The 57,671-nt window shown below is 60.2% G+C and carries 49 protein-coding genes and 5 pseudogenes (1 of these 54 running past the window's edge); 30 read left to right on the plus strand and 24 right to left on the minus strand.

The features are described 5' to 3' along the window. Positions 1-155: 155 nt before the first annotated feature. Positions 156-1,646 carry an aldehyde dehydrogenase family protein gene (locus HX839_RS26200; protein ID WP_008431084.1) on the minus strand — a complete coding sequence of 497 codons (1,491 nt, stop codon included), beginning with the start codon at positions 1,644-1,646 and terminating at the stop codon, positions 156-158. Between the two features lie 13 nt (positions 1,647-1,659). After that, positions 1,660-2,049, minus strand: a complete 390-nt coding sequence (locus HX839_RS26205) for a cytochrome c family protein (RefSeq protein ID WP_177036955.1) — start codon at positions 2,047-2,049, stop codon at positions 1,660-1,662. 226 nt (positions 2,050-2,275) lie between these two features. Here HX839_RS26205 and HX839_RS26210 point away from each other — a divergent pair, with 226 nt between their 5' ends. From HX839_RS26210 to HX839_RS31940, 3 genes and pseudogenes are all read left to right on the plus strand, one after another. Then, complete coding sequence (locus tag HX839_RS26210; RefSeq protein WP_177067933.1) at positions 2,276-3,598, plus strand: hypothetical protein; 1,323 nt, start codon at positions 2,276-2,278, stop codon at positions 3,596-3,598. A 272-nt stretch (positions 3,599-3,870) separates the two neighbouring features. After that, positions 3,871-4,938: pseudogene (locus HX839_RS31935) on the plus strand (HAMP domain-containing protein); the annotation flags it as partial. A 258-nt stretch (positions 4,939-5,196) separates the two neighbouring features. Continuing rightward, a pseudogene (locus tag HX839_RS31940) lies at positions 5,197-5,793 on the plus strand (methyl-accepting chemotaxis protein); the annotation flags it as partial. 130 nt (positions 5,794-5,923) lie between these two features. Here the strand turns inward: HX839_RS31940 and hpaC are convergent. Next, the gene (hpaC, locus tag HX839_RS26220; RefSeq protein WP_003212611.1) at positions 5,924-6,436 is read right to left on the minus strand and encodes a 4-hydroxyphenylacetate 3-monooxygenase, reductase component; all 513 of its coding nucleotides are present in this window, start codon (positions 6,434-6,436) and stop codon (positions 5,924-5,926) included. Between the two features lie 219 nt (positions 6,437-6,655). On the opposite strand from hpaC, the gene HX839_RS26225 reads away from it, so the two are divergent. Continuing rightward, positions 6,656-7,261 carry a response regulator transcription factor gene (locus HX839_RS26225; protein WP_177045465.1) on the plus strand — a complete coding sequence of 202 codons (606 nt, stop codon included), beginning with the start codon at positions 6,656-6,658 and terminating at the stop codon, positions 7,259-7,261. Positions 7,262-7,408: 147 nt separating this feature from the next. Here HX839_RS26225 and feaR (HX839_RS26230) read toward each other — a convergent pair whose 3' ends face one another. From feaR (HX839_RS26230) to HX839_RS26270, 9 genes are all read right to left on the minus strand, one after another. Continuing rightward, entirely contained in the window at positions 7,409-8,329 is a 921-nt protein-coding gene (gene feaR, locus HX839_RS26230; RefSeq protein WP_023658728.1) for a transcriptional regulator FeaR, read from the minus strand. A gap of 60 nt (positions 8,330-8,389) precedes the next feature. Next, positions 8,390-9,340: a PDR/VanB family oxidoreductase gene (locus tag HX839_RS26235; protein WP_177067934.1), complete on the minus strand. Its 951-nt coding sequence runs from the start codon at positions 9,338-9,340 to the stop codon at positions 8,390-8,392. Between the two features lie 96 nt (positions 9,341-9,436). Next, on the minus strand, positions 9,437-10,177 hold the full coding sequence (locus HX839_RS26240) for an SDR family NAD(P)-dependent oxidoreductase (RefSeq protein WP_003208858.1): 741 nt from the start codon (positions 10,175-10,177) through the stop codon (positions 9,437-9,439). A 139-nt stretch (positions 10,178-10,316) separates the two neighbouring features. Continuing rightward, positions 10,317-10,808, minus strand: coding sequence for an aromatic-ring-hydroxylating dioxygenase subunit beta (locus HX839_RS26245; RefSeq protein WP_177009342.1), 492 nt, complete (start codon positions 10,806-10,808; stop codon positions 10,317-10,319). Further along, a complete protein-coding gene (locus HX839_RS26250) occupies positions 10,805-12,088 on the minus strand; it encodes a Rieske 2Fe-2S domain-containing protein (RefSeq protein WP_087694279.1) in 1,284 nt (427 codons plus the stop codon). The genes HX839_RS26245 and HX839_RS26250 overlap by 4 nt, the downstream gene beginning before the upstream one ends. Before the next feature lie 24 nt (positions 12,089-12,112). After that, positions 12,113-13,240, minus strand: a complete 1,128-nt coding sequence (locus tag HX839_RS26255) for an amidase (RefSeq protein ID WP_177067935.1) — start codon at positions 13,238-13,240, stop codon at positions 12,113-12,115. Next, positions 13,237-13,707: a nuclear transport factor 2 family protein gene (locus HX839_RS26260; protein WP_134326262.1), complete on the minus strand. Its 471-nt coding sequence runs from the start codon at positions 13,705-13,707 to the stop codon at positions 13,237-13,239. The genes HX839_RS26255 and HX839_RS26260 overlap by 4 nt, the downstream gene beginning before the upstream one ends. Before the next feature lie 3 nt (positions 13,708-13,710). Next, complete coding sequence (locus HX839_RS26265; protein WP_003208867.1) at positions 13,711-14,082, minus strand: hypothetical protein; 372 nt, start codon at positions 14,080-14,082, stop codon at positions 13,711-13,713. Positions 14,083-14,099: 17 nt separating this feature from the next. Beyond that, positions 14,100-15,248, minus strand: coding sequence for an acyl-CoA dehydrogenase family protein (locus tag HX839_RS26270; RefSeq protein WP_102368716.1), 1,149 nt, complete (start codon positions 15,246-15,248; stop codon positions 14,100-14,102). 211 nt (positions 15,249-15,459) lie between these two features. Between HX839_RS26270 and HX839_RS26275 the strand changes: the two genes are divergently transcribed. The 6 genes from HX839_RS26275 to HX839_RS26300 all read left to right on the plus strand — a co-directional run bounded on the left by HX839_RS26275 (position 15,460) and on the right by HX839_RS26300 (position 20,440). Further along, complete coding sequence (locus HX839_RS26275; RefSeq protein WP_177036947.1) at positions 15,460-16,584, plus strand: sensor histidine kinase; 1,125 nt, start codon at positions 15,460-15,462, stop codon at positions 16,582-16,584. Positions 16,585-16,928: 344 nt separating this feature from the next. Beyond that, the gene (locus tag HX839_RS26280) at positions 16,929-18,077 is read left to right on the plus strand and encodes an amine dehydrogenase large subunit (protein WP_003208872.1); all 1,149 of its coding nucleotides are present in this window, start codon (positions 16,929-16,931) and stop codon (positions 18,075-18,077) included. A 12-nt stretch (positions 18,078-18,089) separates the two neighbouring features. Further along, the gene (locus HX839_RS26285) at positions 18,090-18,629 is read left to right on the plus strand and encodes a MauE/DoxX family redox-associated membrane protein (RefSeq protein WP_177067936.1); all 540 of its coding nucleotides are present in this window, start codon (positions 18,090-18,092) and stop codon (positions 18,627-18,629) included. A gap of 3 nt (positions 18,630-18,632) precedes the next feature. Further along, a complete protein-coding gene (mauD, locus tag HX839_RS26290; RefSeq protein WP_177067937.1) occupies positions 18,633-19,253 on the plus strand; it encodes a methylamine dehydrogenase accessory protein MauD in 621 nt (206 codons plus the stop codon). Positions 19,254-19,272: 19 nt separating this feature from the next. Further along, positions 19,273-19,794: a methylamine dehydrogenase light chain gene (locus HX839_RS26295; protein WP_003208877.1), complete on the plus strand. Its 522-nt coding sequence runs from the start codon at positions 19,273-19,275 to the stop codon at positions 19,792-19,794. A 124-nt stretch (positions 19,795-19,918) separates the two neighbouring features. Beyond that, positions 19,919-20,440, plus strand: coding sequence for a cytochrome C (locus HX839_RS26300; protein WP_087694284.1), 522 nt, complete (start codon positions 19,919-19,921; stop codon positions 20,438-20,440). 130 nt (positions 20,441-20,570) lie between these two features. Here HX839_RS26300 and feaR (HX839_RS26305) read toward each other — a convergent pair whose 3' ends face one another. The 3 genes from feaR (HX839_RS26305) to paaY all read right to left on the minus strand — a co-directional run bounded on the left by feaR (HX839_RS26305) (position 20,571) and on the right by paaY (position 23,137). Further along, a complete protein-coding gene (feaR, locus tag HX839_RS26305; protein WP_003208881.1) occupies positions 20,571-21,485 on the minus strand; it encodes a transcriptional regulator FeaR in 915 nt (304 codons plus the stop codon). 76 nt (positions 21,486-21,561) lie between these two features. Further along, positions 21,562-22,485 (minus strand): phenylacetic acid degradation operon negative regulatory protein PaaX, encoded by a 924-nt coding sequence (gene paaX / locus HX839_RS26310; RefSeq protein WP_003208883.1) that lies wholly within the window; start codon positions 22,483-22,485, stop codon positions 21,562-21,564. 61 nt (positions 22,486-22,546) lie between these two features. Continuing rightward, positions 22,547-23,137 (minus strand): phenylacetic acid degradation protein PaaY, encoded by a 591-nt coding sequence (paaY, locus tag HX839_RS26315; protein ID WP_003208885.1) that lies wholly within the window; start codon positions 23,135-23,137, stop codon positions 22,547-22,549. A 361-nt stretch (positions 23,138-23,498) separates the two neighbouring features. Between paaY and paaG the strand changes: the two genes are divergently transcribed. The 13 genes from paaG (at position 23,499) to HX839_RS26380 (ending at position 36,493) form a co-directional block, all read left to right on the plus strand. After that, positions 23,499-24,290, plus strand: coding sequence for a 2-(1,2-epoxy-1,2-dihydrophenyl)acetyl-CoA isomerase PaaG (gene paaG, locus HX839_RS26320; protein WP_003208887.1), 792 nt, complete (start codon positions 23,499-23,501; stop codon positions 24,288-24,290). Between the two features lie 14 nt (positions 24,291-24,304). Beyond that, positions 24,305-24,754 carry a hydroxyphenylacetyl-CoA thioesterase PaaI gene (gene paaI, locus HX839_RS26325; RefSeq protein WP_008431049.1) on the plus strand — a complete coding sequence of 150 codons (450 nt, stop codon included), beginning with the start codon at positions 24,305-24,307 and terminating at the stop codon, positions 24,752-24,754. Then, on the plus strand, positions 24,747-25,958 hold the full coding sequence (pcaF, locus tag HX839_RS26330) for a 3-oxoadipyl-CoA thiolase (RefSeq protein ID WP_177067938.1): 1,212 nt from the start codon (positions 24,747-24,749) through the stop codon (positions 25,956-25,958). The genes paaI and pcaF overlap by 8 nt, the downstream gene beginning before the upstream one ends. 101 nt (positions 25,959-26,059) lie before the next feature. After that, positions 26,060-27,385 (plus strand): phenylacetate--CoA ligase PaaK, encoded by a 1,326-nt coding sequence (paaK, locus tag HX839_RS26335; RefSeq protein WP_177067939.1) that lies wholly within the window; start codon positions 26,060-26,062, stop codon positions 27,383-27,385. A gap of 412 nt (positions 27,386-27,797) precedes the next feature. After that, on the plus strand, positions 27,798-28,787 hold the full coding sequence (gene paaA / locus HX839_RS26340) for a 1,2-phenylacetyl-CoA epoxidase subunit PaaA (protein ID WP_003208897.1): 990 nt from the start codon (positions 27,798-27,800) through the stop codon (positions 28,785-28,787). 27 nt (positions 28,788-28,814) lie between these two features. Continuing rightward, positions 28,815-29,096: a 1,2-phenylacetyl-CoA epoxidase subunit PaaB gene (paaB, locus tag HX839_RS26345; protein ID WP_003208899.1), complete on the plus strand. Its 282-nt coding sequence runs from the start codon at positions 28,815-28,817 to the stop codon at positions 29,094-29,096. Positions 29,097-29,104: 8 nt separating this feature from the next. Then, a complete protein-coding gene (gene paaC / locus HX839_RS26350; protein WP_177009349.1) occupies positions 29,105-29,866 on the plus strand; it encodes a 1,2-phenylacetyl-CoA epoxidase subunit PaaC in 762 nt (253 codons plus the stop codon). Then, the gene (gene paaD / locus HX839_RS26355) at positions 29,853-30,386 is read left to right on the plus strand and encodes a 1,2-phenylacetyl-CoA epoxidase subunit PaaD (RefSeq protein ID WP_102368708.1); all 534 of its coding nucleotides are present in this window, start codon (positions 29,853-29,855) and stop codon (positions 30,384-30,386) included. Before paaC ends, paaD begins: the two co-directional genes overlap by 14 nt. A gap of 33 nt (positions 30,387-30,419) precedes the next feature. Further along, complete coding sequence (paaE, locus tag HX839_RS26360) at positions 30,420-31,496, plus strand: 1,2-phenylacetyl-CoA epoxidase subunit PaaE (protein ID WP_087694290.1); 1,077 nt, start codon at positions 30,420-30,422, stop codon at positions 31,494-31,496. Between the two features lie 161 nt (positions 31,497-31,657). Beyond that, positions 31,658-31,966: a DUF485 domain-containing protein gene (locus HX839_RS26365; RefSeq protein WP_003208907.1), complete on the plus strand. Its 309-nt coding sequence runs from the start codon at positions 31,658-31,660 to the stop codon at positions 31,964-31,966. Then, positions 31,963-33,609, plus strand: a complete 1,647-nt coding sequence (locus HX839_RS26370; RefSeq protein WP_003208909.1) for a cation acetate symporter — start codon at positions 31,963-31,965, stop codon at positions 33,607-33,609. The genes HX839_RS26365 and HX839_RS26370 overlap by 4 nt, the downstream gene beginning before the upstream one ends. A gap of 29 nt (positions 33,610-33,638) precedes the next feature. Then, entirely contained in the window at positions 33,639-35,693 is a 2,055-nt protein-coding gene (gene paaZ / locus HX839_RS26375) for a phenylacetic acid degradation bifunctional protein PaaZ (protein WP_177067940.1), read from the plus strand. 248 nt (positions 35,694-35,941) lie between these two features. Continuing rightward, positions 35,942-36,493 carry a GNAT family N-acetyltransferase gene (locus HX839_RS26380; protein WP_177036940.1) on the plus strand — a complete coding sequence of 184 codons (552 nt, stop codon included), beginning with the start codon at positions 35,942-35,944 and terminating at the stop codon, positions 36,491-36,493. A 2-nt stretch (positions 36,494-36,495) separates the two neighbouring features. Here the strand turns inward: HX839_RS26380 and HX839_RS26385 are convergent, their stop codons facing one another. The 5 genes from HX839_RS26385 to HX839_RS26405 all read right to left on the minus strand — a co-directional run bounded on the left by HX839_RS26385 (position 36,496) and on the right by HX839_RS26405 (position 41,648). Further along, positions 36,496-37,509 (minus strand): GNAT family N-acetyltransferase, encoded by a 1,014-nt coding sequence (locus HX839_RS26385; protein ID WP_177067941.1) that lies wholly within the window; start codon positions 37,507-37,509, stop codon positions 36,496-36,498. A gap of 14 nt (positions 37,510-37,523) precedes the next feature. Continuing rightward, positions 37,524-38,357 carry a taurine dioxygenase gene (gene tauD / locus HX839_RS26390; protein WP_177067942.1) on the minus strand — a complete coding sequence of 278 codons (834 nt, stop codon included), beginning with the start codon at positions 38,355-38,357 and terminating at the stop codon, positions 37,524-37,526. 2 nt (positions 38,358-38,359) lie between these two features. Next, the gene (gene tauA / locus HX839_RS26395; RefSeq protein ID WP_177067943.1) at positions 38,360-39,346 is read right to left on the minus strand and encodes a taurine ABC transporter substrate-binding protein; all 987 of its coding nucleotides are present in this window, start codon (positions 39,344-39,346) and stop codon (positions 38,360-38,362) included. A gap of 165 nt (positions 39,347-39,511) precedes the next feature. Next, entirely contained in the window at positions 39,512-40,381 is an 870-nt protein-coding gene (locus tag HX839_RS26400) for an oxaloacetate decarboxylase (RefSeq protein ID WP_177067944.1), read from the minus strand. Between the two features lie 142 nt (positions 40,382-40,523). Then, positions 40,524-41,648, minus strand: coding sequence for an alpha/beta hydrolase (locus tag HX839_RS26405; protein ID WP_177067945.1), 1,125 nt, complete (start codon positions 41,646-41,648; stop codon positions 40,524-40,526). A 163-nt stretch (positions 41,649-41,811) separates the two neighbouring features. Here HX839_RS26405 and HX839_RS26410 point away from each other — a divergent pair, with 163 nt between their 5' ends. After that, the gene (locus tag HX839_RS26410) at positions 41,812-42,651 is read left to right on the plus strand and encodes an EcsC family protein (RefSeq protein WP_003208925.1); all 840 of its coding nucleotides are present in this window, start codon (positions 41,812-41,814) and stop codon (positions 42,649-42,651) included. Positions 42,652-42,867: 216 nt separating this feature from the next. After that, a complete protein-coding gene (locus HX839_RS26415) occupies positions 42,868-44,628 on the plus strand; it encodes an EAL domain-containing protein (RefSeq protein WP_177067946.1) in 1,761 nt (586 codons plus the stop codon). Between the two features lie 44 nt (positions 44,629-44,672). Here the strand turns inward: HX839_RS26415 and katG are convergent, their stop codons facing one another. Then, a complete protein-coding gene (gene katG, locus HX839_RS26420) occupies positions 44,673-46,943 on the minus strand; it encodes a catalase/peroxidase HPI (RefSeq protein WP_177067947.1) in 2,271 nt (756 codons plus the stop codon). 646 nt (positions 46,944-47,589) lie between these two features. Between katG and HX839_RS26425 the strand changes: the two are divergent. The 3 genes and pseudogenes from HX839_RS26425 to HX839_RS26435 form a co-directional block, all read left to right on the plus strand. Beyond that, positions 47,590-47,886 (plus strand): annotated as a pseudogene (locus HX839_RS26425) (ABC transporter ATP-binding protein); the annotation flags it as partial. A 433-nt stretch (positions 47,887-48,319) separates the two neighbouring features. After that, on the plus strand, positions 48,320-50,959 hold the full coding sequence (locus HX839_RS26430; RefSeq protein WP_177067948.1) for a hypothetical protein: 2,640 nt from the start codon (positions 48,320-48,322) through the stop codon (positions 50,957-50,959). 96 nt (positions 50,960-51,055) lie between these two features. Beyond that, the gene (locus tag HX839_RS26435; protein ID WP_177067949.1) at positions 51,056-52,144 is read left to right on the plus strand and encodes a DUF6516 family protein; all 1,089 of its coding nucleotides are present in this window, start codon (positions 51,056-51,058) and stop codon (positions 52,142-52,144) included. A 182-nt stretch (positions 52,145-52,326) separates the two neighbouring features. On the opposite strand, the pseudogene HX839_RS31700 reads toward HX839_RS26435, so the two are convergent. Further along, positions 52,327-52,476 (minus strand): annotated as a pseudogene (locus HX839_RS31700) (helix-turn-helix domain-containing protein); the annotation flags it as partial. 376 nt (positions 52,477-52,852) lie between these two features. Here HX839_RS31700 and HX839_RS31945 point away from each other — a divergent pair. Further along, a pseudogene (locus tag HX839_RS31945) lies at positions 52,853-53,118 on the plus strand (type II toxin-antitoxin system RelE/ParE family toxin); the annotation flags it as partial. A gap of 170 nt (positions 53,119-53,288) precedes the next feature. Here the strand turns inward: HX839_RS31945 and HX839_RS26445 are convergent. Further along, on the minus strand, positions 53,289-54,803 hold the full coding sequence (locus tag HX839_RS26445) for a hypothetical protein (RefSeq protein WP_177067950.1): 1,515 nt from the start codon (positions 54,801-54,803) through the stop codon (positions 53,289-53,291). Next, positions 54,772-55,824 carry a nucleoid-associated protein gene (locus tag HX839_RS26450; RefSeq protein WP_177067951.1) on the minus strand — a complete coding sequence of 351 codons (1,053 nt, stop codon included), beginning with the start codon at positions 55,822-55,824 and terminating at the stop codon, positions 54,772-54,774. Before HX839_RS26450 ends, HX839_RS26445 begins: the two co-directional genes overlap by 32 nt. A gap of 331 nt (positions 55,825-56,155) precedes the next feature. Here HX839_RS26450 and HX839_RS26455 point away from each other — a divergent pair, with 331 nt between their 5' ends. Beyond that, on the plus strand, positions 56,156-57,671 hold the 5' portion of the coding sequence (locus HX839_RS26455; RefSeq protein WP_177067952.1) for an AAA family ATPase. 1,157 nt of this gene lie beyond the right edge of the window; only the first 1,516 of its 2,673 coding nucleotides appear in the window; its start codon is at positions 56,156-56,158; its stop codon lies beyond the right edge, outside the window.

The following is a 57,671-nucleotide window of genomic DNA, read 5'->3' on the forward strand; positions in this document are numbered from 1 at the left end:
CGCGGAGCAATGCCGGAGTGAGGGAACGCCGAGCCAAAGCGAGGCGCCGACAGGCGGGGCAGAGCGCTTTGGTTACTTTGCCGCTTTTGCAAAGTGACTCGCTGTAAGAGCGAAACCATAAGTCGCCGTGACCTAAATAACGGATATGCCCCCAATCAATGCGCAATACACACCGACTTCAGCTCGGTATAAGCCTCAATTACCGCCCGCCCAAACTCCCGCCCCATCCCCGATTGCTTCACCCCGCCAAACGGCATCGCCGGGTCCAGCAACACATGCGCATTCACCCAAACCGTCCCCGCCTCGATCCGCGGCACCAGGTTCATCGCCTTACCCAGATCATTGGTCCAAAGACTGGCCGCCAACCCATACCGATTGTCATTGGCCAACTCAATCACCGCATCCTCATCATCAAACGCCATCACCCCCAACACCGGCCCAAACACCTCCTCCCGGGCCACCGCCATCCCATGATCGATATCCGCCAAAATCGTCGGCCGCACATAAAAACCCTCACCCGCAACCTCATCCCCACCGATCACCACCCGCGCCCCTTCAGCCCGGGCCTGCTCGATATGGCGCAGTACCCCTTGCTGCTGCTTGCGCGACACCAACGGATTAATCGCCGCCTCACCATCCATCCCCGCCCCCAACGGCATCGCCGACACCGCCGCCGCCAACCCCTCGACAAACCGGTCATACACCGAACGATGCACATAAAAGCGCGAAGCCGCCGCACACACCTGCCCGTTGTTTAGCAACCCACCCAGGATCGCCCCCTGGATCGCCTTATCAATATCCGCATCCGCCAACACGATCATCGGATTCTTGCCCCCCAACTCCAGGGCAAACCGCGTCATGTTCTCCATGCACGCCACCCCCACGCTCTTGCCCACCGCAGTCGAACCGGTAAACGACACCTTGCTCACCAACGGATGAGCAGTCAGAACGCCCCCCACCGACGCACCGCCGCCGGTCACCACGTTGAACACCCCCGCCGGAATCCCCGCCTCCAGCGCCAGCTCCGCCAGGCGCATCGCGGTAAGCGGCGTTTCCATCGCCGGCTTGATGATCACCGTGCACCCGGTCGCCAGCGCCGGCATCAATTTCCAGGCCGCAATCAGCAGCGGGAAATTCCACGGCACGATGCCCACCACCACGCCCACTGGCTCGCGCTTGGTGAACGCAGTGAACCTGGCCCCCGGCGGCAAAGGGATGGACACGTCGAAGGTCTGCCCTTCGATCTTGGTCGCCCAGCCCGACATGTAGCGCATGAACTCCACCGTGGCGTTCAGATCCAGCCCCCGCGCCAGGTTGATCGACTTGCCCTGGCTCAGGGTTTCCAGCTGCGCCAGCTCCTCGGCATGGGCCTCAACCAATGCGGTGAAGTTCAGCAAAATCCGCTCACGGTCGGCCGGGCGCAATCCCGACCACACGCGGGACTTGAACGCCGCATGGGACGACTGCACCGCCTGCTCCACCACGTGCAGCGGCGCGTCGAGGGTTTCGCACAGGGTTTGCCCGGTGGCCGGGTTGATCACCTTGATGTGTTCGCCCTCGGCAAATACCCATTGGCCATCGATAAAGCAGCCATGACGACGGTCCAGGAATGCAGCCACCTGCGGCAGGATTTCAACGTTGCTCATGATTCACCTGTATTCAATGCTGTTCTTTGAGAAAGCAGGCGACCGCTTGGCGATCGTCGGCCGAAGCCAGGCCCATGTAGGGCATGTAGGTGCCGGGCACAAACGCCTGGGGTTGGGTGATGAATTGCGCGATGGTCTCGGCTTGCCACTCGACGTTTTTGTCACGCATCGCCTGGGAGTAGCTGAAGCCCGCCAGGGAGCCGGATTTACGCCCGTAAACGCCCGCCAGGTTTGGCCCCATCATTGTCGCGCCGCCCTTCGCCACCGCATGGCACACGCTGCATTCGTTGGCGAAAACCTGGGCGCCACGGTTCTGGTCAGGGCCGCATTCAGCGGCGAATGCGCTGTGGGCCAGGACCAGCGACAGCAGGCCGGCCAGGGAAAATCTGTGTGCAGTGAACATAGAAAAACGACCTTGGAAATCATCGAAGTTGCCGACGATTGTCAGGGCTCAAGGTCGCTCGGGTTTTGCCCTGCGTGCCAGTCGTATTGGCCGGGCTGCCAAACCGTGGATTCTGGCAAGCACAGTCAAGTCTTTGGCAACCAGACAAAAGGCACGTCACTTCGCCAGCATTAGTATCGCGGCAGACCCCAACCCTGTGGTCATGAACAAGAATGGATGCCACACCATGCTCAAGTCCCCCTTGCTTCGTCTCTCGACCCTCGCGCTGATGATCGGCGCCAACCCGGCCGGCGCTTATGAGCTGTACGCCGATGACAGCAGTCATCTGAACGCCACGCTGGAAGCGGTATTCGGTGCCTTCCACAGCCAGCAGAACTACAGTCAATCCGGCCGCCTGGCCAAGGGCTCCTCGTCCTGGCGCGAGGGCTACGTGAAGTACGGCCTGAGCTTCGACAAAAGCTTCAGCGGCGCCGGCACCACCTACGGTGCGGCCAACCTGCTGAGTTCCGGCACCTGGGCCGACGGCGATGCCGCAGGTTTCAGCGACGGTTCGGAGCGCACCACCCAATTCGAAGACGCCTACCTCGGCTGGCGCTCGGGCAAGTTGTTTGAGGCCCTGGGCGAGAATGGCGTGGACCTGTCCTTCGGCCGCCAGAACATCGTGGTCGGCGACGGTTTCCTGATTGACGGCGACGCGCTGAACTTCGGCAAGGGCGTGGCCGATGGCGACCTCAATCGCGGCGGCGGCTACTACATCGCCGCCCGCAAGGCCTTCGACGAAACCGCCGTGTTGCGCCTGGGCGGCAAGGACGGCTGGCGCAGCGACCTGATGTGGCTCAAGTCCGATAACCGTGCCCAGGCCAAGACCGAGATGTACGTCGCCACCCTCGAACACGTGGCCGCCGAAGGCACCGTGGGGCTGACGTACATCGATACCACCGACGTCGACAAGCAGTACGCCTCCCCCACGCAACTGGAACGCGATGGCATGAAGACCTACAGCCTGCGGGCCACGGGCAATGCCGGGGTGACCAACCTGTTCCTGTCCGGCGAATACGCCTGGCAGGACAAGCCCCACACCGGCAACGAAGACGCCTGGTACCTGGAAGCTGGCTGGACCTTCTCCGACGTGACCTGGACGCCGTATGTGAGCTACCGCTACAGCCGCTTCTCGGAAGGCTTCGACCCGCTGTTCTACGGTTTCAGCCGTGGCTACGGCACCTGGTTCCAGGGTGAAGTGGCGGGCAACTACGCCGGGCCGTTCAACAACAACTCACGCATCCAGAACGTCACGTTCAAGGTTTCGCCCCTGCAGAACCTCAACGTCGGCGCGGTGTTGTTCGACTTCAAGACCATCGACCGCAACCTCGGCAACAACGACGGCCACGAGCTGGACCTGTACGCCGAATGGCACGTCAACGACCACCTGACGGTGATGCCGCTGATCGGCCTGTACCAGCCGGACAAGAGCGCCGAGCAAGGCGGCACGCAGCTGGGCAACCACGATAAAAACCTCTACAGCCAAGTGGTGTTCGCCACTAACTTCTAAGCCCGGCCGGGGCGGTGGCGCCGCCATCGCCCCGCCTGGCCAAGGCCTTCGCAATGCACACGAAATTCCTCACGATCCAGAGCAAGATCGCCCTGCTCGCCGGCCTCTGCCTGTTATTGGTGGTCGGCCTGCTGATGAGCCTGTCGCTTTACCAGACCCACCAGAGCAGCCAGCACGTGGCCCAGGCCAGCAGCGACATGCTCGCTGCCGCCGCCAAGGAACACATGCAGGCCCTGGGGCAAGTTCAGGCCATGCAGGTGCAACGCACCTTCATGCAAACCCATGAATACGGCCAGGGCTTGTCGCGTTATGTGCTGTACCTGCGGCAACTGCAACAACAGGGCAAACTGACCCGCCCAGAGTTGCGCCAGGAGCTGAATACCCAGCTGCGCCAGGCCCTGGTCGACAAGCCCGACCTGCTCGGGATTTACGTCATTTTCGAAGCCAATGCCCTGGACGGTGACGATGCCCACTTCGTCGACCAGGCCGCCGTCGGCAGCAACGAGGCCGGGCGCTTCGCCCAATACTGGGTGCAGGCCACCCCGGGTGAACTGACAGCGGTAGTCGGCGACGAAGCGCTGCTGGCCAATACCTCGCCCGGCCCCAGCGGCGCGCCGTACAACGCCTTCTACACCTGCGCCCGCGACACCGCCAGGGCCTGTGTGCTGGAGCCGTATTTCGACGAGGCTTCCGGCAGCCGCAAGCTGGTGACCAGCATTGCGTTCCCGCTGATGGAGCACGGCAAGGTGATCGCGGTGATTGGCCTGGACATCAACCTGGCGGCCTTGCAACAGGCCAGCCAAACCAGCGCCGGGCAACTGTTCGACGGCCACGGGCAAGTCAGCATCGTCAGCCCCAAAGGCGTGATTTCCGCCTACAGCGAGGACGCCAGCCGCCTCGGGCAGCCGATCAGCGAAGTCATGCAGGATGGCGCCCAGGTACTGGACGCGTTGCGCCAGGGGCAACCGCAAACCTTTGTCGATCAACAGCAAATCAAGCTACTCGAACCGCTGGCACCGATTGCCGGTGCCGCACCGTGGGGCGTTCTGGTGGGCGTGCCGCAGTCGGTGCTGCTGGCGCCGGTCACTGCGCTGCAACAGCAACTCGATGCCCAAGGGGTGAAAAGCACCGCCCTGGAACTGCTGCTGGGTGGCGGCTCGGCCCTGCTCGGCCTGCTGTTGATCTGGTACGCCGCGCTGCGCATCACCCGGCCGCTGCAAACCCTGACCCGGGTGATGGAGGACATTTCCCGGGGCGAAGGCGACCTGACGCGGCGGCTGGAGGTGCAATCCCGGGACGAAATCGGCCAGTTGGCCAGCGCCTTCAACCGTTTTGTCGAACGCATCCACCAGTCAATTCGCGAAGTGTCTTCAGCGGGGCTCGGGGTTAACCAGGTGGTCAAGCGGGTGTTGCTGGCCTCGAATTCCTCGCTGAACAACTTCGATGAACAGGCGACCCGCACCAACAGTGTCGCGGCGGCGATCAACGAACTGGGCGCCGCCGCCCAGGAAATCGCCCGTAATGCCTCCGATGCTTCGCAGCAAGCCTCCGGCGCCCGGCAACAGGCTGAGGACGGGCGCCAGGTGGTGGAGCGCACGATTGCCGTGATGAATGAACTGTCGGGCAAGATCAGCGCCTCGTGCGTGCACATCGATGCGCTGAATCACAAGACGGTGAACATCGGGCAAATCCTGGAGGTGATCAAGGGCATCTCCCAGCAGACCAATCTGCTGGCACTGAACGCCGCCATTGAAGCGGCCCGGGCCGGTGAGGCCGGGCGCGGGTTTGCGGTGGTGGCCGATGAGGTGCGCAGCCTGGCCTATCGCACCCAGGAGTCGGCGCTGGAGATTCAGCAGATGATCGAAGAGTTGCAGGTGGGCGCACGGGAATCCGTCAGCACCATGACCGAGAGCCAGCAGCACAGCGAGGAAAGCGTGAGCATCGCCAACCTGGCGGGTACGCGGCTGGCCAGTGTGACGCAGAGGATTGGCGAGATTGATAACGTCAACCAGTCGGTGGCGGCGGCGACCGAGGAACAGACGTCGGTGGTGGAAGCGCTGAATGTGGACATTACCGAGATCAATATGCTGAACCAGGCCGGGGTGGAAAACCTGCAGTCGACGCTGCAGGCCTGTACCGAGCTTGAGCGTGAAGCGGAACGCTTGAATCAGCTGGTGGGCAGCTTTCGCATCTGACCAACAACTGCCCCGCAGGCCCCATGTGGGAGCGGGCTTGCTCGCGAAGACAGAGTGTCAGCCACTGAATAGGTTTCTGATACACCGCCTTCGCGAGCAAGCCCGCTCCCACATTTGATCTCCTGAACCTTCAGCAATGGGCGCCAGCATGCTCAATCCGGTGAAACAGCCGGTTGAAGTACACCAGGCTGTCGCCCTGCCCCCGCACCCCAACCCGCGACAACTCCACGAACATCACCGAATGCGACCCTACCTCCTTGCACTCACTGATACGCCCTTCCAGCTGCACCAGCGCATCCCGCAGCACCGGCACCCCCGCCTCGCCTCCGTCCCACAGGTCCCAGGCAAACCGCTCCGCCATGGGCACCTGGGTCATCCCGGCAAAGTGCCGCGCCAGCTCTTCCTGCTCCCCGCACAGCACGTTCACGCACAGCTGCCCATTGGTACGGAACACATCATGGGTCGCACTCCCGCGGTTCACGCACACCAACACCGTGGGGGGCGAATCCGTCACCGAGCACACCGCACTCGCCGTGATCCCGCAACGCCCGCCGGGGCCGTTGGTGGTGATGATGTTCACCGCGGCCGGCAGTTGCGCCATGGCGTTGCGAAAGTCGATTTGCTGCTGGCTCAGGTCGGCCATGTCGGTGCCCCTTTACGGTCCGTGGGTGATGCCACAAGACTAAGACGCCCCGTGCGGCGCGACCATTCAGACGATCCCCATGCCGACTAGGTGGTTTCTTTATCGTCAGGGCCGTTCACACTGGGTATTCTGCTGGCAAGGCTCCACAGATGAGCCAATGTCCGCCGCAGCGTGCCCGCGTGCGAAAACAACAATTAGAAATTCTCGTGGCAGTCCCTGATGGAAATTCGCACACCTATTGTTTACATCGTTGATGACGACAAAGACCTGCGTACCTCGCTGGCCTGGCTGCTGGAGTCGGTCAGCATAAAGGCCCAATGTTTCGCCGGGGCCGAAGAGTTCCTTGAGCACTACGACCCGCGCCAGCCCGCCTGCCTGGTGCTGGACGTGCGCATGCCGCAGACCAGCGGCTTCCAGTTGCAGGAGATCCTCAACCGGCGCGGCAGTACCTTGCCGACCATCTTCGTGTCGGCCCACGGCGACATACCGATGTCGGTCACCGCAATGAAAAACGGCGCGCTGGATTTCGTCGAGAAGCCCTACAACCCGCAACAGATGATCGACCGCATCCAGGCCGCTCTGAAGACCGCTGTACAGGCCCAGGCCGACCAGGAACAGCGCGAGCACCTGCAAGGCAAGCTGGCGCTGCTGACGAGCCGGGAGCGAGAAGTGTTGATGCTGGTGGTGGACGGCAAGGCGAGCAAGGTGATTGCCCGCGAGCTGAACATCAGCGTGAAGACCGTTGACGTGCACCGCACCAAGATCAAGGAAAAGATGGGCGTGACCAGCATCGCCATGCTGGTCCGCGAGGTGTTGTATCCCTAGGGCGCGATGATTGAATGTGGGAGCTGTCGAGCCTTGGCGAGGCTGCGAAGGGATCGCGGCGGTGTACCTGTCAGACCGAGTGGCCTGCATCGCGGGCAAGCCCGGCTCCCACAGGAAAATGCATTCCAGGTTCGGGAGCGGCACGCATCAATGATGGCTATAGCGCTTGCGGTACTCGCCCGGTGACACGCCGAAGCGCGACTTGAACGCCGATGAGAAGTAGCTGGAGTCGGAGAAGCCCCAGGCATAACAGAGTGCCGACAGCTTCTGCTCCGCCGGCGAATGGCGCAGGGTTTCGGCGCAGAAATCCAGGCGTCGGTGCTTGATGTATTGCGCCACCACCAGCCCGCGTTTGGAAAACATCCGGTACAGCCCGCGCACCGACACCCCGACTTCCCGGGCGATCAGCTCGGGGCAGAGTTCTTCGGCACCGATGTGCGCATCGATGTAGGCGATGGTCTTGCGAAACTGCCGTTCCTGGGTGTCCACACCGTTGTCCCGGGCGCTGATCCCCGGCAGCAGCAGGCTGACCAATGCATCCAGCACGGCTTCGCTTTCCTGCATGCCCAGGTCGTTTTGCTGGCGGGTGTCGAGCACCATCTGGCTGGCCATCAGCGCCAACGGCGTGCGCGCCGAGATCCGCGTCGCGCAGTTGACCGCCGTGAAGTGCGAACCGCGCTCCACCACCTGGCGCGGCAGGATCAGCGACAATTGCCGGGAGTTGTCGTGGTAGGTCATGTCACTGGGGCGGCAGGCGTCGATCAGGGCGATGTCACCGCAGCCCAGTTGCGCACGGTTGTCGCCCTGTTCCAGCTGTGCGCTGCCCTGCAACTGGAACACCGCGTAGTAGTGCCCTTCATTGCCGGTACTGACTTCCTTGCTGCTGCGATACAGATGCACCTGGGCCATATCGACCACGCTGAGCTTGATCGCGCCGCTGCGAAACTCGCTCAACTCCCCATAAAACCCCGCGCCCAGGGCCCTGGCATCGAAGCGTCCACAGGCCTGGTTAACCTGCTGTAACCAACGCTCGAACGATTCGTTACGTTGCACCGTTGAACTCATCATGACCGCAAGGCCTCACGTTTTTTATTTTTTTGGTCCCAGCAATCTTACGGGTAGCGCCGATCAAATATCCAATACCAGACGAGCGGAAACCGCCCGGGAAACACACGCGCAAATCTGCCGGTTGGCGGCCTTCTCCTTGGTCGACAGGCAATTGTCACGGTGCTCGGGCACGCCTTCCAGCACCTCGACAATGCAGGTGCCGCAGATGCCTTCGCGGCACTCGGTGTCGATGTCGCAACCGTGGGCCTGCAATACGTCCACCAGGCTGGTATTCGCCGGTACTTGCAGCACCACGCCGGAGCTGGCTAGCTCCACTTCGAAACCACCGCTGGGCCCGGCATTCGCCGCTGGGTCGGCCTGGAAGTGCTCCAGGTGGATCGCTTCCTCGGGACGGCTGCGGGCCGCCACTTCCACCACCTTGTGCATGAACGGCGCGGGGCCGCAGGTGTAGACGTGGGCAGCCGCGCCCGCCGGGTCCAGGCAGGCGCTCAAGGCCGCATCCAGCGCGTCCGGCTCGACGCCATAGTGAAACTGCACATGCTCGCCGAATGTATCGGCCAACAGCTGGGTAAACGCCGCGTACTGCGCCGAACGTGCAAAATAGTGCAGGCACCACGGCTGGCCGCTGTCGACCAGTCGATAGGCCATACTCAACAGCGGCGTCACCCCGATACCGGCGGCAAACAGCGCATGGGCCGGCGCCTCCGGGTCGAGGCGGAACAGGTTGCGCGGCGCGCCCATCTCCAGTTCCATGCCCTCCTGCACCTGCTCATGCAGGGCCAGGGAGCCGCCACGGGATTGCGCCTCTTTCTTCACCGCCACCAGGTACGCGCGGCCATCGTGGGGCGGGCTGCACAGCGAATACTGGCGGGTGACGCCGGTCGGCCCGGTGAGGTCCACATGGGCCCCGGGTTCATAACTGTCGAGGGGCTGGCCGTCACTGCGCACGAGGCGAAAGGAACGGATATCCAGCGCTTCATCGACGATGCGTTCGATCTTCACCTTCATCATTGCAGCACCTGAATCCTGTTGTTTCGGTTGAACGCTAACCTGTGGCGAGGGAGCTTGCTCCCGCTGGACTGCGCAGCAGGCCCACTTCGGGGGTGACTAGCGCATGAACAGCCCGCCGTTGATGTCCCAGCACGCGCCCGTGATCGAGGCGGCGTGGTCGGCGATCAACAGCAGCACGGTGTCGGCGATGGTGTGCGGGTCGCCGAGGGTGCCCGTCGGGATAATCTTGAGGATCTGCTCCAGGCGCTCCGGCGCCACGGTTTCGCGCACCACCGGCAAATCAAGCGGGCCTGGCGAAATGCTGTTGACCGTCACGCCCCGGGGCGCCAGTTCACGGGCGAAGACCTTGGTCAGCGTAGCCACGCCGCCCTTGGCCGCGGCGTAATGCGCGCCAGTGGCAGTGCCGCCGTTTTGCCCGGCGAGGGAGGCGATATTGACGATGCGCCCGAACCCTCGTTCGGCGAAATGCGCACCAAACACCTGGCAGGCCACGAACGTGCCCCTCAGGTTGATCGCCATCGATTCGTCGAATTCCTCGGGTGTGATGTCCATCAGCGCCGCAACTTTCGACACCCCGGCGTTGTTCACCAGGATATCGGTGCCGCCCCAGCGCTCGCTGAGCAGGTCCCGGGCGCGAATAAAATCGGCCTTGTTGCGCACATCCAGCTCGATGGCGACGGCGGTTTCGCCGCGGTTGTCGAGTTCAGAGGCCAGGCGCTGCACGCCGTCCAGGTGCACATCCGCCAGGCCCACGCGGTAGCCTGCGGCGTGCAGGCGCCGGGCGATGCATTCGCCGAGGCCACGGGAGGCGCCGGTTACAAGCGCGATTCGGTTCATCAGGATGTCCTCGTCTCAACTGTGGGAGCGGGCTTGCTCGCGAATGCGGTGTGTCAGTCAATGCATGTGGCGACTGATCCACCGCATTCGCGAGCAAGCCCGCTCCCACATTGGTTTTGTGTCGTTGTTTGAATCGTGCTTACAACAGAAAGCCGAGTGCACTCAGGCTGTCGGTGGAATTGATCAGCCGCACCACCTTGCGCTCCAGGGTCGCGACCCCGGCGCTGAACCGGATGCGGTAATTCAGGTCGGCCACGAACGGCGTGTGTACTCCGCGCTTGTAGGCGTACAGCAGCTGCGCACAGTTAACCTCCACCACCTCGCCCGCCGCTTCCACCAGGGTGAATCGCGAGACACTGCGCACGGTTTTCGCCGCATCCACCGCTGACGGTGAATACCCCGCCGTCAGCCGTTCGATGCGCAGGTCACGCATGCGCGCATCGTCATAGGCATAGTTGAGGTTGGCTTCAAAATCCTCGGTGTCCGGGTCGATCGGTACGACGTAGCGCCCGCTCTCGCTCCACAACGCGGCCCATTGCACGTAGTCCTTGTGGTCCAGCAGTTGGGCTTCACGCCAGATGAATTCGATGGCCTGGGCCAGCGGTGCGGTAAAACCAGTCAGGGTGTTCATTGGCTCATCATCCTTTTCCACATGTCATAGGCCCCGCGCATGCCGCCTTCATCAGTGGCGTGGGATACCTTGTCGCCGTTGTCGGCCAGCACTTCGCGGTTCAGGCCACGGTTGACCAGGATCGGTGCGTCCACGCCGGCATACGAGCCGCGTTGCACCCGGTCCCAGGCTTCGGCGTCGTCGGGGCTGCCAAAGCCGAACGGGCCCTGGAAGTGTTCGTGGATGCGCAGGCGCTCGCGGTTGGCAACCTGTGGGCCGCCCTCCATGCCCAGGGCGACGTGGCGGATTTCGGTCTCGGTGACCGACACCGGGCGCAGCACCCGGAAGAACGACATCGACATGGCGACATTGGGAAACAGGTTGAGGTTGAACCCGGCACCGTGCAGCGAACGCACGATGCGTCGCACCTGGGCCGGCTCCATGGTTTTCGACAGTTCTTCGGTGACGTGGGCGAAACGCTCCTGCAATTGCTCGGTACCGTCGTCGTGGTCCAGGTCGACATGCTCGGGCACCATCACCATCACACTGTGGCCATTGCCCAGGGAATGGGTGACGGCCTGCTCGTCGGTCATGAACGAGAGCATTTCCGAGGTCTCGGCGTCCACCGACGACATGAACGACTTGTGCACAATCGGGAAGTGGTAGCCGTCGGTGGTGTTTTCCAGCTGGATCTTCCAGTTGCCCTTGAAGCTGAACTTGTGTTCGCCCTGGGTCTTGATCGGGTAGCCGGCGCCCTGCTTCATGAACAGGTCCATCCAGTGTTTGGCGCCGCCGAGAAAGTCGGCCAACGGTTCGATATCGTCGTTGTAGCTGGCGAATACCATCCCGGCGTAGCTGTCCACCCGCAGGCTGGTCAGGGGTAACTCGGACTTTTCCAGGATGCCTTCGTAGCCGTCCGGGTAAGGCAGCGCCCGCAGCTTGCCGTCCAAACCATAGGACCAGCTGTGATACGGGCAGGTGAAGCCGCTGGCGTTGCCCTTGTGCTTCTCGCAAACCGTGGCGCCACGGTGGCGGCAGCGGTTTTCCAGCACGTTGATCGCGCCTTTCTTGTCGCGCACCACAATCACCGGGCGCCGGCCAATGGTCGCGGTCTTGAAGTCGCCGCTGTTGCGCACTTCGCTTTCATGGGCGACCCAGACCCAGGTGCGGTAGAAGATCTTTTCCAGTTCGGCCTCGAACAGCGCCGGGTCGTTGTACAGCGAGACGTCGACGCGATCGTGCTTGACCAACTCGTCGAGGCTTTTCGATTTGGCAATCAGCCGGTATTCATGGGTACTCATGGAGCCCTCCTCAAGGCGTTGTTCTTATTGGCGAGCCGTGATGCTCTGTTGCAGTTGTGCGCCGAGGGCACACACCCATTCGTCCTGGCCCTTGCGGCCGACAATCTGCAGCCCCACCTTCAGCCCGCTGTCGGCCAGGGTCACCGGCACCGTCAGCGCCGGGTGGCCGCTGAGGTTGAATGGCCGCACCAATGGCGTCATGCGGGCCACGGCCTGGCTGCCGTTGCGGGCTTCGGCCAGGGTCGGCGGCAGATCCGGCATCGTCGGCAGCAGCAACACGGAGAATTCTTCGAGCGCGGCGTCCACCTGATGACTGAAGCGGGTGCGCACGACTTCGGCTGCGGCCAAATCAGCAGCGCTGGTGCGGCTGGCAGCCAACAAGCGTTGTTCGACATCCGCACCGATCAGCCCCTTGCCGGTGAGGTGACCGAAGGCTGCCCAGTTTTCGACGTTAATCACCGTAAGGCCTGCGCCGAACGCCGTGTCAAAGTCGTCCAGATGCAGACGCTGCTGACGCCAGCCGGCCGCGTCGACGGCAGCCATCAGGCTCGCCTTCAGCCATGGCTCACAGGCCACATCCAGAAAGCCCACCGGCACGCTGCCGGACGGCGCCGCCTGTGCCTGGAAACCCGGGCAAATCACCTGCATCGCGGCAATCAGGTCCTGCATGTTCGCGGCAAACGGACCGACGCAATCGAGGCTGGATACCGCCGGTTGCGCGCCAATGCGGCTGACTCGGCCATAGGTCGGTTTCAACCCGGCAATCCCGCAGCACGCCGCCGGCACCCGCACCGAGCCGCCGGTGTCGGTACCAATGGCGATATCCGCCAGGCCCGCCGCAACCCCCGCGGCCGAACCGCTGGAGGAGCCGCCCGGCACGCGGTCTGGCGCCTGGGGATTGACGGGCGTACCGCTCCAGTCGTTGATGCCGGTGACGCCAAATGCCAGTTCATGCAGGCTGGTCTTGCCGACGATCTGCCAGCCGGCATCCAGGACCGCCTGCACCACGTGCGCATGCCGCGTCGCCGGCGGAGCATCGGCAAAGGCACGACTGCCCGAGCGGGTCGGATACCCGGCGATGTCGATGGAATCCTTGATGGCCACGCGTCGGCCGCTGCCACCGAGTAAAAATTCGCTGACGAAGGTACTCATGGGTTCACCCCCAACATGCTATTGAACAGGCGCTGCGTACGGAAATGCGCGATCAGCCAGGTGCCGTCGACACGGCGAAAATCGATGGTCAGCCGCGTGCCGAACAACTCGCTGCGCTGGTCGGCGTAGGTGGAAATCTGTTGCATGATCCACTGCCCTGCAGCCGCGCTGCCGTCTACCTGGATCGACTCACTGGTGAGGTAATGCAGGTTCAGCGCAAAGTGTTCCGACGGTGGCAGGTAGCTGCCGACAAACGCCGCCACCGCGTCGCGCCCCTGATGCTGGCCGAAGGTCTGCGCGGTACTTGTGCCAATGCCTTCCCACACCGCATCCACGGTGAACAGCTCGGCCAACTCGCGAACGTTGGTCGCCGCCCGGGGCACGTCGCACAGGTCCATGTAGCGCGCCATCAAGCGCCTTACCTGGCTCTCCCCTTCAAGGGTTTCAACACGCTGCAACAGGTCCACGGCTCACACCCTGGCCGCTTCGGGAATGGTCAGCGGGCGGCCGATCCGTGCTTCGACCTTGGCGTAGCGCCACAGGCTGTATTCACCCACCGGCGTGGTACGGAACAGGTTGCAGGCGTCGATCACCGACTGGTGGCAGTCGACGTCGGCCATGATGTAGACGGTCCACGGCGAGGTGGTCGACGGGCCGACCATCAAGCGGTCGTCATCCATCGCCCCCAGCACGTTGATGCCCGGCATGGCGCCGAGGTCGCCCATCATCTGGCTGAAGCCTTTCCACACGCTCAGGCCTTCGCCGGTAGGCAGGTCGAAAAAGTTCTGGGTGATGCCGATGCAGAAGACGACGCGCAGCGGTTCTTGAGTGGCTTGGGACATGGGTTGATCCTTGAAAGTCAGATGTAGCCAGGAAATGGAGGAACGCCGAGGAACACCGAGCCCGCGCCGTCGTACAGGCCTTCGCTGAGGAAGGCGTGCTGGGTCACCACCATGGCGTCGCGCAGGTAGCGTTGCAGCGGGTGGCGCAGGTAGATCGCGGTGGTGCCCGCCAGGCTGTAGGCGCTCTGCACCACGGCGGCGCCGGCCTGGGACACGTGAATGGCGGTCAGGCGCAGCAGGCTGGTTTGCTCGGCCGTGACCGGGTTGCCGGCGAGGATCGAGTTCCACACTTGTTCGGTGGCGCCGTAGAAAAAACCCCGAGCGGCGCTCAGCCGGGCTTCGGCCTTGGCGATTTCGATGCGCACGTAGGCGCGGTCCGCCAGTTTCGGTGCGCCGGTGATGCCGCTGCCGCTGGCCATGGCGCTGATTTCATCGAGGGCCGCGCGGGCCAGGCCTAGGTTGACCACCGCCAGCACCTGTGCGGCGTAGGCAATCGAGGGATAACGAAACAGCGGCTCGTCGATGGTGGCGGCGCCGCCACGGATGAAGGTCCAGCGCTCGTCGATGTATTGGTCGGTAACTCGCAGGTCATGGCTGCCGGTGCCCTTGAGGCCGACCACGTCCCAGTTTTCGATGATTTCAACCTGGCCGGGCTTGAACACGGCAGTGCGTGGCTTGCCGCCCGCCGCACCGATGCCCACGCCCAGCAGGTCGGCGCCTTTGCAGCCGCTGGCAAACTTCCAGGTGCCGTTGACCTGCCAGCCGCCCTCGACGGTTTCCGCCGGCTGCAACGGGAACAGGCCACCGGCAAACACCAGATCGGGGCTGTCGGCATACAGTTCGGCGAGGGTTTCCTGGGGCAAGGCCGCAAGATAGACGCCGGCGCTGCCGAAGCTGGCGACCCAGCCGGCAGAGCCATCGGCTTCGGATATGCGCTCGATCATCTGCAAGAACGTTGCGGGGGCCAGGGCATCGCCGCCGAAACAACGGGGCGTGGCCGCCCGGTAGATGCCCACCTGCTTGAAGCGTTCGATCATGTCCCGTGGCACGTGGGAGCCGGCGTCGAACTCGTCGCGGCGCTGGCGCACTTCATCGAGCACCTGCTGGAACAGCGCGGGCTGCACGTCGGGTAAAGCGTCTGGTTGCACGAGGGCCGAACGCAGCATGGGCTTTCTCCGTTGTAGTTGTTATGGACGCCGTGTCGGGCGTTGATAGGTCCAGTGTAAAAAGCCCGACCACCGTCAACTATTGGGGCGTGCAGCCCACCGGCTAAAGAAATCCCCTAGTGCGCCCCCGATTACTTCTGAGCGTGCCCCCGGATGCAAACCGGTATAACTTGCCACCGTAGTCGTCCCCTCCACCGCCAAGGGCTACGCGATGTACCTACCCAATAACAATGATTTCCACACCCTGATCGAAGCCATGCCGATCTGCACCATCCTTCACGATGCGCAGAGCAAGGACATCCTCTGGGCCAACACCGCGGCGCTGTCGGCGCTGGGGTTTACCCTGGAAGAACTGATCCCGCTCAAGGCCCCGGACATGACCCGGGACGCACCGAAGTACAAGCGCTCCATCGGCCTGCGTTGGCTCGAGCGCGCGGCCCGCAGTGGCCAGCGCACCATCGAGTGGTGTTATCGCTCCAAGGCCGGGGTGGAGATTCTTTCGGAAGCGGTCGCGACGCTGGTGCACCTGGACGGGCGCGACGTGCTGATGGTGCAGTTCCGGGATATTTCCCGGGAAGACAAGGTGAAGCGGGACCTGATCCGCGCCGAGGAAGCCCGGCGTGTCAGTGAACAGCAGCTTGAATACCTGGCCCGATACAACGCCATGGGCGAGATGGCGGTGGCGATTGCTCATGAGTTGAGCCAGCCACTGGCGGCCACGCGCAACTTTATCGAGGGGGTTTTGATTCGTCTGGGCGATACCCACAGTGCCGACCAGGGGGTGAACTGGGGGCTGCAAAGTGCCGTGCGGCAGGTCGAGCATGCGTCAACGATCATCAAGAGTGTGCGTGATTATGTGGTCAAGCTGGAGCAGAGCGCGGAGTGGGTGGACCTCAATGAGTTGCTGCAGGAAACCCGATATTTCATCAGCCTGCGGGCCGAGCCGAGTCAGGTGCGGCTGGAGATCGTCCCGAGCGCGCAACCGCTGATGGTGCAGTGCGAGAGGGTGCTGATTGGGCAGGTGATTCTGAACCTGGCGTTCAATGCCATTGAAGAGATGAGTGAGCTGCCCGTGGAGCGTCGGGTGCTGCGGTTGCATGCCTGCCGGGATGGAAACGTGGCGCGGTTGAGTGTCGAGGATTGTGGGCGCGGGATTCAGGCCGTGGCGCGGGAGAAAATCTTTGACGGGTTCTTTTCGTCGAAGGTGGGTGGTAACGGGATTGGGCTGGCGTTGTGCAAGAACATCATTGGTCGGCATCAGGGGGATATCTGGGCGCAGAATCTGGAGCCGTGTGGGGCGGTGTTCAGTTTTTCGTTGCCTTTGGTGGGGTCGTGAGATTGGGGCATTTGCGAAGCGGCTTTTCTGTAGGAGCCGGCTTGCCGGCGAAAAACGTGAGGTCGCCGCGTTTATTCAGGATGCCAACGTCATCGTTAACGACCATCGCCGGCAAGCCAGCGCCTACAGGGCTGTTCAAAAGTGAGCCGCTGCAAGAGCGGAACCCGTTTCTGCCATAACAAAAATAACGGATATACACCCTACCCCAAACCATTGGCACAGACACACAACCACTTGGCAGACACAACAATTCTTGCAATCGCCCCACAAGGCAGAATCCACTTGCAAGAATCTGCCAAAGCACCCGCGATTAGCAAAACACAATAATTCAGGGAGTGCCCCTAATGCGAAGCAACAGGATCAACGTACAGTCAGCGCTGGGTCTGGGCCTGCTTGTACTCGGCTTGAACAGCGCCCAGGCGGATTTACCGCCAGACACCATCGGCCAGACCACCCTGGCCTTTCCACCGGAAGCCCACCGCGCATTCGTGGTAGACGTCGAATTCGAAAGCTTCGTGGTCGGCCGCGTCACCGTGGTAGATCCCGACAAGAAGCGCGTCCTCGGCATGGTCCCCACCGGCTTCGCCGCGCCCTCGGCCCTGAGCCACGACCAGAAGACCCTGTACAGCGCCGACATCTACTATTCCCGCGGCACCCGGGGCGATCGCACCGATGTGCTCACCGCCTGGGACAGCTCCAGCCTGTCGCCCGCCTGGGAAGTGCTGATCCCGAACAAACGCGCCGAATCCCTGACCCAGCGCTATGGGCTGAAGACCAGCGGCGATGACCGCTTCGTCTACGTCTACAACTTCACACCCTCCACCTCCGTGACCGTGGTCGACACCCAGTCCCGCTCCGTCACCGCCGAAATCGCGATCCCGGGCTGCGTACTCAATTACCCGGTCGGCACTCGCCGCTTCGCCTCCCTGTGCGGCGACGGCAGCCTGCAAGTGGTGACGCTGAACGAGCAGGGCCAGGAAACCTCGCGCAACCGCACGCACTTCTTCGACCCCAACGCCGAGAAGCTCAACGAACGCGCGGTGAACGTGGGCGACACCTACTACTTCACCACCACCACCGGCACCATCCGCCCGGTAGATTTCTCCGGCGATGAGCCGAAAATCCTGCCGTCCTGGTCACTCACCACCGATGCGGAAAAGAAAACCGGCTGGGCCCCGGGTGGCTGGCAGTTGATGGCTGTGGCACCAAAGCTCAACCGCATGTACGTGCTGATGCACGACAACCACGAGCCGATGAAGTGGGAAGACCCGAGCACCATCATCTGGGCCTATGACCTCAAGACCATGAAGAAGATAGCCACCCTGGAAGCCCCGACCCCGGTCTGGAGCATGCAGGCCACCGGCGACGACAAGCCCCTGTTGCTGGGCGCCGACGTCGAAGGCGGCTTGCAGATCTTCGACCTCAAGACCAACAAACTCACCGGTAGCATGGCCAAGGTAGCGAAGACCGCAACCCAGATCATGAGCTACTAAAGAGGTTCGGCCATGCATATCGACCCGATCTTCATCATTGCCAGCGCCCTCGCCATCGCGGTGTTGCTGGCCAGTGCCGCGACCCACAAGTTGCGCGCACCGGCACGCTTCGCCCGGCAACTGGCCGATTACCAGTTGCTGCCAGAGGCAGTGACTCGCCCCGCCGCCCGGGTAATCCCGGTGCTGGAACTGGTGATTGCCTTTGCCCTGCTGGTGCCGACCAGCCGTTCCTGGGCCGCCCTCGGCGCCGCCGGCCTGATTGCACTGTACGCCGCCGCCATTGGCATCAACCTGTGGCGCGGCCGCCGGGACATCGACTGCGGCTGCGCAGGCCCCGACCAGGCGCAGCCGTTGCGGCCGATCCTGCTGTTGCGCAACGGCGCACTGGTGGCCGTGGCCCTGCTGGCCAGCGTGCTGCCGATTGCCCGTGACCTGGGTTTTTTCGACGGCTTCGTCACCGTCGCCGCCAGCGCCGTCACGCTGCTGATTTACGCCGCAGCCGATGGCCTGCTGGCGAACTCCCCTCTTCTGCTCAAACTGATTGGTAGGTGATCAATGGAAGGCCTTATTGTTTCCAACATACTGCTGTGGGTACTGCTGCTGGCGCTGGCGTTTGCCGTGATGGGCCTGGTGCGCCAGATTGGTGTGCTGCACGGGCGCATCGCCCCGGCCGGCGCACTGATGGTCGACAAGGGCGTGGCGGTGAATGAGCCGGCCCCGCAAGTCACCGCTTCCGACCGTAAAGGCCGCCCGGTGAACTTCGGCTATGCCGGTGAGAAGAACCAGTTGCTGTTCTTCCTCTCGCCCACCTGCCCGATCTGCAAATCCCTGTTGCCGGCGATCAAGTCCATCGCCAGGGAACAGGCTGACCGACTCGATGTGGTGTTTATCAGCGACGGCGACATGGAAGCCCAGCACGCGCTGATCACCGAACACAAGCTGGACGACGTCACCTACGTGGTCGGCCCGGAAGTCGGCATGACCTACCAGATCGGCAAGCTGCCGTATGCCGCGCTGATCGACAAGAGCGGCACCTTGCGCGCCAAGGGCCTGGTCAATTCCCGCGAGCACCTGGACAGCCTGTTCGAAGTCGAACACCTGAAAAGCGCGACGCTGCAGGAATACCTCAACAGCCAGCCGCAGCCCCACGACCACAGCCACGGCCATAGCCACTGATTAAGGCAGGGAGACTCTCATGAAATTGCTGGATCTGTTATTCGAGCGCTCGACCCGTCGCCTGGCCGACACCACGTCGCGACGCAAACTGTTGGCCCGTATGGGTTCGCTGATGGTCGCAGGCGCCGCGTTGCCCCTGCTGCTGCCCCTGGACCGCACCAGCAAGGCGCTGGCTGCCGATAACCCGAAAGCCGGTGACCCGGGCGACCCGAACAGTTGCGACTACTGGCGCTACTGCTCCATCGACGGTTTCCTGTGCAGTTGCTGTGGCGGCTCGGTGACCTCCTGCCCACCGGGCACCGAGGCGTCCCAGGTGACCTGGATCGGCACCTGCCGCAACCCGGCGGATGGCAAGGACTACATCATTTCCTATAACGACTGCTGCGGTAAGCAAAGCTGCGCCCAGTGCGCGTGCACGCGTAACGACAGTGAGGAACCGGCGTACCGGCCGTTCAACAACAACGATGTGAACTGGTGCCTGGCGGCCAAATCCCACATCTACCACTGCACGGTCTCGATCATTCGCGGCGTCGCGGTTTAACTCACCCTTGTGGCGAGGGAGCTTGCTCCCGTTGGAGTGCGAAGCGCTCCCAGAGATCTTGGGGCCGCAGCACAGCCCAACGGGAGCAAGCGCCCTCGCCACAGGTCAGTGCAAGAGGCTTGTCATGCGTACGTTGTTTTTGCTGAGCTTGATGTGTGTCTTCGCCACCCCGCTCGCCCAGGCTCGGGCCATTCCCAATCCAAACCAGAAGCACGCACCGGGGAATGAGTCGCCGCAAACGCCGATCGCCCAGGCCGGGTACAGCGTGGCGACCAACTATCAGCTGCAGTGTGCCGGCTGCCATCTGGGCAGCGGCATGGGCTCGGCGGCGAACGACACACCGAGGATGACCGGGTTTGTCGGCAACTTTCTGAAGGTGCCAGGCGGGCGGGAGTTTTTGGTACGGGTGCCGGGGATGTCGCAGTCGGCGCTGAACGATGGGCAACTGGCGGATTTGCTGAACTGGCTGATGCGCCCGGACGGGATGGCGGGCAAGAGTACGCCGGTGGATTACAAGCCCTATAGCGCCGAGGAAGTCACTGAATTGCGGCACAAAGCGATGCTCAATCTGCCGGGCACAAGGGCGGGTTTGATCAAGGAAATGCGGGCGCAAGGGATTGCGATTGAAGATGGAATGCCCAACTGAACGAAACGCGATCCAAATGTGGGAGCGGGCTTGCTCGCGAATGCGGTGTGTCAGTCACCCAATGCATCAACTGAACCACCGCATTCGCGAGCAAGCCCGCTCCCACATTTTTGATCGGCGTATCCCCTGATCAGGCGTGTTGTTTGCGGTACTCACCCGGCGCAATGCCGAACCGTGACTTGAACGCCGTCGAAAAATAACTCGAATCCGAAAACCCCCACGAGTACCCCAGCACCGAAAGCTTTTCCTCCACCCTGGATTGGCGCAGGGATTCAGCACACAAATCCAGCCGTCGGTTCTTGATGTACCGTGCCACCACCAGGCCCTTGCGGGCAAAGATCCGGTACAGCCCGCGCACCGACATCCCCACCTCCCGCGCCAGCCACTCGGGGCACAGCTCTTCGGAGCGAATGTGCTGGTCAATGCACTCCAGCGTCTTGCGGAACACTCGCTCATGGGCGTCGCTGCCCTCGCCCGCCTGGCTGATCGCCGGGCGCAGCAGGTTGATGATCGCCTCCAGCGTCGCCTCGCTTTCCTGCAAGGTCAGGTTGTCTTGCCGGGTAGCCTCCAGAATCAGCTGCCGGGACAGCATCGCCATCGGCGACGTCGCCTCGATCCGGTGCCCGCATTTGACCGGGTTGAAACGCAAGGTCTGCTCCACCAGGTACGACGGCAGGATCAACGACAACTGCCGCGAATTCTCGCTGTAGGTGAAGTCGCTGGGGTGCGCCGCATCGATCAGGGTAATGTCGCCGGCGCGCAACAGCGCCTTGCTGTCACCCTGGGCCATGCCGGCCGTGCCGTCGAGCTGGAACACGGCAAAGTACTTGCCGCCCTCGCCCGCCGCGATTTGGCTGGGGGTACGAAACAGCCGCGCCTGGCAGGCGTCGACAAAGCTGAGTTTCAGCGCGCCGCTCTGGTACTCGCGGATCTGCCCGGAAAAACCATCCCCCAGGATCTGCCCATCGAATGCGCCACAGATCTGATTGATCTGATGGATCCATTGGTCGAACCCATCACAGCGCTGTGCAATTGAAGACATCATGTTCAGGCCTCACGCAGGCTTATTTTTATTCTCTACGCCACATCACTCCACCCGTTCTCCTGAACAGCGTCGCTCCTTATTTCAGGCCTCCGAACCGCCGGTAAAAGCTTTCGCCAACGTCCGGCAACGGGCCGTCGGCAGTTTCCAGCGCGCTGTTCAGCCATTCCTCGGCCTTGGCGTAGATCAACCGGTAAATATTGCGGCACAACTGGCGGGCGGCGCGGCCTTCCCAATCGCCGGGGAGCAATTCATCGGGTAATTGCGGGTCGCGCAGCAGCAGTTTGCGGTACTCATGGATAAGCAGGACCCGTGCCAGGAAACAATCCGCAGGCTGTAGCTGTTCCTGCTCGCGAAGCGCTTGCCAGAGCGGTCGGAACAGTTGGATGAACTCGCTGTAATGGGCCGCCAGCTCCTCGATGTTCCAGCTCTCGCGCACCTGCACCCGCAGGGCCTTGGAGGCCAGTACATCCTGGGCGGTGGTTTCGAAGACGATGGTGTCTTCCTGGGCGCCGAGGTCGAGCAAGGTGGCGTTGACGTCGGCGCGGTCGCTGCGTGGGCAGGCCAGCACGGTCGGGGCAATCGCACCAAAACCTTGCCACTCCAGCTCTTCACGCACTTGTTTGCGCTTGTCCTGGGTCAACTGCGTGAGCATCACCAGGCACCATGAACCATCCCATGCCGGCACGCTGGAGCTGTAGACCCGCTTGAAGGCCTTGTCGAAACGCCGACGCCCGGCACCGGTCAGGCTGTAGTAGCTGCGGCGCCCGACTTTTTCGGCGGTCAGCCAGCCTTCCTTGGTCAGGCGGAAGATCGAGGTGCGGATCAGCCGTTCATTGATGCCGATGGGTTCGAGCAACTGGATCAGGCTGCCCAGCCACACCGTCCCGCCGTGGGGTTCGATGGCGTCCCCGTACAAGGTGATGATCAAGGAACTGGCGCGAATCGGCGTCTGCTCCTGGAAGCGGGTAATCAGTTGGTTCAGGGGTGTCAGTGACGACATGGGCGTACCGAGGCAAAAAGAGAAAATATACCGTTTTTAGCGGCGTCGGGATGCAGGCGATTCATCTGCCCTTGGGCCGCAGGCCGCTGTCGCTGATGCGTGGGCGATCAGCTTCCGGTGCGCTCAGGGGTGCGCATTCCTGCATCTGCTCCAGGCAACGCTGAGCCAGGCGCTGGTATTCACGGGTGCCGGTTTGTTTCCAGTGCACCTCTTCATCACTGAGGCTGCGCTTGACGCTGGCCGGCGCGCCCATCACCAACGACTGCTCAGGGCACTCGAAACCGGCTTTGACGAACGCCGCCGCCGAGACGAATGAGCGAGCGCCGATACGGGCGTTGTCCATCACCACCGCATTCATGCCCACCAGCGCATCGGTGCCGATCCGGCAACCGTGCAGCACGGCGCCGTGGCCGATATGGCCGTTGCGCTCGACCACCGTGTCGCTGTCCGGGAAGCCGTGCATCACACAGGTGTCCTGCAGGTTGGCGCCTTCTTCGAGGACGATGCGCCCGAAGTCGCCGCGCAAACTCGCCAGCGGCCCTACATAGCAATGGGGGCCGATGATCACGTCGCCGATCAGTACCGCCGAGGGATGGACGTAGGCCGTGGGGTCGACCACCGGGGTCAGGCCGTCGAGGCTGTAGCAAGTCATGGGGATTCCTTTTATGGCGTATTCGCAAAGCGATGCCGATCTTGGCTTATTTTGTATCACATCATTTTTACAAGCACAAAGCTGAAAAAGCGTATCGCTTGAATCATGTGTCGCCGTGGCTTGATACGGTGCCGCTGATAATCGACGTAAAGCCAATAAAATAGGGGATTTATCAGGTATTTACCGACCAGCACAGCGAGCAGTTCATTTTCATCAAACTCAAAACAAGACACACCAAATCAATTTTATCGTTGCATTTATGTATCACGTTAAAGCTATACTCCGGCAAAACCGGCTGACCACGCCGATCCAATAATGAGCCGGCTGACCGCCGAGCGTGCACCGTGAGGGCCTCACGACCATGAACTTCGAACACATCCTGTTTTCCATCGAGGCCGGCGTCGCCCTGCTCAGCCTCAATCGCCCCGACCAGCTCAACAGCTTCAACACGCAGATGCACGGCGAAGTCCAGCAAGCGTTGAAGCAAGTCCAGGAAAACCCCGACGTGCGCGTGCTGCTGCTGACCGGTGAAGGCCGCGGCTTTTGCGCCGGGCAAGACCTCAGCGACCGCAACGTGGCACCCGGCAGCGCGGTGCCGGACCTGGGCGAATCCATCGAGAAGTTCTACAACCCGCTGATCCGCCAACTGCGCGACCTGCCTTTGCCGGTGATCTGCGCGGTCAACGGCGTGGCGGCCGGTGCCGGCGCGAACATCCCGCTGGCCTGCGACCTGGTGCTGGCAGCACGCTCGGCGAACTTCATCCAAGCCTTCTGCAAGATCGGCCTGATCCCCGATTCCGGCGGCACCTGGACCCTGCCGCGCCTGGTGGGCATGGCCCGCGCCAAGGCGCTGGCCCTGCTGGGCAACCGCCTGAGCGCCGAGCAGGCCGAGCAATGGGGCCTGATCTACCGCTGCGTGGACGACGCCGAATTGCGCAACGAAGCCCTGACCCTGGCCCGCCACCTGGCCACGCAACCGACCTACGGCCTGGCGCTGATCAAGCGCAGCCTGAACGCCAGCCTGAGCAACAGTTTTGACCAACAGCTGGAGCTGGAGCGCGACCTGCAACGCCTGGCCGGGCGCAGCGAGGATTACCGCGAAGGCGTCGCCGCCTTCATGGAAAAACGCAGCCCAAGCTTCAAGGGCCGCTGAAAGGAGCGCACCACATGACCAACCATGAAGCCATGAACCTGGCCAACCAGTGCGCCCAGGCCATGTTCAGCCGCGATGCCGCCAGCCAGGGCATGGGCATGCGCCTGCTCTCGGTGGCGCCGGGTTGTGCACGACTGGGCATGAGCGTGCGCGCCGACATGATCCAGGGCCACGGCACCTGCCACGGCGGCTACTTGTTTGCGCTGGCGGACTCGGCATTCGCCCTGGCCTGCAACAGCTACAACGACGCCACCGTGGCGCTCGGCTGCAGCATCGACTACATCGCCCCGGCCCACCTGGGCGACACCTTGAGTGCCGATTGCCGCGAGCAAAGCCGCTCGGGTCGCACCGGCAACTACGACGTCCGTATCGAAAACCAACTGGGCCAGCTGATTGCGCTGTTCCATGGCAAATCCTACAAAGTGCGCGGCACGGTGCTGGCGCAGGAGAATCCGAATGAATGACGCCTTGATCATCGACGCAGTCCGCACCCCGATCGGCCGCTACGCCGGCGCCTTGAGCAGCGTGCGCGCCGACGACCTCGGAGCGGTGCCGCTGCGCGAACTGCTGCGCCGCCACCCGCAAGTGGACTGGAGCAGCGTCGACGATGTGATCTACGGCTGCGCCAACCAGGCCGGCGAAGACAACCGCAACGTGGCGCGCATGTCGGCGCTGCTGGCCGGGCTGCCGGTGAGCGTGCCGGGCACCACCCTCAACCGTTTGTGCGGCTCGGGGCTGGACGCCATCGGCAGCGCGGCCCGGGCGATTCGCTGTGGCGAGGCTGGCTTGATGCTGGTGGGCGGCGTGGAATCGATGTCCCGGGCACCGCTGGTAATGGGCAAGGCCGAACAGGCGTTTTCCCGCGATGCGCAGCTATACGACACCACCATTGGCTGGCGCTTCGTCAACCCGCTGATGAAAAAGGCCTTCGGGATCGACTCGATGCCGGAGACCGCTGAAAACGTCGCCGAGCAGTTCAATATCTCCCGCGCCGACCAGGACGCGTTTGCCCTGCGCAGCCAGCAACGTGCAGCCGCCGCCCAGGCCAGCGGGCGCCTGGCCAGGGAAATCGTCGCGGTGGAAATCCCCCAGCGCAAAGGCCCGGCCAAGGTGGTGGAACACGACGAACACCCCCGCGGCGACACCACCCTTGAACAACTGCAGAAACTTGGCACGCCATTCCGCGAGGGTGGCAGCATCACCGCCGGCAATGCATCCGGGGTCAACGACGGCGCCTGCGCCCTGCTGCTGGCCAGCGCGGAAGTTGCCAAGCGTCACGGCCTGATCGCCCGTGGCCGGGTGGTGGCGATGGCCACCGCCGGCGTGGAACCGCGCATCATGGGCATCGGCCCGGTGCCGGCGACCCGCAAGGTGCTGGAACTGGCCAACCTGAGCCTGGCGGACATGGACGTGATCGAGCTCAACGAAGCCTTCGCCGCCCAGGGCCTGGCGGTGCTGCGCGAGCTGGGCCTGGGGGACAACGACCCACGGGTGAACCCCAACGGCGGCGCCATCGCCCTCGGCCATCCACTGGGGATGAGCGGCGCACGGCTGGTAACCACCGCCCTGCATGAACTGGAGGAACGTGGTGGCCGCTACGCCCTGTGCACCATGTGCATCGGCGTGGGCCAGGGCATCGCGCTGATCATCGAGCGCCTGTCCGACTAAAGATTCGCGATTCCCGGGGAGCCTAGCGGTATCCTTGGGGCATGCACTCAAAGCCCACGGTGTGCGGTGGGCTGATACACAAAAATAATTCGAGTGAACTCATGAACATGCCTATTCCAAACGCCGTGCTTAACCCTGTGCTGGACCCGCTGGAAACCGCCAGCGTCGACGAACTGCGCGCCCATCAACTGGAGCGCTTGCGCTGGAGCCTGCGCCACGCCTACCAGAATGTGCCGCTGTACCGTCAGCGCTTCGACGCGCTGGGGGTGCACCCGGATGACATCAAGTCCCTGGACGACCTGGCCAGGTTCCCGTTCACCACCAAGGGCGACCTGCGGGACAGTTACCCCTACGGCATGTTTGCCGTGCCGATGAACGAGGTGGTGCGCCTGCATGCGTCCAGCGGCACTACCGGCAAGCCGACGGTGGTGGGTTACACCCAGAACGACATCGACACCTGGGCCAACGTGGTGGCCCGCTCGATCCGCGCGGCCGGTGGGCGACGTGGCGACAAGGTGCATATTTCCTATGGCTACGGGCTGTTCACCGGCGGCCTTGGTGCCCACTACGGCGCGGAACGCCTGGGTTGTACGGTGATTCCGATGTCCGGCGGGCAGACGGAAAAACAGGTGCAACTGATCAAGGATTTCCAGCCGGACATCATCATGGTCACGCCCTCGTACATGCTGAACATTGCCGATGAAATCGAGCGCCAGGGCATTGATCCACAGAAGCTGGCGTTGCGACTGGGGATCTTTGGGGCCGAGCCGTGGACTGCCGAGCTGCGCAGTGCAATCGAGGCGCGACTGGGGATTACGGCGCTGGATATTTACGGGCTGTCGGAAATCATGGGGCCTGGGGTGGCCATGGAGTGTGCGGAAACCAAGGATGGCCCGACCATTTGGGAGGATCACTTCTACCCGGAGATCATCGACCCGGTGACGGGTGAGGTGCTGCCGGACGGGCAGATGGGAGAACTGGTGTTTACCTCCTTGAGCAAGGAGGCGCTGCCGATGATTCGCTACCGCACCCGGGATTTGACGCGGTTGCTGCCGGGGACAGCGCGGCCGATGCGGCGGATCGATAAGATCACCGGGCGCAGTGATGACATGCTGATCATTCGCGGGGTTAATGTGTTTCCCACGCAGATCGAGGAGCAGGTGCTTAAAATAAAACAGCTTTCAGAGTGTTATGAGATACATCTGTATCGTAATGGCAACCTGGACAGTGTGGATGTGCATGTGGAGCTCAAGGCTGAGCATCAGCACCTCAATGATGAACAACAGAAAGCCGTCTCCAGCGAACTGAGCAAGCACATCAAGACGTATATCGGGATCAGCTCGCGCATCGTTTTGCAGCCGCTGCATTCGATCAAGCGGTCTGAGGGCAAGGCTTGCCATGTGATGGATCGTCGCCCTAAGGCATGACTGCTGCACCTTTTTGGCCCTGCATTTGCGGGGCTTTTTTTTGCTCGTTTTTTGGGGTGGGGGTAGAGCACCAGCAAAATCAAAGGCGCACACGGTTCAAATGTGGGAGCGGGCTTGCTCGCGAAGATCGTTAACGATGACGCGGGCATCCTGATTCAACGCGGCGCACTCAGGTTCTTCGCGAGCAAGCCCGCTCCCACATAAAGCGGCCCTGTTTTTTGCCTACTGGCCATGCTTACCACGATGACCGGGAACCCTATGCCGCCGTTACCGTAGCGACAGATATCTGCTCCCTTCCCACAAAGCGATACAAAATCAAATAACGACACCATATTTTGTGTTTGATATTAATTTCCGTATCGCTTATAAAGTCCTCCATGCCTACGACAAAACACCAGGCGGGAGACCCCCCATGTACGCACAGCTTGTAGAAACCGGAGTAAAGCGCATCAAGGACCTCTCCGAGATGTCCGACCAGGAACGCGCCTTCCAGGAAAAAATCGACGCCGAAATCAAGATCGAAGCCAAGAACTGGATGCCCGACGCCTACCGTCAAACCCTGATCCGCCAGATCTCCCAACACGCCCACTCGGAAATCGTCGGCATGCTGCCCGAGGGCAACTGGGTCACCCGCGCCCCCACCCTCAAACGCAAGCTGCAACTGATGGCCAAGATCCAGGACGAAGCCGGCCACGGCCTGTACCTCTACAGCGCCATGGAAACCCTGGGCGCCGACCGCGACGAAGAAATCGCCAAGCTCCACAGCGGCAAGGCCAAGTACTCCAGCATCTTCAACTACCCCACCCTGAACTGGGCCGACATGGGCGCAGTAGGCTGGCTGGTAGACGGCGCCGCCATCGTCAACCAGGTGGTACTGCAGCGCACCTCCTACGGCCCCTACTCCCGGGCCATGGTGCGCATCTGCAAGGAAGAAAGCTTTCACCAGCGCCAGGGCTACGAACTGCTGCTGACCATGATGCGCCAGGGCACCCAGGCGCAAAAAGACATGGTCCAGGACGCGATCAACCGCCTCTGGTGGCCATCGCTGATGATGTTCGGCCCCAGCGACGAACACTCGCCCAACAGCGCCCAGTCCATGGCCTGGAAAATCAAGCGCCAGAGCAACGACGAACTGCGCCAGCGCTTCATCGACCAGACCATCCCGCAGCTGGAGCTGCTGGGCTGCACCTGCCCCGACCCGGACCTGAAGTGGAACGCCGAACGCGGCCATTACGATTTCGGCGAGATCCAGTGGAGCGAGTTCTACGAAGTGCTCAAGGGCAACGGTCCGTGCAACCAGGAACGCGTCGCCACCCGCCGCAAGGCGATTGAAGACGGTGCCTGGGTACGCGAAGCCGCCGTCGCCCACGCCCGTAAAAAACAGAACAAGAACGCCGCCTGATCGGCCACCTGATGTGGAGTCACCGTTATGTCTGAATGGACCCTGTTTGAAGTCTTCGTGCGCAGCAAGCACGGCCTGAATCACAAGCATGTGGGCAGCGTGCATGCCGCCGACACCACCATGGCCATCGAGAATGCCCGGGAGCTGTACACCCGCCGCAGTGAAGGCGTGAGCCTGTGGGTAGTGCCTTCCGCGCTGATCACCGCCTCGTCGCCGGACGAGAAAGACCCGCTGTTCGACCCGGCCGATGACAAGGTCTACCGCCACGCCAGCTTCTACGAGTTGCCGGCCGAAGTCGGGCATATGTGAGGTCGACCATGAACCCTGAAACCGATCTGATCGAATACCTGCTGCGCCTCGGCGACAGCGCCCTGATCCAGGGCCAGCGCCTGTGCCAGTGGTGCGGCCATGCGCCGGCGCTGGAAGAAGAACTGGCGCTGATGAACGTCGGCCTCGACCTGGTAGGCCAGGCGCGCAACTGGCTGGAATACGCCGCCGAGCTGCTGGACGACGGGCGCGACGCCGATCACCTGGCCTTCCGCCGGGATGAGCGGGCCTATCGCAACCTGCTGCTGGTGGAACAACCCAACGGCGACTACGCGGTGACCATCCTCAAGCAATTCCTGTATGACGCCTGGCACTTGCCGGTGTTGAGCGGCCTGGCCCAATCCAGCGACGAACGCATCGCCGGCATCGCGGCCAAGGCGGTGAAGGAAGTCACCTATCACCTGCGCCGCTCCGGCGAGTGGGTGGAGCGCCTGGGAGACGGCACCGAGGAAAGCCATAAACGCATGCTCGCGGCGATCCCCGAGCTGTGGCGGTTCACCGTGGAACTGACCAGCGCCGACGACAGTGAACAGCGCCTGCACGCCGCCGGCATTACGCCGGACGCCGCTCAGGTTGCCGCAGCGTGGCAGACCCAGGTCAGCGAAATCTTTACCAGCGCCACCCTGCCCCTGCCGCCTGCTGCGAGCTATTTCTACCTGGATGCACGCCGCGGTTTGCACAGCGAGCACCTGGGAATTTTGTTGGCGGAAATGCAGTTTTTGCCCCGAGCGTACCCCGATGCAACCTGGTGAGCTGATCGCCAGCGACCAGGGCGCACGCCCGGCGCAACCCACCGACCTGGCTGCCGCGTGGGCCACCCTGGCGCAGGTCATGGACCCGGAAGTGCCGGTGGTGAGCGTGGTCGACCTGGGCATAGTGCGCGACCTGGACTGGCAGGCCGGCCACTTGCATGTGGTGGTCACGCCGACCTACTCCGGCTGCCCCGCCACCGAAGTGATCGAGGGCGACATCCGCGATGCATTGGAGCTGGCAGGTTTCCGCGCGCCGCAACTGGAACGCAAGCTGACCCCGGCCTGGACCACCGACTGGATCACCAGCAGCGGCCGCGAACGCCTGCGGGCCTACGGCATCGCACCGCCCCAAGGCAGTAGCAGCAAACGCAGCCTGCTGGGAGAAAGCCCGGTGATTGCCTGCCCGCAATGCGGCAGCACCCACACCGAAGTGCTCAGCGAATTCGGCTCCACCGCCTGCAAGGCGCTGTACCGCTGCCGCGATTGCCTGGAACCGTTCGACTATTTCAAGTGCATCTGAGGGGCCAGCGGCCCGCTTGGTTGGAGAACAACAATGAGCAAATTTCACAGCCTGACCATCAAGGATGTGCGCAACGAGACCCGTGACGCGGTGTCCATCGCCTTCGAGATTCCGCAGCATCTGCAAGACAGCTTCCACTTCACCCAGGGCCAGCACCTGGTGATGCGCACCCAGCTGGATGGCGAGGAAGTGCGCCGTTCCTATTCGATCTGCACCGGGGTCAATGACGGTGAACTGCGCATCGCCATCAAGCGCGTGGCCGGTGGACGGTTCTCCGCCTTTGCCAATGAGCAGCTCAAGGCCGGGCACAGCCTGGAAGTGATGCCGCCCGCCGGGCATTTTCATGTGGACCTTGATCCCGCTCGCCACGGCCATTACCTGGCAGTGGCGGCCGGCAGCGGTATCACGCCGATCCTGTCGATCATCAAGACCACCCTGCAAGCCGAGCCCCACAGCCGCGTGACGCTGCTGTACGGCAACCGTTCCAGCTCCGGTGCACTGTTTCGCGAACAGCTGGAAGACCTGAAGAACCGCTACCTGCAGCGCCTGAACCTGATCTTCGTGTTCAGCCGCGAGCAGCAGGATGTCGACCTCTACAACGGCCGCATTAACGCCGAGAAGTGCGAGCAACTGTTCTCCCGCTGGCTCGACGTAAAAGCCCTCGACGCGGCCTTTATCTGCGGCCCGCAGGAGATGACCGAGACCGTGCGCGACAGCCTCAAGGCCAAGGGCATGGCGCCGGAGCGCATCCATTTCGAACTGTTCGCCGCCGCCGGCAGCCAGCACAAGCGCGAGGCCCGCGAAGCGGCGCGGCAAGTGGATGCGGCGGTCAGCCAGATCACGGTGATCAGCGATGGCCGCGCCCTCGCCTTCGACCTGCCCCGCAACACTCAGAGCATCCTCGACGCGGGCAATGCCCAGGGCGCCGAGCTGCCGTATTCGTGCAAGGCCGGCGTGTGCTCCACCTGCAAATGCAAAGTCATCGAAGGCGAAGTGGAGATGGACAGCAACCACGCCCTCGAAGACTACGAAGTGGCCGCCGGCTATGTGCTGTCGTGCCAGGCATTCCCGGTCAGCGACAAGGTGGTGCTGGATTTCGATCAGCTTTAAGGACACACCGCTCCCCTGTAGGAGCGAGCTTGCTCGCGAAGATCGTTAACGATGACGCGGATAGCCTGAATCAACGCGGCGCCCTCAGGTTTTTCGCGAGCAAGCTCGCTCCTACAGGACGCAGGTTTAACCACAACAACAATAAAAAGGAGCACACCACCATGACCCCCGACGATATCGAGCGCATCCGTCGACATCCCGATTTCATCCAGTTGGTACGCCGCAAACAGAACCTGTACTGGTCGCTGTCGCTGATCATGCTGGTGATCTATTTCGGGTTTGTGCTGTTGGTGGCGTTCTCCCCGGCTACCCTCGGGCAGTCGTTGAGCGGCGGCGTGACCACCGTGGGCATGCTGGTGGGTGTGGTGATTGTGCTGCTGGCGTTCGCGCTGACCGGCTTTTATGTGTACCGCGCCAACCACGTGATCGACCCGCTGAACGACAAGCTCAAGCAGGAGTGCACAGCATGAGCCGGCTGGTAGCGTGGTTTCTCCTGCCGCTGGCATTGGCCACGGACCTTGCAGTCGCCGCCGACGGCGCATCCCGGCCACTGAACTGGAACGCCATCGGCATGTTCCTGGTGTTCGTGCTGTTCACCCTCGGCGTGACTCGCTGGGCCGCCCTGCGCACCCGTTCCGCCAGCGACTTCTACACCGCCGGCGGCGGCATGAGCGGCTTCCAGAATGGCCTGGCGATTGCCGGCGACATGATCTCGGCGGCGTCATTCCTCGGCATCTCGGCGATGATGTTCCTCAACGGTTATGACGGCCTGCTCTACGCCCTGGGCGTGTTGGCCGGCTGGCCGATCATCCTGTTCCTGATCGCCGAGCGCCTGCGCAACCTGGGCAAGTACACGTTTGCCGATGTGGTGTCCTACCGTCTGGAGCAGACCCCGGTGCGCCTGACCTCGGCCTTCGGCACCCTGACCGTGGCGCTGATGTACCTGGTGGCGCAGATGGTGGGCGCCGGCAAGCTGATCGAGCTGCTGTTCGGCATCGACTACCTGTACGCGGTGATGCTGGTGGGCGTGCTGATGGTGTTCTACGTGACCTTCGGCGGCATGCTCGCCACCACCTGGGTGCAGATCATCAAGGCGGTGATGTTGCTGTTCGGCACCACCTTCATGGCGTTCATGGTGCTCAAGCACTTTGGTTTCAGCACCGAGGCGATGTTCGCCGGGGCCACCGCCGTGCACGCCAAGGGCAGCGCGATCATGGCGCCGGGTGGCTTGCTGTCGAACCCGATCGATGCGATTTCCCTGGGGCTGGGCATGATGTTCGGCACCGCCGGGTTGCCGCATATCCTGATGCGCTTCTTTACCGTCAGCGACGCCAAGGAAGCGCGCAAGAGCGTGTTCTACGCCACCGGTTTCATTGGCTACTTCTACCTGCTGCTGATCATCGTCGGCTTCGGCGCCATCGTCATGGTGGGTACTGACCCAAGCTTCCGGGATGCCAACGGCGCGATCATCGGCGGCGGCAACATGATCGCTGTGCACCTGGCACAGGCCGTGGGCGGCAACCTGTTCCTCGGGTTCATTTCGGCGGTGGCCTTCGCGACCATCCTGGCCGTGGTCGCCGGGCTGGCGTTGTCCGGCGCGTCGGCGGTGTCCCACGACCTGTATGCCTGCGTGATCCGCAAGGGCCAGGCCAGCGAGCAGCAGGAAATCCGCGTGTCGCGCATCGCCACGCTGTGCATCGGCGTGCTGGCGATCATCCTCGGCCTGCTGTTTGAGTCGCAGAACATTGCATTCCTTTCCGGCCTGGTATTGGCGATCGCCGCCTCGGTGAATTTCCCGGTGCTGTTCCTCTCGATGTACTGGAAGGGCCTGACCACCCGTGGCGCGGTGACCGGCAGCCTGGCGGGACTGGTCTCGGCCATCGTGCTGCTGGTGCTGAGCCCGGCGGTGTGGGTCAACGTACTGCATTACGACAAGGCGCTGTTCCCCTATTCCAACCCTGCCCTGTTTTCCATGAGCCTGGCGTTTTTCAGCGCCTGGGTCTTTTCCGTCACCGACCGCTCGCCCCGCGCTGCCGTTGAACGCGGGCGTTACCTGGCGCAGTTCATTCGCTCCATGACCGGCATTGGTGCCGCAGGCGCCAGCAAACACTAACTCTCATTTTCCAACCCGGAGGAATCGTGATGTCTCACGCCCCTACCCTGCAAAGTTTTATCGCTGGCCGCTGGATCGGCCAACACGGCGCCCAGGTGCTGCGCAGCGCCATTGACGGCCACGAGCTGGCACGCACTCACGAGGAGCGCCCGGACTTCGCCGAAGCCATCGAACACGGGCGCCGCCAGGGTGTCAGCGGGCTGATGGCCCTGGATTTCCAGCAGCGGGCCCAGCGCCTCAAGGCCATCGCGCTGTACCTGAGCGAGCGCAAGGAACAGCTCTACGCCCTCTCCCACCACAGCGGCGCGACCCGTGCCGACAGCTGGATCGATATCGAAGGCGGCAACAGCACGCTGTTCACCTACGCCAGCCTGGGCTCGCGGGAATTGCCGTCGGGCAATATCGTCCACGAAGGCCCGGCGATGCAGCTGAGCAAGCTCGGCAGCTTTGCCGGCACCCATATCCTGGTGCCTCGTGGCGGCCTGGTGGTGCACATCAACGCGTTCAACTTCCCGATCTGGGGCATGCTGGAAAAATTCGCCCCGAGTTTCCTGGCGGGCATGCCATGCATCGTCAAGCCGGCCAGCGCCACCAGCTACCTGACCGAAGCCGTGGTGCGCCTGATGGACGAATCCGGCCTGCTGCCACCCGGCAGCCTGCAACTGGTGATCGGCAGCACCGGCGACCTGCTCGACCGCCTGCAAGGCCAGGACGTGGTGACCTTCACCGGCTCCGCCGACACCGCCGCCAAGCTGCGGGTCAACCCGAACCTGATCCGCAACTCGGTGCCGTTCAACGCCGAGGCCGACTCGCTGAACTGCGCGATCCTCGCCCCGGACGTAAGCCCGGACGACGAAGAGTTCGAGCTGTTCATCAAGGAAGTCGCCCGGGAAATGACCACCAAGGCCGGGCAGAAATGCACCGCCATTCGCCGCGCCATCGTGCCGGCCAAACATATCGACACCGTCGCCACCCGCCTGCGGGACCGCCTGAAAAAAGTTGTGGTGGGCGACCCGTCGGTGGAAGGCGTGCGCATGGGCGCACTGGCCTCCCACGACCAGCAGAAAGACGTGGCCGAACGCCTGGAAAGCCTGCTGCAGAGCAGCGATATGCTGTTCGGCGCCCGCGACGGCTTTGAACCCCGCGGTGAAAACGTCAGCCAGGGCGCGTTCTTCGCCCCGACCCTGCTGCAAGCCCGCGACCCGCATGCGGAAGGCGGCGCCCACGACATCGAGGCCTTCGGCCCGGTCAGCACGCTGATGGCCTACGACGACCTCGACGAAGCCCTGGCCCTGGCCGCACGCGGCAAAGGCAGCCTCGTCGCGAGCCTGATCACCAAAGACCCGCAGATCGCTGCCAAAGCCATCCCGGTGGCTGCCGCGTGGCACGGCCGCCTGCTGGTGCTCGACCGCGAATCCGCCGCCGAATCCACCGGCCACGGCTCGCCCCTGCCGCAACTCAAGCACGGCGGCCCGGGCCGCGCCGGTGGCGGCGAAGAACTCGGCGGCTTGCGCGCCGTGAAACACTACCTGCAACGCGCAGCCGTACAGGGCTCACCGACCATGCTGGCGGCGGTCACCGGCGAGTACGTACGCGGCGCCAAGGTCATCGAGACCGAAGTGCACCCGTTCCGCCGCTTCTTCCAGGACCTGCAGATTGGCGAATCGCTGCTGACCCACCGCCGCACCGTCACCGAGGCCGACCTGGTGAACTTCGGCTGCCTGTCGGGCGATCACTTCTACATGCACTTCGATGACATCGCCGCCAAGGAATCGCAATTCGGCAAACGCATTGCCCATGGTTACTTTGTGCTGTCGGCGGCGGCCGGGCTGTTTGTGTCTCCGGCACCGGGGCCGGTGCTGGCGAACTACGGGCTGGACACCCTGCGGTTTATCAACCCGGTGGGCATTGGCGACACCATCCAGGCGCGGCTGACCTGCAAGCGCAAGATCGACCAAGGCAAGAAGAGCCCCCAGGGCATTCCGCAAGGCGTGGTGGCGTGGGATGTGGAGGTGACCAACCAGCTGGGTGAGCTGGTGGCCAGTTATGACATCTTGACGTTGGTGGTCAAACGCGAGGAGTGAGTGCTGAGACCAATGTGGGAGCTGTCGAGCCCCAGCGAGGCTGCGATGGGATCACCGCGCCGTACCTGCCAGACTGCGGCGCCTGCATCGCAGCCTCGCTGGGGCTCGACAGCTCCCACAGTTGATCCCAGTTGATCAGGAGCGTGTGTTCGTATCCCGTGACGCCCTGCGTCACCACTGAACAGATTGATTTTTTATTCCGCACGACACACCTTAGCGAATCGTTTTTCTAAAAGGTGACGCCCGCAGTGTCCGATTTTCCGACTCTCAAAACCGAACGCCTGACCCTCAGAGAACTTACACAGGAGGATGCGGTGGGGTTGTTTGCGATTCATAGCGACGCTGAAGCAATGAAGTGGTTCGGTGCTGACCCAATTACCGAGCCTCATCAAGCGGAGCAACTGATCGAGCTGTTTGCCAGTTGGCGCACCTCACCCAATCCGGGGATTCGCTGGGGGATTGAAGACATAGCCACGGCAGCGCTGATCGGCACCTGTGGTTTCTTCAAATGGAATCGTATGTGGCGCAGTTGTGCCATCGGGTTTGAGATGGCGCAATCGGCACAGGGACAGGGGCTCATGAAGGAGGCGGTTTACGCCGCCCTTCGATGGGCGTTCCAGCACATGGAACTCAACAGGATCGAGGCGCTGGTCCATCCTGACAACGCCCGGTCACTGAACCTGCTTGAGAAAGCCGGGTTCGTGCGTGAAGGAACGTTGAGGCAGGCGGGTTACTGGAACGCAGCTCATCAAGACCTGGTTCAGCTTTCGCTGCTGCGTGGGGAGTGTGAGTACCTTTAGGGTCAGCGCGCGGTCCGGCGGTAAACCAGCGTATCGCGTACGCCAAAGTACTCGCAGCGCCGCGCGCCTTGAAGGGTTTCCACCCATTCAAACCCCGTTGCCTCAGCCAGTCGTTGACTGGATATGTTCGCCGAAGAAGTGGTCAGGCGCAGTGTGTGCCCGCTCAACTGCGAAACCAGAGCGGTCAATGCCTCCCTCATCAGCCCATGACCGGCGTGTGCCTGATTGCCCCAATAGCCAACTTCGTAGCTGTGAATCTCATCGGCCAGCGGCAGCAGGCCGATACAGCCCACCAATGCCTGGGGATCGTCGCGAGATAACAGGAAATACCGTTTCTCCCCGACAGGCGCATCGAAGTCTTTTGCCGCGCGCTGCAGGCTTTCCTGCGTGTCCTCCCGCGTCCAGTGCGGCTTGCTCCATACGAGAAACCGGCGGTGCAGTGCGTAGCTGGCGTTCAAGGCATCGGCGAGTTTTTCAGCGAGCGCCACATCAGGCGCAACCAGGGTCATCCGGTCAGTTTGCAGGGTTGTGGGCAGCGGCGCCTGCTGTTCAATGGTTTGCACCCACACGAATCCTTCGTCTTCACTGGGTGGCTCGAGCATGCTGAACACGCTTTTCAGCGCGTCCTCCGGCACCTTTTTGTCAGCATTGCGTTGGGCATTTCGCGCCAGCGCCAGCTCCAGCGGTGCGCTCACCAGGATGCCGATCACCGGGACTGCATAGTCCCTCGCGATGGACAGCAGCTCCTGCCGATGACGCCGCGCCGGCAAAGCAGCATCGAAGACGATTGCGCCGTGCCCCAATCGCTCAAGGTTTTCCGCCACCCAGCGAGACTTGCCCGCCCCCTGCACGCCCATGACCACGTACACATGAGTGCCCTTTGCCGCCTGTGACAGCTCTTGCCTCAACCGCGCATACGCGAGCTGCCATGCCTGTCGATTTCGTTCAGGCGTGAATTCCCTGCCGAACTCGGTTTCCAGATAGTCGTCAGGGTTGATCACCAAGGGCAAGTCCATCGACCGATCCTCCATCAAAAAGGCACGTCACCCAACATCGTCGCGCGGTGCATCACCCGCCTTTGCGGTCGGTAATCATCAATCGCGTAATGCTGGGTAATGCGGTTATCCCAGAACGCTACATCATTCGCCTTCCATCGCCAACGCACGGTGAATTCCGGACGGCTCACGTGGCTGAACAATAACCGCAACAACGCATCACTTTCCGCCGCCTCAAGCTCATTGATCCGCGTGGTAAAGCCTTCATTCACAAACAACGCCTTGCGCCCGGTGGCAGGATGCGTCCTGACCACTGGGTGTGACAGCGGCGGGTGATCCTTCCGGGCTTTTTCGTAGCGCGCCAATGCTTCGGGCGTGCTGCCGAAGCGCTCGGTGGGAAATGATTTGGTCAATTCGTGGGTGGCGGTCAGGCCGTCGAGCAGTTGCCTGACGGGGGCCGATAACCCTTCAAACGCAGCCACGCCATTGGCCCACAACGTATCCCCGCCGAACGCAGGCACTTGCCTGGCCGCCAACACAGAGCCCATCGCCGGTGCGGCGAGGAAGGTCACATCGGTGTGCCAGATGGCGTTGTCGCGGACATCGGTCACGGCGGTGTCGATCAGCAGCAGTTCCGGGTGCCGGTCAACGTGCGGGTAAATCGGATGCCGGTGCAAATCACCAAACCGCGCGGCAAATGCCACGTGCTGCCCGGGGGTAATGGCCTGGTTACGGAAGAACAACACCTGGTACTGCAGCAGTGCTTGCTCCACCCAGTCGTGTTGTTGATCCGTCAGAGGCAGGGCCATATCCAGCCCCTCAACCTCGGCGCCGATGGTAGGGCCAAGGGGATGAAGCGTCAGGCCCATGATTATTCTCCGATGAACTTGTCGCTGACGAAGGCGGAATAGTCAGGCAGGACCTTTTCGATTTTTCCCTGCTCTTTCAGAAATTCGGCGGTCTTGCCGATTTCCCTGGCGGTGCCACCGGCGAGGTATTGCGCGCTTTTTTGTTCGGCGGCCGTCGGGAACGACGAGCCTTCGAGCAGCTCGGGAATGTCCGCAGCGTTGGCGCCTGTGAGTCGGGCGATGCTTTTCACGGGGGCAGAATCAGCGGTCCAGTCTTTTTTATGCGCGGCGTAATCGGCAATCGCCGCCAGGCTGACCCTGGCAAAATCGGCAACGACCTGCGGATTCTTTTCAGCGAAATCCTTGCGCGCTACCCACACCTCAAAGGTCGGGGCGCCCCAGTTGGAAACTTCGGCAGCATCCGTGAGGATCTTTCCGGTCTTACGGATTTCACCCAGGGCAGGCGACCAGGTAAACGCCCCGTCGATATCGCCGCGGGCCCAGGCGGCGGTGATTTGTGCCGGTGTCAGGTTGACGATGTTGACTTTGCGCGGGTCCAGGTTCCAGTGCTTCAGCGCACCCAGCAGGCTGTAATGGGAGGTCGACACAAAGGGCACGGCGATGGTTTTGCCGATCAGGTCATCAGGGGTCTTGATCCCGCTGCCGTCGCGAACCACCAGGGCCTCGGAACTGCGAATCTGCGCGCTGACAATGAACGCCACCAGCGGCATGTTTCGCGAAGCCGCCGCGGCCAACGGGCTGGAACCCAGGTTGCCGATCTGCACATCACCGGAAGCCATGGCGGCCAGGACGGCCGGGCCCGCGTCGAATCTGCGCCAATCGATCTGCTGGCCGATACCTTTTTCATATTCGCCATCGGCGATGGCGCGTTTGATCGGGTCGATGCCGTTGATGTAACCGATGGTGAGGTCAGCGGATTGAGCGCTTAGGGAGAGGACAGCGAGGCCCACGGCCGAGAGGAGGTTGCGGGCCAGTTTCAGCGTGTTCATTTTTATAGATTCCTGAGCGGATAAGACTTGAACAGCGCGGACTCCGGCTCTCCAAGGGTCAACTCAGTTAGATGATATTGATCTATAAAAAATAAAATAAATAATTTTATGGAATTAGCTTAGAGCTTCTGCAGGAGCGATCAAGCTCGCTCCTGCAGGGTCATGTCACTCTTGGACATCCATGAACTCTTTGGCCCAGCTCACGTAGGTGTCGGGGAACGTGTAGGTGTGGGTCAGTTCGCTGGCGGTCAGGTTTGACGTGCTGCGCGTCAGGTTGCGCTGTTCGCGAAGGCTGTCGTAGGTGGCCTTGATCGAGGCGAAGTACGCGCCGTGGCCGGCGACCACAATCCGCACACCCAATTTGGCCAGGCGTTCGTTGTCATTGAGATGCGGGTTGGCGTAGGTCACCAGCATCAACGGCACCGTCAGGCCTTCGGCGATCTGTTCAAGGTGCTCGAAGTCACGGACACCCACCATGCAGATGCCGTCTGCGCCAGCCTCTTGATACGCCTTGGTGCGATGGATAACGTCTTCCACCGGCAATACGGCGGCGTTGGTCCGGGCGATGATCGAAAGCTGCGGATCGACCCGGGCCTCCAGGGCCGCCTTGACCTTGCCCACGCCCTCTTCCGTGCTGATGAGGTCGGTGGATTTGCGCCCGAACTGCGCGGGCAGCAGGGTATCTTCAATGGTCAGCGCCGAGACGCCAGCACGCTCCAGTTCCTGGACGGTGCGCATCACGTTCAGTGCATTTCCGTAGCCGTGGTCGGCGTCGGCGATCACCGGAAGCTGCGCCACCCGGCCGATGCGGGTGGCCTGCTCGACGAACTCACTCAGGGTAATCAGCGCGAAGTCCGGTGCAGCCAGGACCTGTAATGACGCCACCGAGCCTCCCAGGATGCCGACTTCGAAGCCCAGGTCTGCAGCGATCCTGGCGGACATCGGGTCGAACACCGAGGCGGTGTGAAAGCAGTGTTGGGAGGCCAGCAGCTCGCGAAACGAGCGCCGTAGATCCTGGTGGGAAATTTTCGACATGTTCACTCCTCACTGTCGCCGTATACGCGGGAACGACCAGTGCCAATTCAAAAGTAAGGCTAGCGTATCACGCCGGAAAAAGATGGTTGATGACGTTTGAGAAACTTATACATCACGCTTGGCGGGGGGAAGAGCGCCGCCATTACTTCAACCGTCCCGCCTCACCCAGCCAGGTTGACGCGCCCTGTCGCAACCATTCGGTGGCGGCGGGATTGTGTTTGACCCGGCTATCCAGGAACGCCACACCCATGGCCTGAATCGCGGCCACCTGCTTGGGGTCCGGCGCCGGTTCGCCCGCCACCGGGCCGCCGCCAGGTTTGGCGCCGTGCTTGTGCCCTCGACCCTTGGGCGCGTCGCCAGACGAAGCACTGCCCTTGTCGGTCCTTTTCGCCGGCCGGCTGAACAGCTCGCTCCCGGACAAGGTCTTGTGCGTCGCACTGTTCAACTCCAGCTGAACACTGCCCGCCGCTGTCACCGACTCGCCCAACACCTCTCGCTGACGGTAAGAGCTGACCCAGTTGAACGGGTCTTCATCCTGCTGGCCGGTCATCGACAGCACGGGCGCCGTTATCCGGGCAAACACGTCCGGCCGGGCATCGGCGTCCACATAAGGGCTGAGCAGCAACACCGCCTTGGGTTGAATCCCGACACCCGGGGTGGCCCCGGGCTCCAGCGCCCCGGCGAGTGCCTCAGCGGTCTGCGCGCCAAAATCAAAGCCGGCCACCACCACCTGGTTCCAGTCGATGGCCGCCAGTTGCGCGTCGCCTTTGGCGGCCCGTGCCCGAACTTCGCCCAGGACTTTCTGCAAGGTCGACAGCCTGTCACGCAGGGCGGCGGCGGAGTAATGACTGCTCGCCATCCCGCGAAAGTCGCCATATAACGCCTGCTGCGAGGCAAAGATCGACTGATCATGGGCGGGCTCCTGAACCGACAGCACCGCATAACCGGCCTGCGCCCAAGCCTTGCGCCACGCCACCCCGCCCGAGGCCGGCTCACCCAAACCCGGCAAGTAGATAATCAGCGGCAGGCGCTCATGGATCACCGGTGCCAGCCACGCAACGTTCACCGATTGCTTGTCGAGCTGCCAGGTCGCGCCCCAGCCGGACGTTTCATAATGGGACGGTTGATACGCGGTGCTCAGTTCCTTGTTGACCCGCTCGCTGAATTCGGCCCGCGGGTTTGGCGGATCGCCCGCACACCCCGCAATCAATCCCAGGCTGCCCACCAGGGCGCTCACCGCCAGCCAGTACCGAGGTTGAAGGTTCATTCGATTCACACCGCCGTTCAGTTCAAGGTAACTGGCAGCCTAACCGACCCGCCGGCGAACGCAGCACCCGCGCAGGTAAAGAATGGGTAAAGCGTGACGGCACGATGGCCCTCTTCGCGGGTCTTTGTTTTATCAAAGCCGGAAAAATTTCAAGGAGACGCCTGTGAGCATCAGAGACAATCCCGAGGACTATCAGGATCTCAAGCGGGCCGTCGGTTTGCTGGAGTCACCCTCCCTGACGGCCAGGCTGTCCGGCATGATCGGCTCCCCGATTGAAAGCGCGGTAAAGGCATTGCCGGGGGTGGTTTCCAAACGGATCAATGGCGCGGTGGCGGCAGCGCTGCATTCATCCGCGGGCGCGGCGCTGAAAAGCCTGGACAACAGTCCGAGAAAACCGGCCTCGACCCGGCTGCACAAGGCTTTTGCGGCCACCTCGGGCGCCATCGGCGGGGCCTTCGGTTTCGCGGCGCTGTTTATCGAGCTGCCGATCTCCACCACCATCATGATGCGCGCGGTCGCCGACGTGGCGCGCAGCGAGGGTTTCGACCTGGGCGACTTTTCGACCAAACAAGCCTGCATCGAGGTGTTTGCCATGGGTGGCACCAGCCAGGCCGACGATGCAACGGAGACCGGTTACTACATGACCCGCAGCTTCACCACCCAGGCCATGCAACAACTGTCCAAGGAACTGGCGGGGATCGCCGCCAAGCAGGGCTCCAAGGCCATCAGCAGCTTGTCCCCGGGCCAAGCCGGGAAATGGCTGGCGATCCTCATCGATAAAGTCGCGACACGTTTTGGCTTTACCATTTCCAGCAAGTTCGCAGCCCAGGCCGTTCCGGTGATGGGCGCCTTTACCGGGGCGACGATCAATACGCTGTTCACCCACTTCTACCAGGACATGGCGCGGGGGCACTTCATCGTGAAACGGCTGGAAGAGAAATATGGTTTTGAGCCCATCAAGGATGCGTACATGGCCATCAAGGCGGCGCCCCGGGTGAACTAGAAGCGCGGAAATGCCGGAAAAATTTTTAATGCCGTGCATCCACTTCGCTGCCTCGCGCGTACATTCATCCGCAGGGCGCAAGAATTAGGGAGATACGCAGGAAGATATCACCCGGACGCCATACCCTTGAGCTATCTGATGAATAGAAAAACAACATCATAATGATGGCACTGTCTGATACCTTGTTGTACGAACATAACCACTTTGAGGATTGTCATGGGCGAAGGCGCTCCTATTCCGCCGAATGAAATTGAACGGCTAAAAGAGGTCGCGAAATTTTGTCCAACCGACAGCGATAGTGATGATGTATTTGAAAAGATCGTCGAGATGGCGTCTGCCTATTACAACGCCCCCATCGCACTGATTTCAATTGTCGATAAACACCGGCAATGGTTCAGGGCACGCGTGGGAATTACAGAAACGCAGACACCGCGAGAAGTGTCTTTTTGCGCCTACTCTACCCTGGACAACGCCCTGCTGGAGGTGTCGGACGCAACGCTGGATGCCCGCTTCAAAGACAATCCCCTGGTCACGGGGCCGCCGCATATTCGTTATTACGCGGGCGCGCCATTGATCACGGAGGATGGCTTTACCCTGGGAAGTCTCTGCATCATTGATACTGTCCCCCGCCCTCCCATGAGCGAGCGTGACAGTGCAATGCTCAACGACTTTGCCGAGCTGGTCATGATGCGCATACAGGGCATGCGGTCCCGCAACTTCGTAGACCAACCGACTGGGCTATTCAATCGACTCAGGCTTGAGGAAGATATACGTCAAGCGCTTAAGCTTGAAAACGCGTGCCATGTGTACGCAGTTGACATTATCTCGCCAAAGTTTCTCAACGATATTGTAAAGGCCCTGGGCTACAGCTTTGCCGGAGACCTGGTTCTGGCGATCAAATCTCGCCTGCAAAACCTGTTACCCGCGCAGTGCCTGCTTTACAAAATCAGCCCGACGCGGTTTGGCTTCATCCTTGAGAAGAATCAAAACACCGAGCACATCTGCGAAAGTATTCTCAAGGACTTCAAAAAGCCTGTTGAATGCCACGGCATCCCCATCCTCATGCAAGTCGGGATTGGCGTGCTGCCCATTCACCATTCCGGCCAGCAAGACTGGCTGCGCCTGCTGGTGAGTGCGGCAGATGAGGCGCGTGACCGCAAGCTGGGATGGTCTCTTTATGAACCCCAGTTTGACGCGGCTCAGCAACGCGCGTTCATGCTGTTGAGTTCGTTGCCGGAAGCGGTCAGCTGCGACAAACAGTTCAGCCTGGTGTATCAGCCCAAAGTCAAACTGCCCTCGGGAAGCTGTGATTCGGTAGAGGCATTGCTACGCTGGAACCATCCGTTGCTTGGCCCCATCAGCCCTGCCGAGTTCATCCCCCTGGCCGAAAAAACCGCGTTGATACCGTCCGTTGGATTATGGGTGCTCAAGGCAATCATCCGGCAAGCTGCAGCCTGGAAAGCACAAGGCGTGCGCCTGCGAATAGCGATGAACATTACCGTCAGCGATCTGGAAAGCTCCGAGTTCGTGGACGCGATGATTCATGAGCTTCACCGGCATGACCTTGACCCTGCCGACTTTGAACTTGAGTTTACCGAAAGCATGTTGATGACCAACCCTGAGGAAGTCATCCGGCAACTGCAGCGCGTTCGGCAGATTGGCATAGAGGTCGCGGTTGATGATTTCGGCACGGGCTACAGCAACTGGGCGTACCTGAAGGAACTGCCGGCCACTACCGTCAAGCTGGATCAATCATTGATCAGCGGGCTGGGCAGCAATCAAAATGACAAGCAGTTGGTTAAAACCCTGATAGGCCTGGCGAAAGGGCTCGGCTACCGAGTCGTTGCCGAAGGCGTAGAGAACCAGGAAATCCTCGACCTCTTGATACAGTGGGGATGTTCCGAAGCGCAGGGCTACCTGATAGCAAAGCCCATGACCGCAACGGACCTGGAAACCTGGATAAGCCCAGGCCGCTAGCGAACAGGCCCACAGCGTGGGCCTGTAAACGTCAGGCGCCAGTGTCAGGCCAGTTCAAAGCGATCCAGGTTCATCACCTTGGTCCAGGCCGCCACGAAGTCCTCGACGAACTTCTCCTCGGCGTCGGCACTGCCATAGACTTCGGACAGCGCCCTCAACTGGGCATGCGAACCGAACACCAGGTCGACCCGGGTGCCAGTCCACTTGACGGCACCGGTCTTGCGGTCATGCGCCTCAAAGGTATCGTGGCTGCCGGTGACTGGCTTCCATTCAACGCCCATGTCCAGCAGGTTCCTGAAGAAGTCATTGGTCAGGGTTCCCGGGCGCTCGGTGAACACCCCGTGCTTGCTTTCCCCGACATTTAGACCCAAGACCCGCAGTCCGCCCAACAGCACCGTCATTTCGGGTGCGGTCAATGTCAGCAGTTGCGCCTTGTCGATCAGCAACGCTTCGGCCGACACCTTGTAGTGCCCCTTCTGGTAGTTGCGAAAGCCATCGGCGACCGGTTCAAGGAAACCGAACGAATCGACATCCGTCTGCTCCTGGGAAGCATCCGTGCGCCCTGCCGTGAAAGGCACCGTGGTCTGGCGGCCGGCATTTTTGACCGCCAGCTCAACCCCCACACTGCCCGCCAGCACGATCAGATCGGCCAGGGAAATCTTTTTGCCTCCCGTCTGTGCGGTATTGAAGTCGCCCTGAATAGCTTCGAGACGCTTCAGTACGCCCGACAGTTGCTCAGGCTGGTTGACCGCCCAGTCCTTCTGCGGAGCCAGGCGCAGGCGCCCGCCATTGGCTCCTCCGCGTTTATCGGAGCCGCGGAAGGTGGACGCCGCTGCCCATGCTGTCGAAACCAGCTGCGAGACCGTCAGCCCCGCGGCGAGAATCTTTTGCTTGAGCGCCGCCACATCCTGTTCATCCACCAGCGGATGATCGACCGCAGGAATCGGGTCCTGCCACAGCAACTCTTCCGCGGGGGTTTCCGGGCCGAGATAACGCGCAAGCGGGCCCATGTCGCGGTGGGTAAGTTTGAACCAGGCACGGGCAAAGGCGTCTGCCAGTTGGTCCGGGTTGGCCAGGAAACGTCGGGAGATCTGTTCGTACGCCGGATCGAAACGCAGCGCCAGGTCCGAGGTCAGCATGCTCGGCGCATGCCGCCTGCCGGCGTCATGGGCATCCGGAACCTTGCCGGCGCCGGCACCGTTCTTCGGTGTCCACTGATGGGCGCCCGCCGGGCTCCTGGTCAGCTCCCATTCAAAGCCGAAGAGATTTTCGAGGTACTCATTGCTCCATCTTGTCGGCGTCGAAGTCCAGGTCACCTCCAGCCCGCTGGTGATGGTGTCACCGCCCTTGCCGCTGCCGAAGCTGTTTTTCCAGCCCAGCCCCTGCTCTTCCAGGCCAGCCGCTTCCGGTTCCGGGCCGACGTTATCCGCCGGACCTGCGCCGTGGGTCTTGCCGAAGGCGTGACCGCCGGCGATCAGGGCTACGGTCTCTTCGTCATTCATCGCCATGCGACCGAAGGTTTCACGGATATCCTTCGCCGAGGCGACCGGATCCGGAACACCTTCAGGCCCTTCCGGGTTCACGTAGATCAAGCCCATCTGCACAGCGGCGAGGGGATTTTCCAGGTTGCGCTCACCGCCCCCGGTGCGGCTTTCTTCGTTGCCATGGTTCTGCGGTTCAGCCACCAACGGACCATCACCCGGCTGCTGCATTTTCTTTTGCACGCCGTAACGCTCTTCTCCCCCCAGCCACGTGGTCTCGGCGCCCCAGTAAACGTCCTCGTCCGGCTCCCAGACATCCGGGCGACCGCCGGAGAACCCGAAGGTCTTGAACCCCATCGACTCCAGCGCAACGTTACCGGTGAGTACGATCAAATCGGCCCAGGAAATCCGCCGGCCGTACTTTTGCTTGACCGGCCAGATCAGGCGACGCGCCTTATCCAGGCTGACGTTGTCAGGCCAGCTGTTGAGCGGTGCAAAGCGCTGCTGACCGGAACCGGCACCGCCGCGACCGTCGGCGGTACGGTAGGTCCCGGCGCTGTGCCAGGCCATGCGAATGAACAGCGGGCCGTAATGGCCAAAGTCCGCCGGCCACCAGTCCTGGGATTGCGTCATGACATCGCGCAAATCCTGCTTGACCGCTTCAAAGTCAAGGCTCTGGAACGCCTTGGCGTAATCGAAGCCCTCACCCATGGGATCGCTGAGGGAGGAATGCTGATGCAGGATCTTCAGGTTCAGTTGCTGGGGCCACCAGTCTCGGTTCGTGGTGCCGCCACCCGCAGCGTGGTTGAAAGGGCATTTCGATTCAGTTGACATGCTTGGCACACCTTTTAGTCATGTTCATCCGTACCATCGCGCCACTGGCGCACCTCAGACATTGATGGCTGAGTGCTGAGATTAGCTTCGATCGCGGAAAACTCTAATAGTCAGAACGTTATCGCTTGATAGGCAGCGTCTTTGCGTTGAAAGCCATCTTTACCTGCGGGTCGGGCGTTCTGAATGGCCATTCACTTCAGAGAGAGGCCGGTAAACGTCCACAGGAAGGCGACTACCGATGCGTGTGAGAATTGGCAACCCTACAAATCCGAGTTCGTCGATAAAGAGTAGATAGCGCACCGGAGCCTGCGGGCGCCAAGCGTCTCGCAGAAACGAAAAAGACGCCGAAGCGTCTATTCCTTAAATCGCAGGCAAAAAAAAGCCACTCTATTGAGTGGCTTTTTCTTTGTGTTTGGAGCGGGAAACGAGACTCGCATCTGGTATCCGACCCGTTGAAATCTAAGGGTTTTCTTTTCTTTCCGAAGCATGAAAAGACTCAATTCTGGACTTGTTTTTGGTGTGTATCAAGGGCCAAGAAAGAGCGATGCAACGAACGCGGCAATCGAGGGCATTCGAGCAATGGCTGAATGCAACGACAAGGAAATCCATATCCTGCCGGACAAGGCGCGCAGCCACCTGCAACAATCCCGACCTGCTGCTGCTTGACGAACCGGTCAGCGCGCTGGACGTGTCGGCGCAGGCGCGCATTCTTGAGCTACTTGAAGAGCTTCAGCGTGAGATGGGCATTACTTACGTACTGGTGTCGCACGACCTGTCGGTGGTCGCCAACTTTGCCCACCGGGTGCTGGTGCTGCGCCATGGCCCGGTGATTGAGCAGGGGTCGGTGGAGCAGATTTTCAACCATGCCGCCAACGCGTACACCCGGGAGTTGATTGAGGCGATACCTGGACGGCATGAGGTCGCCATGGCCGTGGCAGTGTGAGTGGTGGAGCTGAGTATTGGGGCCAGGCGTAGTCAAGAGAGCGAAACCAACGTAAGCCAGTATTTGGTAGGCCTAATGTCCAAAACCCAACAACGCATGAGCTCCCCTATTGCGTTATTGGTGGAGGTCCAATGCATAAAGCAAAACGGAAAATGACTTCTCAACCCGACCAATGCAGCCAGTGCGTCAACTTCGATTGGCAATGCATATTCAACCTCGTAGCAAAAAACTGAACAGATCGGCAAGCCGTTTGAAATAGAGGCGCTTGACGTGCTGAACCGGCAAGGAATCCGGTAAAGCACCTGATATAGTGGCACTTCAGCAGCACTCAAGACCTTTAGAGAACCAGTGGGGTCCAGTGCGGTATCAAACGTAAACTCTAGAGAAATCATATCCGTCAGGTTGACTCTCTCAGCTAAGGCCGACCCAACAAGTGATCACCAAATGGTTAGTGGATGGACAAGCACTCTTCACCCGTACTCGGTCGGGCGGCGCAAATGCACTGAAGGGATTTGAATTTCAAAAGGCCTACGCGCAACTGCGTTTGGTGTGGCTGCTAACAGGAAAAAATGGGGTTGTAGAAGTGCGCTATGAAGGCGCGCAAGACATCGACATACGGTATGGAAACGGCGAACAACAATTCGTCCAAGCAAAAGACTATGCGTGGGGCAAACTCACCAGGGCTGCTATTTACGATGCCCTTGCAGGCTTTACACGAGACCTCATTCACGCGAGAAAACAAGGATCCCCAGAAGAAAAATTTTTACGATTTACCTTGACCAGCACCACCCCTCCAATCGATAAAAAATCCCTTGAGCTCTATCGTAATGTTTACCCACATGAGCATGCCCCTCAAATCGCAAAACGTATTGCCAACAAATATCGCTACGGTCTAGATGATCAAAGCACTAAAAACACTGTGTATGAAGCAATGGCAAGAACTGATTTCGAGGTCAGTTCGACAGGAACACCGTGCGCAGACTTAGAAGCAATTGCTTCATGGGAGCTGGTAAAATTTGGTGTTCCTGTTGACCTTGCAAGTGCCACCTTAAGCCATATTGGCGACTTACTTGAAGCACGCGCATCAATGCAGGTTGAGGACGTAGCCGCTGTACTGCTTGGACTTCCAAGTCAACATCCCGCAAACGCTAATAGCCCATGCCGTTTACTGCCAAGCCGCAGTGTATTACTGGATGAAGTGCAGGCAAAAATTCACTTTTTAAAAGGTGCCTTGCCTAGCCTCTGGGCGGCGATTGCAAATAATCTCGACGTACGTCGCTCTTTACAATCAAAAATAGAGCAAAAACTTTTAGCACTAGTCTCAACAGGAGGGATGTTAGTTATCGAAGGTGCCGCTGGTACCGGCAAGTCGACCCTCGCCCGTCGTGCCGTATGGGACTTGCACCGAAAAGGCATCTTCATAGCACTACACGCGGCGTTTCCCGCTAGTTTGACTGATGAGAGCTGGCAAGCAATTGTTAAGTTAAGTGTAGTGAGTGAAAGACCGATCCTGATACTGGTTGATGACGTATGGAGACAGACGTCTTTCATTGAACGACTTGATCAAAACGTCCGCAAGCATCTCTGTGTCTTAGCGACTTCGCGGCCCGGCGAACAGGGGCAAATTCAACCCTTTCAACTGATTCCAGAAAATTTAACGCTGAGCAGTTTAGAGCCTCCCGAGTTCGAGAAATTATGCGATCTTCTGGGCGTGAGTTCAAACAGCTCGACTAAAGATGGGGCCTTACAGGTGCTCATTGATACCGGCCAGATATTTTCAGCTTCGCTGATCCTACAGAGCGGCTCATTAAAAGACTTTGCAACGCGTTTGATAATGCCACTGCGTGAACTTTATACACCGCATTGGGATGGCTTTATTGACCTGTGTGTATGTGGAATGCACGACCACACCGTTCCCAAACGAATATTGGCGCGAAGGTTAGGCAATACAAGCGAGTTCTGGAAAAACCCTAAATTCTCTGACTTAATGTTCGATGCTGGCGAGCACAATGATCGACTTAGAGTTGGCCACGCGCTTATAGCAGCCGCGGTCATTGATGTGGCCGAAGTACCCGCGGTTAAAGTGGCATTATCCATATGCTCCGATTGCGACATTGAAGATCCAGAAGAACGGCGCTTTGCGCTAAGGCTTTTTTCAAATCTAACCATTGATGAAGACTGGCTCAATTCCTGCTTGGTCTATAAGCGAGATATCATTGCCTTTACTCAACGTATCTTGCCCATCGCTTCGTACACCGAGCTGAATCGTATAATTTATATAATGGAAAAACTGAAGCGCACGGAGGAAGCCGAGCAAACCAAGAAACTGCTCATAGGGGAAAGAGTTAAAGGCGGCCCTGACGTATGGCTGGCGATGACTCAAGCAAACAAAGAGAATTTTCACGATCTCTTCGAAGGTGCCCTGACCTTTTATCAACGTGACCCTACAGCTTATGCAAAGCGAAAATTCTTGCTCGCCGTAATGACTTTCGGCTCGATTGAGGCGAAGCAGGCCACCGCAGAGCACATGAGCCTATGGTTAAGGCAAAAAGGTTTTCCGCCCCAAGAGACACGAATTTTCTTCGACCTTTGCACATACACCAGCCATGAATCTTCAAAAAAACACTCATGGCTAGTAGGGAAATACTCTCAGGAGCAGGTCATTACCATGGAGACCTCTCTAGCAGCCATTCGCATACTTGAAAGAGCGAAAGATGAAACGCATTTCTTCCAATTAGAAGCTCGACTGGTAATAGAACTTCGCTTGCCGCAGGATGCGCCACTGGTGGCAATGGAAGTCGCTATACAGCTCACCAACACCCGACAACGACTGAAAAAACAAAGCGTACAACCCGACCTGTGCGACGTGCTGATGAACATGTATTTCGAGGCGCCGACTCGAATGCTTCGCGCCAGACTACTAAAGTCGGCCATTCTGCTCGCACCACAGGACCAGTGTGAACGGCTTCGTCCATTGGTTGCAGAAATAGGGCGTTCATCGCGTAGCCAAAAAGCAAAAAATTGCTTAGGACTTTTCGCAAAAAAATTCTCAATTCCGATGAGTGATATATAACCGACAAACAAATCACAATTCAAAAAACCGGGCACTCGAGCCAGCTAAAAACACATTATCATTACATAAAAATTGCACTCACGAACTCATAAAAATATGACCTCAAAAAAATACAATTTTTTCAATATCGACAGCTCACTCTCCCCTTTGAGGAGCGACGAAATAAGCGGATCATTAATTGACACGAGAGCATCCAGCTGGGCGTACAACGAAGCAGTGCTAGAACATGAAAAGCGTTTAAATTTTGTGCTTGAATTCACAACATCTACTCCCTCTTACTGGCTAAAACTAATCGACACCGCAACAACGCGCTTTTGGATAAAATCTACAAACACCGCAATACTCGTTTATGACGCGAACGCTGACTGTGGTTATACGCGAACGTACAGAACAAATTTTATCAGTCGGAAAACTGTAAAAACCGAACATCCGTGGATAGATCTTAAAAACGAAGACACCTTCTACAATACTTTGAACACACCCAGCCACGAGGCAATATTTAATCATTGGCTAATCCACATGAAACATATCATGTCATTGCCCATTGAATTTGCTACTGGACGACTAGCGAACACGAGCACCGCCAAAGTATTTATTATCTTGAAAGGAAGCGGTTGCGTTATTTGTGGAAACTATGCTAGCTGCTTTGCGGCGACCACGATGGGTACCGCATCTTCGGCGGTACTGGTAAAAATGCCATTGTGTTCATCACATATAAACGCTGCAAAAAAACACCCTTCCGTATTGAATTTTCTGGCATCTATTTTCAATCTTAATTGGGACTGGCCTGAATACGTAAAACTTAATCATATTCCAGACAATCTCATCAGTACAATTCACTCACTTGCTGCCAAGGCGTTGGACGGGGATATGTTCAAGACTTTCAAACACAAAAAAGGCTGGGTATTAACCATTCGCCTATCCAGCGGCTGGACCTGGAAACTGAGGCTAAATACCTTCCTAGATTACGCATACGTCCTATTGGATACGAATAATAAACAGGTATACCGGGCCGACTCGGCAATGCATCACCCGGAGGTTAAGTTTCCTCCCCATCACGAGCACTCTTCACCCCTTAAAAAAAACAAGGACCATGTCAGCGCTAGTTTTCTCTATGGCCACCCATTGTTCGATATGAAACGGTTGAAAGATATTGGGAATATTCACGGCGCCTACGCATCCTGAGTGTAACCATCCTTTCTTCTATAGCATTTCAGCTACTTGTGAGCTCGGCTTCAGACTTGAGGGGAGCTATCAGCCCCCGAAACGCAGCTCGAATAAAATCTGTGCCTTGGTCGATTGCTCTAGGTGCACTTGGGCAACCCTTCAGTTTAGTATTTCGCAATCGATCAGCATGCCCAGAGTCATTAGCCAGCGGCGAAGTAACGTCCAGGTGTCACACCAAAGGTCCGACGGCACAGCGCGATGAACGCGCTGACGTCGTCATAGCCCAACTCTCGGGCGACACGAGTGACAGACGCCCCAGTTGCCAGCCTCTCCAGTGTCCGTAACAACCGTACACGCTGGCGTCACTTAGTGAAGCTGAAACCTGTCTCTCGCACAGAGTGAAGCGTCAATGTACGAGAGGCCTGCCCAGGTGGCCCATTCGTACAGGAGACGTTCGTCGCCAGGCCGATCCGACCATGCCAGGGCAATCTTTCGTAATCGCGAATCCTGGGGCATCGGCACCCCAGGGTGGCGCGGTGTAAGGAACAAATCTCATCCAATACCACCCCAGCCGACCCCTATTGGTCAGCATCCAGCGAATAGTTTCGCCACGCCGATGCCCGTGCGATGGCATCGCGCAAAAGAGCGGTTACGACCAGGATGCAGGGTTCAATGGGTAGGCCAGCACACCCCTGAATCGAAACGTAGACGCTCCATCCGGCGAAGTTAGGCGATCAAGCACGCCAGCGCTACCAGGCGCTGATCCTCGCGGAACTGCAAGCTATTTTGGCAGCCACGACCGCGATGAGCTTACACCGGGCCTTCGCAGCTATCACCTCATCTATTCACGCCAGCAGGCCAAACACTCTCATGGGACGGTCAAAAGCCCACGCCATATCGTGTTCTATCGTGTGGCAAACGACGACGTTATCGAGGTGGTCCCATTTCTTCATGACGTCATGGAAGTACAACTGCACCTGCCCAACGAATGATCACCGGCCCGGCCCAAAGGCTTAACCGGCCATGAACAGAGCCCCTCTCTACATCTCAACCTAAGCACCCACTGCCAGCCGACTCAGCGGCCATTTGAAGCGGGAGGTTCTAGGTCCGACCGGGCTATCGAGAGGCATTCTGCACTTCGTCTGACTGCGCGCCAAAACTACTACAGTATGGTGGGGGGCCGTGCAATCAATCCCGTGCCTCCTTTACTGGCCGGATCACTGAGGACTGAGGCTTGGATCGTTATGGCCCAAGGATCGGGGGAAGTGCGCTCAGAGTGAACATCCGGACGAGGTTGTTTTTTTGGCATCACGGATGGGGGAGGCACCGGAGGGGGCGGCGCTTGATCCACATGCACAAATGCAAAGAGAATCACCCCTAGAGCCACAACGGAGAGGACGCCCAAGCCATACCTTGCCACGTTGAAGAACACGCGCTCAACTTGGCCAATGGGCTCTTTCACCATCTTGTTGAATTCGTCAGTTGATAGGTAACGATACAGCTTCGGTTGCCACTCCTCGCGCAAATTTTTCTGGATGCTAATAAACTTCCAACCTGAAAAAACGCTAATGACCGTATACGCAACGGCGACCACCATTACGATGCTGATCAGGTACGCGTTAACCTGCACACTGATTCGTGCGGCAATCAAACCCAGGCCGACGGTCAGCGCGGTCGCAATCGCGGTCACGCTTTGGCGCGTTGCATCGGTGGCTTTAGAGGTTTCTTCAGTCACGGCCTTGCGTAGGTCACCCAACGACTTCAGTGTGTCTTTCGTAACTTCCGAGACGGACATCTGATAGGCAATCTTGGCGCATTCCAACGCGGAGGCAAGGTGTTCTTTGAAGTAAGCCTTGACCGTACCGTCAGCTCGGCCGGAGCGTGCTATCTCACCGGAAAGCAGGATGTGTTTAACCTCAGCTTCCCTGGCATTTTCGTACACCCAAGCGACTGCGTCCTGAAGGCCATGAAACTCATCCATCGGAATGCTAGAGAGATTCAGCCGCAGGTTCTCATCGAACTTAAGATTGAGTTTTGGCGGCCCCTTGAAGGTTAGCGTCGACCCAGTCTCATCGATCTCATTTGCGACACAGCGGCACAACGCGTCGTAGGCGTGCGTAGCCCAAATGATATTGAGTGCATCAGCGGAATCGAGTGTTTGCCCATCAACCAGCAGCCAATGTCGAATGTCATCGGGCACCGACCTAACGGAAGCTGACTCTTTGACAAGTAACCTCGGTGCCTTCGTGGGGGGCGCCTCAGTGCATTCCAACGCTTCATCCCAGTTGCTGTAGGCACGAAGGCGACTACAGAACGGTTTCGTGAGGCCAAGCACTCTCCACTGAGTCGCAGAATGCCCTTTTTTCAGATGATTGCTGAAGCCTATTTCGGTGACCAGAAAGAGGACTGCCCCCTCCTTCCCTATCTGCTGCTCTGGCTTTTCGAGTTCGATGCGAAATGGGCCAAAATCATCCGACACTTCGTCGCGGTGATACTCGTTACCGTGCATGTCATAGATGCTGAAATACCAACCGGCTACTGACGCAGCATTGATGACCGTAAGCGTCGCCGATTCCTGCAGGCTCGACGCTGAGAGAGACGATTCACCCTCGCTGATAAGAGCCTGCTTTGTCCGAGCAAGATCGTTAAGAAGTGACGCTAGCTTTAGGTGCGACAACGCTGTCCTCCGTGACCCGATTGGTCTCCACGATGATCTGCTTCCGTTCGTCTTCTAAATCCACCACGCGCACGTTCGGGTTATCAGTCTTGTCCGGGAAGGTAATGGTCACACCTTCAACAGTGATGATTTTGCGCATATAGGGCTGACGAAGGATTTTGCGGTCAGGCTTGAACGTAAGCTCATGCAACTTGCTGGATTTCACACGCTTACGGGTCTCGCGTTCCAGGCGATTCGCGACCTTCACATCGTCAGGGGCGCCAGCAGCAACGAGTACAGCCTCTACGATTGCATTCTCATCAATTTTCAGACGCCTGCCCAAAATCCCTTGGGCATGCTTGATTGCCTTGGGCACGTCTTCATCGGGCAAATCCTTTTTGCATGCCTGCAGGATGCTGCGGAGCAATTTGCGGGATATCTCACTCAGCTCGCTGTTGGAGATAGCCCTCGTCACCGACAGGAAGTCCGCAAAGTAATCCGCGATGTCGGGACCCTGCTTGGTTCTATCTGTAGCTGATACGTCTTGACTGGCCACCCCGTTGATCACACGCACCAGAGCAGTCTTCTGGATTGCCTTCTTGTCATCGACAAGTGCGGTCAGAATGCGCCTGAGAGATTTCTGGGGATTGGCATCATCCTGCTCTAGAGCGAATTTGTAGTCGTACTTGATTAAGCTGAATATCACGACGCTAGGTTCATCAACCGCCAGCTCGAACATGCACAATACCCCATCGGCACTACCGCTGACGTGAGCGGTATTGAAGCTTCGGGCAAGGCCTTGGGCACCGGCTTCGAAACCGATATCGCCGTTCGCGATGGCCTCAAGTTCCCGCCGCGAGGCGGAGAGATTCTTGAACATGAACACGGGCGAGGCAGCTGTCTCTAGTATCTTCCCTGTGAAAAAACTTTCTTCCTCAAGGTCGCGCTCGGGCATAGCCTCGAAATTCTTACCGCCAACGACATGCAAAATCATCTTTTTTATCGTCAGGGAGGCTTCTTCTTCTTCCGTAAAAAAGCTCATTGATTCTCCATAATTTGCTCACGCCACCCTGTTCAAAAGGCACGGCGAGCCGCTACCGAGCAAACCGAATGGCCTGATCTCGTATCACGGCTGGGTTGTGTGTGTGATCCTTACGTAGCTCGCGTTACGTATTGATAAAATCGCCATAGTGCAACGTTGCGCCAGAGGATAGGTTGCCGCCAGAGCTGGTGGCAAGCAGCCATTACGAAATGTAAGCTACCGAAAACAGAAGAGCACCTATTTTTGATGGAAGTATTAAGGGACGTTCGCGATTTCATTGCGGTACGCAATAATCTGGTGCGTTCAATTAGCCAACAACAAGGAGGGGCGTATGGCATCTGCAAGGCAAGACTTCGAACGCTACGTGCAATGGCTTTATCAGCCCGACAAGCAAGTGCCCGAGGACGTGCGGCGCTTGGCTACTCTAGCACTAGGAAACTTCGATGAACTGGCGGGGACGTCACGTCAAAGAAACCAGCGATCCACTTACCTCGTAGGATTGCTTCGCAGGGAACTTGGGAACACTGTTGCTGCAGCGCCGACGGCGGCCGTCGAAGGCGAAGGCGACGCCGGCACCTGGCCGTGGGCCAGGCTTCGGCATCTGACACTAGGCCCATTCCGAGGGTTTCGGATAGCTGAGCCGTTCGACCTCTCGAAGCAGATCACCCTCTTTTATGGCCCCAACGGCAGTGGCAAGACCAGCTTGTGCGAAGGGCTGGAATACGCCCTCCTGGGAGATGTCGAAGAGGCTGGCAATAAGCGCATTGCCGCACGGACCTATCTTGCAAATGTCCACGACAGGCGATTTGACCCACCAGTTCTGAGGGCCACAGATCAACATGGGCGAGAAGTCGATGTTCTTGCGAGTCTCGACACCTATCGCTTCTGTTTCATTGAAAAGAACCGGATCGACGCGTTCTCAAGGATCGCTGCGCGACCCAATGCCCAACGAGCAGAATTGATTGCTACCCTCTTCGGTATGGATCAGTTCAATGAGTTCGTCAGCCACTTCAACGAGTCCATTGACGGGCAACTCGTCTTGATCGGCGAGCGGCAAAATACCTTAGCTGCGCGTCGCAATGCGTTAGCTGCGGACCGTACAACGGTCGAGGGGGAGGCCGCATCTCAACAAGTACTTTCCGACGAGGAGGCAGCGTTGGCGAAAGAGTACGCCGCCGACGCTACCTATGAAGCGCTCAGGAACCTGATAGGCACCCCCCAAGCCCCTGGGCGGCTGCAGGAACTTGAGGGCATCCTCGAAGCTGTTCCGCCAAATGTGCTTGGCGTAACCCGTCAAGGCCTTCTAGATGCCCTAGACAAGGCTCGGCAATGCGGTAAAGGACTAGATGCCATCATCGCTGCACTTCGCGCCAAGAGCGACCAAGTTTCTTTCAAAGCACTGTATGACTCCGTGCTCGCTCTCCGGGATGTTGTCGGAGATCGCTGCCCGGCGTGCGATACCCCGCTCGACGGACAACCCCACGTAGCGACAAATCCCTACCAGAAGGCAGCAGATGGGCTGAGGCAACTCGAAGAACTGGGAGCCCTACAAGATCAGCAACAGACAGCAGAAACCACGCTCGGCAAGATGTCTCGCGAATTGCGCCAGATGTTCGGCCCTATCGCCGCGTTCCTCGCCGCACAAGACGAGGAAGGTACCGCGACAGGTCGTTGGGTGGCGCAATTGCCGGGAGAACCCTCGGGCCGTTGGTGGTCAGTCATTTACCCAAAAGCGGCCGCCGCTGAAGCAAACATTCCATCGCTGGACGAGATCCTCGCAGTCGTCGATCACATGGCTGCACAAGACGATGCAACACGGAAGGCGCAGCAGGATCGGCAGCCACACG

Source organism: Pseudomonas sp. I8001 (genome assembly GCF_013385345.1).
Taxonomy (GTDB): domain Bacteria; phylum Pseudomonadota; class Gammaproteobacteria; order Pseudomonadales; family Pseudomonadaceae; genus Aquipseudomonas.

Excerpts from the sequence above, each read along its gene's own strand:
- paaA (WP_003208897.1), top strand. The coding sequence starts at position 27,798 with ATGTACGCACAGCTTGTAGAAACCGGAGTAAAGCGCATCAAGGACCTC.
- HX839_RS26400 (WP_177067944.1), bottom strand. The coding sequence starts at position 40,381 with ATGTCGAAAATTTCCCACCAGGATCTACGGCGCTCGTTTCGCGAGCTG.
- paaX (WP_003208883.1), bottom strand. The coding sequence starts at position 22,485 with ATGTCGTCACTGACACCCCTGAACCAACTGATTACCCGCTTCCAGGAG.
- HX839_RS26250 (WP_087694279.1), bottom strand. The coding sequence starts at position 12,088 with ATGAGTACCCATGAATACCGGCTGATTGCCAAATCGAAAAGCCTCGAC.
- HX839_RS26280 (WP_003208872.1), top strand. The coding sequence starts at position 16,929 with ATGCGAAGCAACAGGATCAACGTACAGTCAGCGCTGGGTCTGGGCCTG.
- HX839_RS26405 (WP_177067945.1), bottom strand. The coding sequence starts at position 41,648 with ATGAACCTTCAACCTCGGTACTGGCTGGCGGTGAGCGCCCTGGTGGGC.
- HX839_RS26265 (WP_003208867.1), bottom strand. The coding sequence starts at position 14,082 with ATGTCCCAAGCCACTCAAGAACCGCTGCGCGTCGTCTTCTGCATCGGC.
- paaB (WP_003208899.1), top strand. The coding sequence starts at position 28,815 with ATGTCTGAATGGACCCTGTTTGAAGTCTTCGTGCGCAGCAAGCACGGC.
- tauD (WP_177067942.1), bottom strand. The coding sequence starts at position 38,357 with ATGGGCCTGACGCTTCATCCCCTTGGCCCTACCATCGGCGCCGAGGTT.
- katG (WP_177067947.1), bottom strand. The coding sequence starts at position 46,943 with ATGTCAACTGAATCGAAATGCCCTTTCAACCACGCTGCGGGTGGCGGC.
- HX839_RS26255 (WP_177067935.1), bottom strand. The coding sequence starts at position 13,240 with ATGAGTACCTTCGTCAGCGAATTTTTACTCGGTGGCAGCGGCCGACGC.
- HX839_RS26365 (WP_003208907.1), top strand. The coding sequence starts at position 31,658 with ATGACCCCCGACGATATCGAGCGCATCCGTCGACATCCCGATTTCATC.
- HX839_RS26295 (WP_003208877.1), top strand. The coding sequence starts at position 19,273 with ATGAAATTGCTGGATCTGTTATTCGAGCGCTCGACCCGTCGCCTGGCC.
- paaY (WP_003208885.1), bottom strand. The coding sequence starts at position 23,137 with ATGACTTGCTACAGCCTCGACGGCCTGACCCCGGTGGTCGACCCCACG.
- HX839_RS26370 (WP_003208909.1), top strand. The coding sequence starts at position 31,963 with ATGAGCCGGCTGGTAGCGTGGTTTCTCCTGCCGCTGGCATTGGCCACG.
- paaD (WP_102368708.1), top strand. The coding sequence starts at position 29,853 with ATGCAACCTGGTGAGCTGATCGCCAGCGACCAGGGCGCACGCCCGGCG.
- HX839_RS26225 (WP_177045465.1), top strand. The coding sequence starts at position 6,656 with ATGGAAATTCGCACACCTATTGTTTACATCGTTGATGACGACAAAGAC.
- feaR (WP_023658728.1), bottom strand. The coding sequence starts at position 8,329 with ATGATGAGTTCAACGGTGCAACGTAACGAATCGTTCGAGCGTTGGTTA.
- HX839_RS26235 (WP_177067934.1), bottom strand. The coding sequence starts at position 9,340 with ATGATGAAGGTGAAGATCGAACGCATCGTCGATGAAGCGCTGGATATC.
- HX839_RS26385 (WP_177067941.1), bottom strand. The coding sequence starts at position 37,509 with ATGGACTTGCCCTTGGTGATCAACCCTGACGACTATCTGGAAACCGAG.
- paaZ (WP_177067940.1), top strand. The coding sequence starts at position 33,639 with ATGTCTCACGCCCCTACCCTGCAAAGTTTTATCGCTGGCCGCTGGATC.
- HX839_RS26450 (WP_177067951.1), bottom strand. The coding sequence starts at position 55,824 with ATGAGCTTTTTTACGGAAGAAGAAGAAGCCTCCCTGACGATAAAAAAG.
- HX839_RS26240 (WP_003208858.1), bottom strand. The coding sequence starts at position 10,177 with ATGAACCGAATCGCGCTTGTAACCGGCGCCTCCCGTGGCCTCGGCGAA.
- HX839_RS26285 (WP_177067936.1), top strand. The coding sequence starts at position 18,090 with ATGCATATCGACCCGATCTTCATCATTGCCAGCGCCCTCGCCATCGCG.
- HX839_RS26270 (WP_102368716.1), bottom strand. The coding sequence starts at position 15,248 with ATGCTGCGTTCGGCCCTCGTGCAACCAGACGCTTTACCCGACGTGCAG.
- HX839_RS26300 (WP_087694284.1), top strand. The coding sequence starts at position 19,919 with ATGCGTACGTTGTTTTTGCTGAGCTTGATGTGTGTCTTCGCCACCCCG.
- tauA (WP_177067943.1), bottom strand. The coding sequence starts at position 39,346 with ATGAACACGCTGAAACTGGCCCGCAACCTCCTCTCGGCCGTGGGCCTC.
- HX839_RS26415 (WP_177067946.1), top strand. The coding sequence starts at position 42,868 with ATGGGCGAAGGCGCTCCTATTCCGCCGAATGAAATTGAACGGCTAAAA.
- HX839_RS26275 (WP_177036947.1), top strand. The coding sequence starts at position 15,460 with ATGTACCTACCCAATAACAATGATTTCCACACCCTGATCGAAGCCATG.
- paaK (WP_177067939.1), top strand. The coding sequence starts at position 26,060 with ATGAACATGCCTATTCCAAACGCCGTGCTTAACCCTGTGCTGGACCCG.
- feaR (WP_003208881.1), bottom strand. The coding sequence starts at position 21,485 with ATGATGTCTTCAATTGCACAGCGCTGTGATGGGTTCGACCAATGGATC.
- paaE (WP_087694290.1), top strand. The coding sequence starts at position 30,420 with ATGAGCAAATTTCACAGCCTGACCATCAAGGATGTGCGCAACGAGACC.
- HX839_RS26245 (WP_177009342.1), bottom strand. The coding sequence starts at position 10,808 with ATGAACACCCTGACTGGTTTTACCGCACCGCTGGCCCAGGCCATCGAA.
- hpaC (WP_003212611.1), bottom strand. The coding sequence starts at position 6,436 with ATGGCCGACCTGAGCCAGCAGCAAATCGACTTTCGCAACGCCATGGCG.
- HX839_RS26210 (WP_177067933.1), top strand. The coding sequence starts at position 2,276 with ATGCTCAAGTCCCCCTTGCTTCGTCTCTCGACCCTCGCGCTGATGATC.
- paaC (WP_177009349.1), top strand. The coding sequence starts at position 29,105 with ATGAACCCTGAAACCGATCTGATCGAATACCTGCTGCGCCTCGGCGAC.
- HX839_RS26200 (WP_008431084.1), bottom strand. The coding sequence starts at position 1,646 with ATGAGCAACGTTGAAATCCTGCCGCAGGTGGCTGCATTCCTGGACCGT.
- mauD (WP_177067937.1), top strand. The coding sequence starts at position 18,633 with ATGGAAGGCCTTATTGTTTCCAACATACTGCTGTGGGTACTGCTGCTG.
- paaG (WP_003208887.1), top strand. The coding sequence starts at position 23,499 with ATGAACTTCGAACACATCCTGTTTTCCATCGAGGCCGGCGTCGCCCTG.
- HX839_RS26205 (WP_177036955.1), bottom strand. The coding sequence starts at position 2,049 with ATGTTCACTGCACACAGATTTTCCCTGGCCGGCCTGCTGTCGCTGGTC.
- HX839_RS26435 (WP_177067949.1), top strand. The coding sequence starts at position 51,056 with ATGACCTCAAAAAAATACAATTTTTTCAATATCGACAGCTCACTCTCC.
- paaI (WP_008431049.1), top strand. The coding sequence starts at position 24,305 with ATGACCAACCATGAAGCCATGAACCTGGCCAACCAGTGCGCCCAGGCC.
- pcaF (WP_177067938.1), top strand. The coding sequence starts at position 24,747 with ATGAATGACGCCTTGATCATCGACGCAGTCCGCACCCCGATCGGCCGC.